This is a genomic window from Pseudomonas sp. H1h (assembly GCF_000633255.1).
Taxonomy (GTDB): domain Bacteria; phylum Pseudomonadota; class Gammaproteobacteria; order Pseudomonadales; family Pseudomonadaceae; genus Aquipseudomonas.
Window position 1 is genome coordinate 1 of record NZ_AYMJ01000011.1, and the last position, 57,671, is coordinate 57,671.

Consider the following 57,671-nt stretch of genomic DNA (forward strand, 5'->3'; position numbering starts at 1 on the left):
CAAGCCCCCTCCCACAATCGGGATGGGTGTTGATCTTAGTAAACGCATTCCACGGCCATCGCCGTGGCTTCACCGCCGCCGATGCAGATTGCCGCAATCCCGCGTTTCAAGCCTTTCTGGCGCAGGGCCGAGAGCAAGGTCACCAGAATCCGCGCACCTGACGCACCGATCGGATGGCCCAGGGCGCAGGCGCCGCCATGCACGTTGAGTTTGTCGTGGGGGATTTCCAGATGGGTCATCGCCGCCATTGCGACCACGGCGAACGCTTCGTTGATTTCGAACAGATCGACCTCGTTCAACGCCCAACCGGTCTTCTTCACCAGCTTCTTGATCGCACCAATCGGCGCCACCGGGAACAGCCCCGGAGTGTCGGCAAACGCCGAGTGACCGTGAATCACTGCAAGTGGTTTCAGACCGAGTTTCTGCGCCTGCGACTGGCGCATCAGCACCAGTGCCGCCGCGCCATCGGAGATCGAACTGGAGTTGGCCGCCGTCACTGTGCCGCCTTCACGAAACGCCGGTTTCAGCGAGGCGACCTTGTCCAGCTTGGCTTTTGGCGGCTGCTCGTCGTTGCTGATCAGGACCTGTTCCTTGCCAACAGTCACGCTCAGCGGCACGATCTCGGCCTTGAAACTGCCGTCCTTGATTGCCTGCTGGGCGCGGGTGGTCGAGGCGATGGCAAAGGCATCCTGCGCTTCGCGGCTGAAGTCGTTGGTTTCGGCGCAATCTTCGGCGAAGGTGCCCATCAGGCGGCCCTTGTCGTAGGCGTCTTCGAGGCCGTCGAGGAACATCGAGTCGAGCACCCGGCCATGGCCCATGCGGTAACCGGCGCGGGCACGGTCCAGCAGGTACGGCGAGTTGGACATGCTTTCCATACCGCCAGCGATCACCACATCGGCACTGCCTGCGATCAGCATGTCGTGAGCGAGAATGGTGGTTTCCATGCCCGAGCCGCACATCTTGTTGACCGTGGTGCAACGGGTGGATTTGTCCAGCCCGGCACCCAGTGCAGCTTGGCGTGCAGGCGCCTGGCCGAGACCGGCCGGCAATACACAACCGAACAGCACTTCGTCGACCGCATCGCTGGCAACGCCTGCGCGTTCAACTGCAGCCTTGATCGCGGCGGCGCCCAGTTGCGGGGCGGTGAGGCTTTTCAGTTCGCCCTGAAAACCGCCCATCGGGGTGCGGACGGCGCTGACGATAACAATCGGATCGTTGGAAAGAGTCATGACAAATTCTCCTTACTTGGCGGCCATGCGCAAGGCGCCGTCGAGACGGATCACCTCACCATTGAGCATGCTGTTTTCGATGATATGCCGAACCAGTGCGGCGTACTCGGCCGGTTTGCCCAGACGCGGCGGGAACGGTACGCCTGCGGCCAGCGACTCACGGACTTCCGGGGTCATGCCGGCCATCATCGGGGTTTCGAAAATGCCCGGGGCGATGGTCATTACGCGGATGCCGAAGCGCGCCAGTTCACGGGCGGCCGGCAGGGTCAGGCTGGCGATCGCGCCTTTGGAGGCCGAGTACGCCGCCTGGCCGATCTGGCCGTCGAACGCCGCCACCGACGCAGTGTTGATGATCACCCCGCGCTCGCCGTCGGCGTTGGCTTCGCTCTCGGCGATGGCCGCTGCCGCCAGGCGCAGCATGTTGAAGCTGCCGATCAGGTTGACGTTGATCACCTGGGCAAAACTGGACAGCGCGTGCGGGCCGTTCTTGCCGAGGATCTTCTCGCCCCGGACGATGCCGGCGCAGTTGACCAGGCCGTTGAGGCTGCCAAAGGCTTTGACGGTCGCCTGCACGGCGGCCTCGGCGGCGGCTTCGTTGCTGATATCGGCGACAACACTTTGCGCGCCGAGGCGTTGGGCCTGCGCGGCAAGCGCTTCGGCGTTCATGTCCACCAGCATTACTTTGGCGCCGGCGTTGACCAGCAATTCAGCGGTGGCCGCGCCCAGGCCGGACGCGCCGCCAGTGACGATAAAAACCTTGTTTTCGATCTGCATGACTGACTTCCTGATTCAAGCTGAAACGTTGTGCGCCGCGGCCTCTTGAGCCTTGGCGATTTCCTGGTTGCGCAAGATAAAGCGCTGCAATTTGCCGCTTGGGGTTTTCGGCAATTCGCTGACAAATTCGATTTCACGCGGATACGAATGCGCGGCCAGACGCTTGCGCACGTGTTGCCGCAACTCTTCGGCCAGCGCGGGTTCCGCGCGGTATTGCGGGTTGAGCACGACAAAGGCTTTGACCAGCTCGGTGCGCTCCGGGTCCGGCTTGCCGACCACTGCCGCCTCGACCACCGCCGGGTGCTCGATCAGTGCGCTTTCAACGTCGAACGGCCCCACGCGGTAGCCCGAGGTGGTGATCACGTCATCGCTGCGCCCGACAAAGCTGATGCTGCCGTCCGGGTTCCATTCCACGGTGTCGCCGCTCAAGTAATAGTTGCCGACGAAGGCTTTGGTCGGCACGCCTTCGTAGCCGTCGAACCAGCACATCGGCGATTGAGTACGGTCGATGGCGAGAATGCCAGGCTGGCCGACGCCGAGTTCGGTGTGCTGCTCGTCGAGCACCACAATGCGATGGCCCGGCGAGGCGAAACCGGCGGCGCCGAGGTGGATCGGGTGTTCCAGGCCATGGTGGTTGCACAGGACCATACCCAGTTCGGTCTGACCGTAATGGTCGTGAATGACCACACCGAGGTTGTCGGCGAACCAGCGGATCACTTCCGGGTTCAGCGGCTCGCCGGCGCTGCTGACGATGCGCAGCTTGCCCTTGATCGACTTGGCGAACTCGTTGCCGCCGGCAATCAACAGGCGATACGCCGTCGGCGAGCCGGTGAGGTTGGTGATGCCATATTTGTTGATCACCCGGCAGGTACTTTCGAGGGTGAACGGACCGTCGTAAAAAGTGATCGGATGCCCCATCGACATCGGGCCGGTGACGCCGAAATAGATGCCGTAGGCCCAGCCCGGGTCGGCGACGTTCCAGAACGAGTCTTCGGGGCGCAGATCCACCGCATCGCGGGTGTAGCTCTGGAATGCGACGATGGCCTTGAGCGGCACTGACAGCGCTTTCGACGGGCCAGTGGTGCCTGAAGTGAACATCAGCAGGAACGGGTCTTCGCCTGTCAGCAGGACCGGTTCGCAGACGCTGGAATAGTTGGCCAGTTCGGCCCAGAAACTGAAATCGCCGCGGACGATGCCCTCGCCTTTGGCGCCGCCGACAGTGACCACGGTCGGACAAGCGGCGACTTCAGCGAGTTTCGGCCGATTGATGGCGTCGGTGACTACCACTTTGGCGCCGGAACTGTTCAGGCGATGTTCGATGGCTTTGGGGCCGAAGGCAGTAAACAGCGGTTGATACACCGCGCCAATGCGCCAGGTGGCGAACACGGTGATGAGCAATTCGATATTGCGCGGCAGCAGGCCGGCGACCTTGTCGCCCTTCTGCACGCCCTGGGCGAGAAGGAAATTGGCGAAACGTGCGGCTTTGTCCTGCAGATCGCTGAAGGTGTACGTGGCGCTTGCACCGTCGCGCCCCTCCCAGAACAGTGCGATGCGCCCCGGCAAGGCGTGGCGGTCGCAGCATTCGACGCAGGCGTTGAGCGCCTCCAGCGAGCCGCTGAGCGCAGCGTCCACGGTGTGTTGATAGTTGAACTGTTCGGTGGCAGACAAGTAATCGCGCATTGCCAGAATCCCTCTGTATTTTTATTAGGCTGGGAACCGTAAACAACAGAGGGATAGTCGCGCTGCAGCGCGGATGCGGCAATGGTCAAAGCCATCAAGTTGGATGACTGGTTTGGCCAAGGTTGCGCAGATGTGTCGCCGGGACTGGCCCCTTCGGGAGCAAGCCCCCTCCCACAGAGAATTGCATTTCAAAGGGGGGATCACCTGTGACTGCCAGGAGAGGTGCAATCACAGGAGCATGCATTTCAAAGTGAGGATCATCTGTGACTGCCAGGCAAGCTGCAATCACAGGGAGCATGCATTTCAAAGGGAGGATCACCTGTGGTTGCCGGGCGGCTGCAATCACAGGGAGCATGCATTTCAAAAGTGGGAGGGGGCTTGCTCCCGAAGGGGCCGGTCAGGCGGCAAGCAATCCGGATCAGACTGCTTCGTTCAGGATCAGCGTACGGTAATGCCCCGGATTCGATCCCGACCACTTGCGAAACGCCTTGTAGAACGAACTCGCATCGGCAAACCCCAGCCGCGTCGCGATCTCGACAAAACTGATCGAAGGTTCCGCCAGCCAGATGATCGCCAGTTCCTTGCGCACGCTGTCCTTGAGACCTTGATAGGTCTGCCCCTCCTCCGCCAAACGCCGACGCAAGGTCGAGGCGGACATGCACAGCTGTTGCGCCAGAGCCTCGGTTTCCGGCCACTGCTCGGCGGGCAACTGCCGCAGGTCCTGCTTGATCCGGCTGGCGAGGCTCTCCGGGTCGCGGTACTTCACCAGAATGTTCGCCGGCGCATGGGCCAGAAAGCGCTTCAGCTCCTCGGCGGTGCGCTTGATCGGCAGATCAAGGCAGTCAGCGGCGAAGATCATCCGCGTACGCGGACGATCGAAACGCAGGTTTTCCGAGAACATCACCCGATAGTCGTCGCAGAACTCCGGCTCGGCGCAGCGCAGCTCAATCGCCAGAATCGGGATCCGCCGCCCCGCCAGCCAGCAGGCCACGCCATGAACGATCATCCAATAAGTGAAATACGTGAACGCCCGTCGTGGTTCGGGATCATCTTCAAGCAGGACGATTTCCGCCAGGCTCTGCTGGTGCAGCAGTTGCGCCGGCATTTTTTCCAGCATCAGCGAAAGGAAATTCAGCCCTGTGCTCAGGCCAGCGGCCAGGGTCGGTTGCGCCATGGCGCTGCGACAGAGAAATTCGAGGCTGCCGGACTTGAGCTGACGCGGATCCATGCCGAAGAACTCGTCATCGCCTCGCCGCGCCAGCAAACGCCAGAGTTTCGCGTATTGCGAAGCGGGCACCCTGCCCTCTGTGCTCAGCAGCTTCGCCGGATCAATCCCGACCTTGTTCAAGACGTCTTCCGTGGCCACGCCCGGAGCACAACTTTGCAGCAGCGCTTCACGCACCAGTTGAACGGCGATGGTGTCTTTTTCCGACATGGAGCGAGGCAAACCTTGTTGTTTTTCAGTGACGGGCATCTTAACGCAGCCATCCTCGGCACAACACAGATCCCTGTAGGAGTGAGCCTGCTCGCGAAAGCGGCGGGTCAGTAAAAACTGTGCCGAATGACAGGAGGCCTTCGCGAGCAGGCTCGCACCCACAAGGTTGAACAGTGGCTGACTAAAAAACGTGCCGTTCAGCGAATGTTCAGGTAAATGTCAACCATCCCCATTTGGGAATGAGTGTCATTATGTTACAACTTAGCCACCTATCTAAATCACTCGTGGTTGCCGCAATGCTCGTTCCCTTTCTGATCATGCTGCGCGAAGGCATTGAAGCCGCCCTGATCGTTGGCATCATCGCCAGTTACCTGCAACAGACCGGCCGTGGCCAATGGATGCCGGCAGTGTGGATCGGCGTGTTTCTCGCCGCTGCGCTGGCGCTGCTGGTCGGGGGTGGCCTGGAGCTGGTCAGCGCCGAGTTCCCGCAAAAACAACAGGAACTGTTCGAGGGCGTGGTCGGGCTGGTCGCCGTCGGCATTCTCAGTTCCATGGTGTTCTGGATGCGCAAGGTCGCGCGTTCGATCAAGCACTCGCTGCAGGCGTCGCTGGATCACGCCCTGACGTCTTCAAAGCATCAGGTGATCGCGCTGATCGCCATGGTGTTCTTCGCCGTGGCCCGCGAAGGACTGGAAACCGTGTTCTTTCTGCTTGCCGTGTTCCAGCAGAGCGAAGGCCCGGGAGCACCGATCGGTGCCCTGCTCGGCCTGGTGCTGGCGATCATCGTCGGCTTCCTGATCTACAGCGGCAGCATGCGCTTGAACCTGTCGGCGTTTTTCAAGTGGACCGGGCTGTTCATCCTCGTGGTCGCCGCCGGGATTCTGGCCAACTCGGTGCAGGCCCTGCATGAAGCGGGCCTCTGGAATCACCTGCAAACCGTGCTGTTCGACTTCAGCGCGACGCTGCCGATGGATGGCCCGTTGGGCTCGGTGCTGGCTGGCATGTTCGGCTATCAGGATGCGCCGACCGTCAGCACCCTCGGCGCGTATCTGCTCTATCTGGTGGTGGCGCTGGTGATGTTTTTCTACCCTGCCGCGCCTGCTGCGCCCAAGCCTGCCAATTCGTCTTCCGCTTCCAGCCAATAAGGGCACCCATGTCAAAGCCTAATACTCCTCAGGCCTCCCCTCCCCGCGCGCTGCGCTGGGCGGTGGCCGGTTCGGTGGTCGTGATGATCGCCGCCGGTGGCTTGTTCTACTACGCCTCGAAAATGGCGGCGGCCAAGCGTCAGCACAACCATGACGAAGTGGTGGTCAACATCAACGCCCACAGTTGCGATCCGAACGAACTGAGCGTACCGGCCGGACGCGCCAGTTTCCGTATCGTCAACCGCTCCGATCGGGCGGTGGAATGGGAAATCCTCGACGGCGTGCTGGTGATCGAAGAGCGCGAGAACATCGCCCCGGGCCTCAGCCAGGTGATCAACGCCAACCTGCAACCCGGCGACTACGCCATCACTTGCGGGCTCTTGAGCAACCCGCGTGGCGTGCTGCACGTGACGCCGACGGCGGCTTCCGATGCTGCTGCGAAGGCCAAGCCGTCGATGGTCGCTTTCGTCGGACCACTGTCAGAGTTTCGTGTGTACCTCGCCAGTCAGGGCAGCGCGCTGATCAAAGCGGTGACTGCGTTGAATCAGGCGATTGAAAGCGGCGACTTGGCCCAGGCGCAGGCTTTGTACCTGCCGGCGCGTGCCGCTTACCAGCGCCTGGCTCCGGCCGCGCAACGCCTGGCCGAACTGGACAACAGCATCAATGCCCGCGCCGACTATTTCGAAAAGCGCGAACAGGATCCGGCCTTCGTCGGCTTCCACCGAGTCGAATATGCGCTGTTCCAACAGCGCAAACTCGATGGTTTGAACCCGGTCGCCGAGCGCCTGCTGACTGACGTCACCACGCTCAGACAGCAACTGCTGGCCCAGTCCCTGCCGCCGGAGCAGTTAGTCAACATCGTGGTGCGCAACCTCAACACCCTGGCCGACGTGCGCGCCGCCAGCGGCGAAGAGGAACGCTACAGCCACGGCGACCTGAACGGTTTCGCCGGCAACCTGGAAACCGCACACAAGGTGGTCGAGTTGCTGCGGCCAATGCTGAGCAAATCGGCGCCGGAGCTGCTGCCGAAAATCGACGCGGCGCTGAGCGACTTCGACAACGAATTGAACAGTTTCAAGGTCAAGGACGGCTACGCCACTTACGACACGGTCAGTGGCGAACAACGTAAACAGATCGCCGACAAGGCTCAGGCCCTGGCTGACGCTCTGGATGGCATCGACCCCGCCCTCGGCCTTTCCGGCCTGTAAGCAGAAGACGAATACCGATGAAAGATTTAGAAAACCTCGATCTGCAACGTCGCCGCGTCCTGATGGGCATGGGGGTTGCGGGGGTCGCGCTGGCCGGTTCGGCCCTGAGTTGCCCGGCCATGGCTGCGGCCCCGGCGCAAGTCACCGAAGCCCCGAGCAGTGACAAGACCGAAGACCGTCACGACTTCCACGGTGTGCACCAGACCGGCATTGTCACCCCGCGTCCGGCGTCCGGCATGTTCGTTTCGTTCGATGTGCTGGCCAGTGATCGCGAAGATCTGGAGCGGCTGTTCCGCACCCTCAACGAGCGCATTGCGTTCCTGATGAAGGGCGGCCCCGTGGCACAGATCGACCCGAAACTGCCGCCACCGGATTCGGGCATCCTCGGCCCGGTCGTGACCCCGGACAACCTGACCATCACCGTGTCGGTGGGCGAGTCGCTGTTCGATGAGCGCTTTGGTCTGGCCGATGCCAAACCGAAGCGCCTGCAACGCATGGTCGGCTTCCCCAACGATGCGCTGGAGGCCGATTGCTGCCACGGCGACCTGAGCCTGCAGTTCTGCTCGAACACTGCCGACACCAACATCCACGCCCTGCGCGACATCGTCAAGAACCTGCCGGACCTGCTCTTGGTGCGCTGGAAGCAGGAAGGCAGCGTGCCACCGCAAGCTCCGGCGAAACCGGGTGTGCCGGCGCAATCGGCGCGCAACTTCCTGGGTTTCCGTGATGGCTCGGCCAACCCGGATTCCAACGATGCCAACGCGATGGACAAGATCGTCTGGGTGCAACCGGGCCACGATGAGCCGGCCTGGGCGGCGCACGGCAGCTATCAAGCGGTACGGATCATCCGCAACTTCGTCGAGCGCTGGGACCGTACGCCGTTGCAAGAGCAGGAAAGCATCATTGGTCGGGTCAAGACCACCGGCGCACCGATGGGCGCCAACCATGAGACCGAGGTTCCGGACTACAGCAAGGACCCGGAGGGCAAGCTGACCAAGCTCGACGCGCACATCCGTCTCGCCAACCCGCGCACCGCCGCGAGCCAGGCCAATCTGATCCTGCGCCGCCCGTTCAACTACTCCAACGGCGTGAACAAGAACGGCCAGCTCGACATGGGCCTGCTGTTCATCTGCTACCAGGCCGACCTGGAAAAAGGCTTCATTGCCGTACAGACCCGGCTCAACGGCGAGCCGCTTGAGGAATACCTCAAACCGGTCGGCGGCGGCTACTTCTTCACCTTGCCGGGTGTCACGAGCGACAAGGACTTCATCGGTCGCTCACTGCTTAATGCCACACAACCCAAAACAGCTGCATAACCATAAAAACCCTCGGAGCCGCTCCATGAAAAAGTCGCCACTCGCGTTATTGCTGACCCTCGGTTTGCTCAACACCCCGTTTTCGGCTTTCGCCGCGACGGCGCCTCTGGATCTGGTCGGGCCAGTCTCGGACTACAAGATCTATGTGACTGAGCAACTGGATGAGCTGGGCAGCCACACCAAACAATTCACCGACGCTGTGAAAAAAGGTGATCTGGCCACCGCGCAAAAGCTCTACGCACCGACTCGCGTTTACTACGAGTCGATCGAGCCGATCGCCGAGCTGTTCAGTGACCTCGATGCGTCCATCGACTCCCGTGTCGACGACCACGAAAAAGGTGTGAAAGCCGAAGACTTCACCGGCTTCCACCGCATCGAATACTCGTTGTTCTCGGAAAAGACCACTGAAGGCCTGGGCGCTCTGGCAGACAAGCTCGACAGCGACGTGAAAGACCTGCAGACCCGCGTCGCCGGCCTGACCTTCCCGCCGGAAAAAGTCGTCGGTGGCGCTGCTGCACTGCTGGAAGAAGTCGCCGCGACCAAGATCTCCGGTGAAGAAGACCGCTACAGCCACACGGATCTGTACGACTTCCAGGGCAACATCGACGGCGCGAAGAAAATCGTCGACCTGTTCCGTCCTCAGATCGAGAAGCAGGACAAGGCTTTTGTCGCCAAAGTGGACAAGAACTTTGCCACCGTGGACAAGATTCTTGCCAAGTACAAGACCAAGGACGGTGGTTTCGAGACTTACGACAAAGTGAAGGATAACGACCGCAAGGCGCTGGTCGGGCCGGTCAATACTTTGGCTGAAGACCTGTCCACATTGCGTGGCAAGTTGGGGCTGAACTGAGTTTTTGTAACGCCTGAACCAGCCCTTCGCGAGCAAGCCCGCTCCCACAGTGGATCTGTGTCGATCACCTTGTTTGTGGTCGCCATAGCCCCCCTTGTGGGAGCGGGCTTGCTCGCGAAGGCATTGTCAGCCGCACGACATGATTTGAAGGGTTACAAAATCCGGTAGAGCAACCGCTCGATCCGCACCCGACTCACTCGCTTCAAAAACTTCGCTACTCCCGTCGGGTACTCCGGCAAGGTCTCCAGGTTCTGGAAGCTGGCAATCCGCGTGGTATTGCGGAAAATCTCTGCCTGCTCCAGCGCCCGTGGCTGCAGCCACTCGCCATGCGGATCATCGATCAGCAACGCGTTTTCCAGGTCCAGGCGGAACGCCCGTGGATTGAGGTTGTTGCCGGTCAGCAGCGTATAGCGCTGGTCAACCCACATGCCCTTGAGGTGATAGCTGTTGTCGCCGTCACGCCACAGGTGCAGGTTCAACTGCCCGCTGTCGATGTTGCGCTGATGACGCTTGGCGAAGCGGCGCAGGCTGATTTCGTACAGGTACGGCAGCGCCGCAATCACCTTGAACGGCTCGCTTGGCGGAATGTAGAAATCGTTGGCGGTCTTGTCGCCGACCACGATGTCGATCTTCACCCCTCGGACCAGCGCACGGTTGACCTCGCGGATAATCGGCAGCGGCAGATTGAAGTACGGGGTGCAGATGGTCAGCTGCTGTTGCGCGCTGGCGATCAGCTCGACAATCACCCGGTTCAACGGGTTGTTCTTGCCCACGCCTAACAGCGGACTCACCGACAGGCCGGTGTGTGCAGTACTGCCGGCACTGGTGTCGTACGCCGCGTATTTGAGACGGCTGCGCAGGTCGCCGATGTCGTTGCGCAGGCTGCGGGTGGTCGGCAGGTTCGGCAGATCGAGGCGATGCACGGCCTTGGATTCGATCAGGCCGTGCTTGACCAGGTGGTGCATCGAGTCCGCCAGTTCGCGGCTGTGCAGCACGTGATAACGGTCGAAACGGTACTTGTCGAACTTGTGCAGGTACACGTTGTTCAGGCTCGCACCGCTGTAGACCACGCAATCGTCGATCACGAAGCCTTTCAAATGCAGGACGCCGAACAGCTCGCGGGTCTGCACCGGTACGCCGTAGACCGGCACTTCACTCTGGTGAGTGCGGGTCATTTCCTGGTACCACGCTGCGTTGCCCGGTTGTTTACCGGCACCGATCAGCCCGCGCTGGGCGCGCAGCCAGTCGACCACCACGACAATTTCCAGCGTCGGGCGCTTGAGCTTGGCGGCGTGCAGGGCATCGAGGATTTCCTGACCGGCCTCGTCGTGCTGCAGATACAGCGCGACGATGTAGATGCGCTGGGTCGCCTCGGCGATTTTCTCCAGCAGGCAACGACGGAACTCGGCGGCGCCGGACAGAATGGTCACGGCCTCGGCAGTCAGCGGAAAGCTGCGCAGTTTGGGCAGCAAAGAGCGTTTGAAAAGCAACGGCATAGGGCTCGCAATGGGTCGAATCCGAAGAACCCGAGAGCTTACACCATCGCTCGGTTCGGGTCTTGTAACTGTCTGTGATGACGCCTTCGCGAGCAGGCTCACGCCTGCAGTTGAAAGGCGATCCCCTGTGGGAGCGAGCCTGCTCGCGAAAGCGATATGGCAAACACAAAAATACCCACTTGACCAAGGAGAACGATCGTTCTACTGTTCGCCACATGAACGAAATAACCAGCAGTGAAACCCGCGACATCATTCTGGATGTCACCGAAAAGCTGATCTACAAAAGTGGCATCGCGGCCACTGGCATGGATCTGTTGGTGAAGACCGCCGGCGTCTCCAGAAAAAGCATCTACCGCTACTTCGCCAACAAGGAGGAGCTGACTGTCGCCGCCCTGCAACGCCGCGACGTGCGCTGGATGCACTGGTATCGCAGCGCGGTCGATCAGGCTGAAACCCCGGCTGATCGCCTGCTCAACCTGTTTACCGTGCTCAAGGGCTGGTTCGCCTCAGAAGGCTTCCGCGGCTGCGCCTTCATCAATACCAGTGGCGAAACCGGTGACCCGCAAGACCCGGTGCGTCAGGTCGCCAAAGACCACAAACAGAAGCTGCTCGACTACCTGTGCGAGCTGTGTACCGAACATGGCACCGAAGATCCGCAAATGCTGGCCAGACAGTTGCTGATCCTGATTGACGGCGCCATTACCGTAGCGCTTGTGATGGGTGATCACAGTGCCGCTGATAATGCGCAATGCATGGCGCGTAAGTTATTGGACCTGTAACGCCTTAAATAAGCCTGACCGTTGTTTAATCGTTAATTAGATCGGGAGACTGAAAATGTCGACTGCTGCCCAAGTGCGTCCGCCTTTACCGCCGTTCAACCGTGAAGCGGCCATTGAAAAAGTGCGTCTGGCCGAAGACGGCTGGAACTCCCGCGATCCCGAAAAGGTGTCGCTGGCCTATACCCTGGACACCCAATGGCGTAACCGCGCCGAGTTCGCCCACAACCGCGAAGAAGCCAAGGCCTTCCTGACCCGTAAATGGGCCAAGGAGCTGGATTACCGCTTGATCAAGGAACTCTGGGCCTATTCGGACACACGCATCGCTGTGCGTTATGCCTATGAGTGGCACGACGACTCGGGCAACTGGTTCCGTTCCTACGGCAACGAAAACTGGGAGTTCGATGAACACGGCCTGATGTTCCAGCGCTATGCCTGCATCAACGACATGCCGATCAAGGAAAGCGAGCGCAAATTCCACTGGCCGCTGGGGCGGCGCCCGGATGATCACCCGGGCCTGTCCGAACTCGGTCTGTAATTTCACATACGTCGAACATGTGGGAGCGGGCTTGCTCGCGAACGCGCCGTGTCAGCCAACATCCATGTCGCTGACACACCGCCTTCGTGAGCAAGCCCGCTCCCCTTAGGGGGTTGTGGTGTTCAGGCGACTGCAGCAGTCTTTTCAGCCTCAAGCTCCCGCACCAATGGCAGCACTCGTTTGCCGAAATACTCCACCTCCTCCTGAAAGTGCAGGAACCCCGCCAGCACCAGATCCACCCCCACCGCCTTCAGCGCCACAATCCGCTCGGCAATCTGCAACGGCGTACCGATCAGGTTGGTCTTGAAGCCATCGTTGTATTGCACCAGATCCTCGAACGTCGATTTCGCCCAGTTGCCCTCACCCTCCGGCGATGCCCTGCCCGCTTGCTTCGCGGCGTCGCCAAAAGCATTCACCGCGTCCGGATCGGCCTGCTCGATGATCTGCGCCAACACCGCGCGCGCCTCTTCTTCGGTGTCGCGGGCGATGACGAAGGCGTTGACACCGATTTTCACCGAATGATTGTTCGCCGCCGCTTTGGCGCGGATGTCATCGACTTGCGCCTTGATCCCTTCGACGCTGTTGCCATTGGTGAAATACCAGTCCGACACCCGCGCCGCCATGTCTCGGGCGGCACGTGAGCTGCCGCCCTGGAAGATCTCCGGACGCCCCAGCGGTTTGGGTTTGAGGCTGTAATTGTCGAACCGGTAGAAGTCGCCGCGAAAGCTGAAGTTGTCCTGACTCCAGACCCCGCGCAGCGAACGAATGAACTCCTCAGACCGCCGATAGCGCTCGTCGTGTTCCAGCCAGTGTTCGCCGATCGCCTGAAATTCACCCTTGAACCAGCCACTGACAATGTTCACCGCGATCCGGCCATTGGTGAGTTGATCGATGGTCGCCAGTTGCTTGGCCGCCAGCGCCGGTTGCCACGGCCCCGGCAGGATCGCCGCGATCACTTTGAGTTGACTGGTGGCGGCCAGCAGTGCGTGACTGAATGCGACCGACTCATGCTGGAATTCGGCACCGTAGCCGGCGGTGAAGCGGATCTGCGTCAGAGCGTATTCAAACCCGGCAGCCTCGGCGAGTTGCGCCAGTTTGCGGTTGTAGTCGATGCCCCAGTCGGTGCGCTGCTCGATCTTGCTGACCACCAGACCACCACTGACGTTGGGCACCCAGTAGGCGAATTTCACGGCTTGCTTGCTCATTGGCGTGTCCTCGGGACATTGGGAAGGTCAATGAGTCAGAGCAGCAAGCGTGCCAGTGTCCAGTGATCCGTTTTTATTGGGCTTGAGGCTGATGGAGTTGCATTGTTGGAGGGTGATTTGTTGTCGAGGTGTTGGGTGGGCAACAGTTGAATCGTCAGTGCCTGAGCTGGCCTCTTCGCGAGCAAGCCCACTCCCACAGATGCAACATGTGGGAGTGGGCTTGCTCGCGAAGGCGTCCGACGGGTCGCCGCAACAGCCGGATACAGGTAACATGGCCGACCTCCCCGCAGCCCTTCTGCGCCCTGCCGAATAAGCCGATTCCATGCCTTTCGAACTCAGCGTTGACCTCACTACCCTGGCCGTTCTGGCCCTCGTCGCATTCATTGCCGGTTTCATCGACGCCATCGCCGGCGGTGGCGGTCTGCTGACCACCCCGGCGCTGCTCACCGCTGGCCTGCCGCCACACCTAGTGCTGGGCACCAACAAGTTGAGTTCGACCTTCGGTTCGGCCACCGCCAGTTTCACCTTCTACCGGCGCAAGCTGTTCCACCCTCGGCAGTGGACGCACGCGATCATCGGTACTCTGGTCGGCGCGCTGACCGGCGCCATCGTCGCCCACTACCTGCCGGCAGAATGGCTGAACAAGATGCTGCCGGTGATCGTCTTCGCCTGCGGCGTGTATCTGTTGTTCGGCGGCACGCCCAAGGCGCCGCTGGACAGCGATGCGCCGATCAAGAAGAAATGGCAATCGAGTCAGGGCTTCAGCCTCGGTTTCTACGACGGCGTGGCCGGCCCCGGCACAGGCGCGTTCTGGACTGTCAGCAGTCTGCTGCTCTACCCGATTGATCTGGTCAAGGCCAGCGGCGTGGCGCGCAGCATGAACTTCGTCAGCAATATTGCAGCGCTGTCGGTGTTCGTGTTTTCCGGGCAGGTGGACTGGATCATCGGCCTGAGCATGGGCCTGTCGGTGATGGTCGGCGCGTTCTTCGGAGCGCGCACCGCGATCAGCGGCGGCGCCAAGTTCATTCGCCCGGTGTTCATCACCGTGGTGTTGGGGCTGACCGTGCGGTTAGCCTGGCAGCACTGGTTCAGCGTGGCCTAAGCGCCGCGCCACGTAGACGTCGATCAGGTAACGGGCAATCGATTTTGACGCCGGCAATGGCGGCAGATCGTGCACGTTGAACCACTGGGCGTCTTCGATCTCGTCTTCCTGACAGATGATCTCGCCCCCGGCGTATTCGGCGTGGAAGCCGAGCATCATCGAGTGCGGGAACGGCCAGCACTGGCTGCCCATGTACTGGATGTTCTTCACCTCGATACTGACTTCCTCGCGCACTTCGCGAACCAGGCAGTCTTCCGCCGACTCGCCCGGCTCGGCAAAACCGGCCAGCGTGCTGTAAACCCCGGTGACAAACCGCGGAGAGCGCGCCAGCAAAATCTCGTCACCGCGCGTGATCAGCACAATCATGCTCGGTGAAATGCGCGGATAACTGCGCAGGTCGCACGGCTGGCAATACATCGCCCGCTCGCCCGGCACCTGCGCCATCGCCTGCCCGCAGTTGCCACAAAAGCGATGTTCGCGCGCCCAGGTGCCGATCTGTGCGGCATAACCCAGCACCTTGTAAACGGTGTGATCGCCTTCGAGCATGAACGCCCGCAAGCCTTTCCAGCTGCAGCCCGGCACTTCGCCGGAACTGCGCAACTCCAGCAGATACACCGGCTCGCCGTCGAGATGGCCGATGCCGTGTTCGACGAGGACTGACAGGTCCTGACGCTTGAGCCATTCCCGGGGGAACAGCGCGCCGTTGTCATCGAACAGAAAGCCTTCGGGGCTGTGCGCCACGGCCCAGCCGCCGGGTTGATCGGTGTCCAGTACTGCAGTGGTCCAGCGAGCTGTCATGGTTTCTCAATCCAGAAATTCGGGTTTCTGTTTACTCATATGGGCGGCCATGGCCACGCGCAAGTCGGTGGATTGCAACATGGCGGCGTTCCAGGTGGCAACGTATTCGAGACCGTCGTCGATGCGATGGTCGCGCATGTAGCTGATCATTTCCTTGGTGCCGGTGACCGCGATCGGCGACTTGCCGGCGATGTCGCGGGCAATGTCCATCACGCCTTCGAGCAGCAGTTCCTTGTCACTGTACACGCGATTGACCAAACCGATGCTGCGCGCCTCTTCGGCGCCAAAAGTCCGTGCGGTGTAAGCCAGCTCACGCAGCATGCCGTCGCCGATGATGCGTGGCAACCGTTGCAAAGTGCCAACATCGGCGGCCATGCCGATGTCGATTTCCTTGATCGAGAATTGCGCGTCTTCAGCGGCGTAACGCATGTCGCAGGCGGCGATCAGGTCGATCGCGCCGCCCAGGCAGTAGCCCTGAATCGCGGCCAGCACCGGCTTGCGGCAATTGTCGACGGCGTTGAACGAGGCTTGCAGGGTGAGGATCTTGCGCCGCAGCAGGCGCGCATTACGGCCGACGTCCTTGCCCAGCTCATTGGCGACGCCGGCGAGCATCATCAGGTCGATGCCGGAGGAAAAGTGTTTGCCGTTGCCGCTGAGCACCACCACCCGCACTTCGTCGGTGTCATCGATCCACTGGAAAATCTCGACGATCTCGCTCCAGAACGCGGCGTTCATCGAGTTGATCTTTTCCGGTCGATTGATCTGCACATGAGCGATGTTGTCGGCCAGTTCGACGCTGAAGGCGGTGTATTGAGACATGGCAGTGATCCTTTACCGGGCAGAAAATGAGGCCCGAACTATAACAAGGCATCACGATGGCGGTTCGGCCAAATGCGGGACTGGGTCGGCCTCTTCGTGAGCAGGCTCGCTGCCACGTTGATCTTCAGTGAACAGCGATTCTGCCGTCACCCACTGGTGGGAGCGAGCCTGCTCGCGAAAAGCTGCACCACCGATCTAGCTGCCCTTCACCGCCACATACGCCGCCGTCTCATAAGGCACCGTCAGCACATGCCGACCGCGTAACGCCGGCTCCGAGGCAATCAATGCGCGGATCTGTTCATCGACCTTGTCGCGCTGCGCCTGAGGCAGTGCAGCAATGAAACTGGTGGAACGCACCCGATTGAAAATCACGTCTTCGGGCGATCCGGTGTGCCCATGGTGAAACTGCTGCAATTGCAGGGCACCGAACGCCGGATGCGGAAACGCCTCACGCCATTGGCCGGTGTAGTAACGCGGCGTATCACCCTCCAGGGCGTTGACGATCGCATCGAGTTTCGGCACCCAGCTGACGTGTGGGTCGCGCAGGTTCCAGATCAGGCCGAGTTTGCCGCCGGGCTTGAGTACCCGGGCAATCTCCGTCAAGGCCTCGGGGGTGGCGAACCAGTGAAACGCCTGTGCGCAGACCACCACGTCCACCGATGCATCGGGCAATGGCAGATCCGTCGCGGTGCCGCTCACGGCCAGCACCTCAGGCCAGGCGGCGGACAACTTTTCCAGCATCTGCGGCACGGGTTCCACGGCGATCACCTGTGCATCGGTCGCCGCCAGCCGCCCGGTGAACTTGCCGGTGCCGGCGCCCAGATCGATGACGCTCTTGTGACTGTCCAGGCCCAATGTTTGCGTCAGCCACTGACTGACCTGCGGCGGATAGTCGGGGCGGCCTTTGACGTAGGTATCGGCAGCGGTCTTGTAGCCGGCGGCAGCGGAATGATGAACCTGATCTTTCATGGCAGTTCCTCGTGTGTCAGCGCGGCGGCATGGCAAGGCGCTGGATGGACGGCTGGCATTCCTGAGCATAACGCCACAATTTGCGCGTACCTTGAACAGAGCCTGACAAAGCAATGAATAAAATCCCGTGCTGTGGTGTTCAAAGTGAAACATGACCCACTGTGGAGCCTTGCCCATGACTATCCGTTCCGTTATGTTCGCCGCCCCGTTGCTACTGGTGACCGCGTTGTCCGCATCGATGGCGTTTGCCAACGGTGATGAAAGCGCGCCCGTGCAGAAACCCGACTGCCCCAAAGGCCAGGTCTGGGACAGCAAATCGAAGCAATGCGTGATGCAGACCAGCAGCGCCGTGCCGGATGCCGACCGTACCGACTACGCCTACAGATTGGCCAAGGACGGTCGATACGAAGAGGCCCTGGCGCTGCTCGACACCCTGAAACAACCGAACACCGCCAAGGCCCTCAACTACCGTGGTTACGCCACGCGGAAACTGGGGCGCACCGATGAAGGCATCCGCTATTACCTGCAATCGGTAAAACTCGATCCGCAGTACGCGCAAGTGCGTGAATACCTCGGCGAGGCCTATGTGATCAAAGGCCGCGTCGACCTCGCGCAGGAACAGTTGCAGCGGATCAAATCGATCTGCGGCACCTCTTGCGAGGAATACCAGGACCTGGCTGAAGCCATCAACGATTCATCGAAAACCTGAAATAGATAAAGGAACGCCATCATCGTCAGCGATCAGGCATTCAGAGCAGAACTCGGACAGCACCTGGCGCGCCTGTGGCGCTACGGTCTGCTGCTGTCGCGCAATCGGCACGTGGCCGAGGATCTGGTGCAGGCGACCTGTGTGCGGGCGCTGGAGCGCGCCAGTCAGTATGTGGCTGGCACGCGCATGGATCGCTGGTTGCTGAGCATTCTGCATTCGATCTGGCTCAACGAGGTGCGCGCACGCCGGGTCCGTCAGGGCGCGGGTCAGGTCGATGCCGACGGTCAACTGGCCTTCGACGGCGAATACGCCGCGCAGACTCACGTCATGGCGGCGCAAGTCATCCGTCGGGTCGACGCCTTGCCCGAAGCCCAGCGCGAAACCGTGTACCTGGCCTATGTCGAAGGTTTGTCCTACCGCGAAGTTGCCGAAATACTGCAAGTGCCGATCGGCACGGTCATGAGTCGCCTGGCCACCGCGCGCCTGAAACTGGCGCAATACCCGCCCCTGCAAGCCGTGCCGAAAACCACCGGAGGTGACCACCCATGAACAAGCCCTCCGACGAACAACTGACGGCGTACCTCGATGATGAACTGGACCCGGCCTATCGCAGCCAGCTCGACAGCGCGATTGCCGACGACCCGTTGCTCAGCCTGCGTGTGCAATGGCTCGACCGCAGCAGCCTGCCGTACAAGCAAGCCTATGAAGAACTGGCGCAACAGGCGCCACTGGAGCGTTTGCAGGCACGCCTCGATGCCATCACCGCGCCCCAGCGGGCGGGCCTGAGCCGGCGCTGGTTTATCGGTGCAACCGCCGCAGGCCTGCTGGTTGGCGGCGTGTTGGCCGATCGCCTGTTTATCGCCTGGCAGGCGCAGCAAGCGCATAACTGGCGCGCGCTGGTGGGCGACTACATGGCGCTCTATGTGCCACAGACCCTCGACCACCTGCCGAGCGACGAAGCCAGTCAACGTGCGCAACTGCGCACGGTGGACGCACGGTTGGGGCTGAATCTGTCACCGGCACTGGTGAAGTTGCCAGGCGCCGAACTCAAGCGTGCGCAAATGCTCGAGTACGACGGCGTACCGATTGCACAACTGACGTATCTGGATGCCAGGCATGGCCCGCTGGCACTGTGCGTGACCCGTTCCAACAGCGGCAGCCGGCCACTCGCTCACGAACAGCGGCATGAAATGAACGTGGTGTACTGGACCGAAGGTGAACATGCCTGGATGTTGATCGGGCACAACCCGGCATCAGCGCTGGAAGACCTGGCACAACACTTGATCGACAAGCTGAGCGTGTAATTACCGCTGCCACTATGCTGAGCGGGTGATTATCCAAGGAGGAAGCACCGATGCAGATTTCACCTCGCACCGCCCTGCTGGTCATTGACGTGCAGAACGACTTCACCCCCGGCGGCCGATTGGCCGTGCCCGAAGGCGATCTGATCGTGCCGCTGATCAATCGCCTCGGCGGCCTGTTCAAACAGGTGGTCATTGCCCAGGACTGGCACCCAACCGGCCACGCCTCGTTTGCCTCAAGTCACCCAGGGCGCAAGCCTTACGATGTGATTCAGTTGCCCTACGGCGAACAGACACTCTGGCCGGAACATTGCGTGCAAGGCACGGCCGGCGCCGAGTTTCATCCGAAACTGGAGCTGCCCCACGCGCAACTGATCATCCGCAAGGGCTGCAATCCGGATATCGACAGTTACTCGGCGTTTCTCGAAGCGGACCGACGGACCACCACAGGGCTGGCCGGTTATCTGAAGGAGCGCGGTATCGACACGGTGTACATGGTCGGTCTGGCACTGGATTTCTGCGTGATGTTTTCCGCGCTGGATGCGCGGGCGGCCGGGTTCAATACGTTTGTGCTGCTGGATGCCTGTCGCGCCATTGATAGGGACGGGTCACTGGCGGCGGCCATGGAGCGGATGCAGACCGCCGGGGTTGGCCTGATTCAATCGAACCAATTGATCTGACCCAGGCGTGCCTCTTGTGGAAGCGGGCTTGCTGGCGAATGCGGTGTATCAGCAATGAACATGTCAGCTGACAGGACGCCTTCGCGAGCAAGCCCGCTCCCACAGGTTTCGGTTCAAGCCATGTCAGGCAACCACAACCGGAACCGCGCCCCACCCAACGGCGAGCTCTCCACCGTCAACGTCCCACCCTGCGCCTCCAGCGCCCGACGGCTGATGGCCAAGCCGAGACCAAATCCTCCGGTGGCCCGGTCGCGGCTGCGGTCCAGCCGATAAAACGGCTCGAAAATTCGCTCACGCTCGTCATCCGGAATGCCGATGCCATCGTCGTCGACCCAGATCCCGCAGCCATCGGGGCTGACCTGCACGCCAATCTGAATGCGTTTCTCGCAATAGCGCATGGCATTGCGCAGCAGGTTCTGGATGGCCCGCGCTGTCAGGCGCGGGTCCAGCGAAAAGCGTTCGAGCTGACCGTGCAGCAGCACGTCAATGACGATGTCCGGTGAATCCAGCTCTTCATCGACACTGCCCAAAATGCTGTCGATGAACTCGTCCAGCGAGACCTCGACCTGCTCGGGCAATTGCGCCGGATTTTGCAGGCGGCTGTAGGACAACAGCTCCAGCACCAGCTCATCCAGTTCGCGAATGTGCGCAACCAGCCCTTGCAGGCGCTCGCGGCTGGTCGCCGGCAAGTCGTCGGACAGCGCCAGCGCCAGACCGAAATCGAGCCGGGTCAGCGGCGTGCGCAATTCGTGGGACACCGCGTTGAGCAGGTCGCGCTGCTGGTTGAGCAGGTTCTCGATGTCGCCTGCCATGGTGTCGAAGACATTCGCCAGGCTGCCGATGTTGGAGCTGCCGGGGATTTGCGTACGTTCACTCAGATGCCCCTTGCCGAACCGTTCGGCAGCGCCTTTGAGGCGTTCCAGGTCGCGCCAGTGCGGGCGAATCCACAGCAGCAGGCAGGCAAGCATGCTCGCGCCGATCAGCACGTTGATGCTCCAGTACAACAGATTGACGTCCATCGGATCCGGCGGGACCACCATTTGCACCGCAACGTCATCGTTCAGCGGCGTGACCGCCAACGTACGCCAACCCCAGTCGCCAATGCGCACCACGTTGTCCCCGCGACGCAAACGCGCCTGCTCGGCGGTGGTGAATTCGGCATCGTCGATGCGCGCCAGAGCAATGTGCAGCGGCTGGAAATCCTTGTCCATCGACTGAGCCAGCGCCGGCCATTGATCATGCGGCACCGCATGAAACTGGCGGGTGATCAGCGATTGCAGGCCGCGCGAATAGTCGAGATTGTAGGTGATGAAGCGATCCCGGAACGCCATGATCACCAGATCCGGCACCAGGTAGATCGCCGCGCTATAGGAAACAATCGTCACCAGGTACAGGCGAAACAGGATTCTGAACATCAGCTCAGCATTCCCATTCGGAACGGCTGAACAGGTAACCCTTGCCCCAGACGGTCTTGATCTTGCGCGCCTCGCCAGCGTGGTCGTCGAATTTGCGCCGCAACTTGGAAATCGCCACGTCCACCGAGCGGTCGGTGCCGTTGAACTCGATGCCGCGCAGGCGTTGCAGGATCTGATCGCGGCTCAGCACTTCACCGGCATGCCGGGCCAGCACCACCAGCAAATTGTATTCGCCACTGGACAGCTCCACCGGTTGTTCGCGCCAGGTCACGGTACGTTCGGACAGGTCGATGCACAGGTTGCCCATGACGATCCGGTCATTGACGGTCATCGGTTCGCCGAGGCTGCTGCGGCGCAGCAAGGTTCGCACGCGTGCCAGCAACACCCGTGGCTCGCACGGTTTGGTGACGTAATCGTCAGCGCCCATTTCCAGGCCCAGCACCTGATCGTGGCTGTCATCGCGGGCGGTGAGCATCAGGATCGGCAGCGTCGCCGAATCCGCGCGCAACAGGCGGCAGACCTGCAGGCCGTCGAGGCCGGGCAGCATCAGGTCGAGGATCACCAGGTCCGGCGGATTGATCCGTGCCCGTTCGCGCACGTGGTCGCCACGCCCGATCACGCTGACGGAATAGCCGTTGCGCTCCAGGTAGCTGGAAATCAGTTCGGCGAGGGCGGTGTCGTCTTCGACCAGGAGAATGTTGGGCATGGGGGTGTTCCAGATATTGCTGTGGTGGATGTCAGACCCTCTTCGCGAGCAGGCTCGCTGCCACAGTGATTTTGCGTCGATCACAAAACCCATGTGGGAGCGAGCCTGCTCGCGAAAGCGGTCCAACCGTCACAAAAGAATTCAAGGCGTAAAGGATATACGCGCTCACCCGTCCCTGAGTAAAACCCTTACACAATTTCACACAGCGCCTACAAAGCTTCACCGCTACCCTCGGCGTCTGGCCGTAGGATGCGGGCTTCAATATTGGGGGTGGTACATGTCGAAAAATCTTCTGGCCGGGCTCGGCCTGATCGCAATCGCACTGTCGCTGAGTGCCTGTGATTCGTCCTCTAAGGCCGAAGAGGAAGCACCACCGGCCACCGTGCGCATCGAAACCATCGAGGCCCGCCCCCTGTCGATCAGCAGCGAACTGAGCGGACGCATTGCCGCGCCGCGGATCGCCGAAGTGCGCGCGCGGGTGGCCGGTGTGGTGCTACAACGCACTTTCCGCGAAGGCAGCGACGTGAAAAAGGGCGACGTGCTGTTCCGCATCGACCCGGCGCCGTTCAAGGCTGACCTCGACAGCGCCGAAGCCGCGCTGCGCAAGGCCGAGGCCAACGCATTCCAGGCGAAGCTGCAGGAGCAGCGTTACGCACAGTTGATCGACGACAAGGCGATCAGTGCCCAGGACTACGACAACGCCCGCGCCAATGCCCGGCAAACGGCTGCCGACGTCGCCGGCAACAAGGCTGCGGTGGAGCGCGCGAAACTGAACCTGGGCTATGCCACCGTCACTGCGCCGATCTCCGGACGCGTCGGGCGTGCACTGGTCACCGAAGGTGCGCTGGTCGGGCAGAACGAAACCACGCCACTGGCGCTGATTCAGCAGCTCAACCCGATCCACGCCGACCTCACCCAATCGACCCGTGAACTGAATGAACTGCGCCGCGCCTTCCGTTCCGGACAGTTGCAGGAAGTCGGTCAGGATCAGGTCAAGGCCACGCTGATTCAGGATGACGGCAGCCTCTATCCATTGCCGGGCAAGCTGCTGTTCAGCGACATCACGGTCGACCCGGGCACCGGCCAGATCATTCTGCGCAGCGAGTTCCCGAATCCGGACCTCGACCTGCTGCCGGGCAGCTTCATCCGCGTACGCCTGCAACAAGCGACCCTTGCGCACGGCATTACCGTGCCACAACGTGCGGTGCAGCGTGACAGCGCGGGTATTGCTCAGGTGCTGACCGTTGATGAGCAAATGCGTGTGGCCCAGCAGCCCGTGCAATTGGGCGCCGTGCAGAACGACCGCTGGATCGTCACCGGCGGCCTCAAACCCGGCGATCGCATTGTCATCGAAGGCCTGCAACACGCCCGTCCGGGCGAAGTGGTGCAGATCGACGACACCCCTCTTCCACTTGCCCAGGCCTCTGGTCAGTAAGCAGGACGCTTTTATATGCCGCAATTCTTTATCGATCGCCCGGTGTTCGCCTGGGTCGTCGCCCTGTTCATCCTGTTGGCCGGTGCGCTGTCCATTCCGCAATTGCCGGTGGCGCAGTACCCGGACGTCGCACCGCCGCAGATCGAAATCTACGCCGTGTACCCTGGCGCCTCGGCGCAGACCGTCGATGAAAGCGTGGTCAGCCTGATCGAGGAAGAGCTGAACGGCGCCGATCACCTGCTGTACTTCGAATCGCAGAGCAGCCTCGGCAGTGCCACGATCAAAGCCACTTTCCAGCCGGGGACCAACCCAGAACTGGCCCAGGTCGACGTGCAGAACCGCCTCAAAGTGGTCGAGTCGCGCCTGCCGCAAGCGGTCAACCAGCAAGGCTTGCAGGTGGAAAAAGTCTCCGCCGGCTTCCTGCTGCTGATCACTCTCACCTCCAGCGACGGCAAACTCGATGACGTGGCGCTCAGCGACTATCTGGCGCGCAACGTGATGAACGAGATCAAGCGCATCGACGGCGTCGGCAAGGCGCAGCTGTACGGCGCCGAACGGGCGATGCGGATCTGGATCGATCCGCAGAAGCTGATCGGTTTCAACCTGACGCCGGCCGACGTCAACGCCGCCATCGTCGCGCAGAATGCTCAGGTGTCGGCCGGCAGCATTGGCGATCTGCCGAACCCTGGCAGTCAGGAAATCACCGCGACGATTCTGGTCAAGGGACAACTGTCGACACCGGAAGAGTTCGCCGACATCGTGCTCAAGGCCAATCCGGACGGTTCCACCGTGCGCATCAGGGATGTGGCGCGGGTCGAGATCGGCAGTCAGGAATACCAGTTCGGCACACGGCTGAATGGCAAGCCGTCGACCGCCGTAGGCGTACAGTTGGCGCCGGGGGCCAATGCTCTGGCGACCGCGACGTTGATCCGGGCGAAGATGGACGAGCTGTCGCGCTACTTCCCGGCCGGCGTCGAATACAAGATCCCCTACGACACTTCGCCATTCGTGAAGGTCTCGATCACCAAAGTGGTCTACACCCTCGGCGAAGCCATGCTGCTGGTGTTCGCGGTGATGTTCCTGTTCCTGCAGAACATCCGCTACACGCTGATCCCGACGCTGGTGGTGCCGGTGGCGCTGATGGGCACCTTCGCGACGATGCTCGCGCTGGGTTTCTCGATCAACGTGCTGACCATGTTCGGCATGGTGCTGGCGATCGGTATTCTGGTGGACGACGCCATCGTGGTGGTGGAGAACGTCGAACGGATCATGGCTACCGAAGGTTTGTCGCCGAAAGAGGCGACACGCAAGGCCATGAAGCAGATCACCGGGGCGATCATCGGTATTACGCTGGTGCTGGTGGCGGTGTTCATCCCGATGGCGTTCATGCAGGGCTCGGTGGGTGTGATCTACCGGCAGTTCTCGCTGTCGATGGCGACCTCGATCCTGTTCTCGGCGTTTCTCGCCCTGACCTTGACCCCGGCGCTGTGCGCAACGCTGCTCAAGCCGATTGCCAAGGGTGAACATCACGAGAAGAGCGGCTTCTTCGGCTGGTTCAACCGCCGCTTCGAACAACTGACCGATCGTTATCAGGGCTGGGTCGGCTATGCGTTGAAGCGCACCGGGCGCTACCTGTTGATCTACGTTGTGCTGCTGGTCGGCCTGGGCCTGTGCTTCGCGCGCCTGCCCTCCTCGTTCCTGCCGGTCGAAGACCAGGGCTACACCATCACCGACATTCAATTGCCGCCCGGTGCGAGCAAAAACCGCACGGTGCAGGTGGTCGAGCAGATCGAAGCGCACAACGCCGGCGAGCCGGGTGTGGGCGACAGCACCGTGATCCTCGGTTTCAGCTTCTCCGGCAGCGGGCAGAACGCCGCGCTGGCGTTCACCACCCTCAAGGACTGGTCGCATCGCGGCAGCGATGACTCGGCGAGTTCCATTGCCGACCGCGCCAACATCGCTCTGAGCCAGATCAAGGACGCCGTGGCCTTCGCCGTGCTGCCGCCACCCGTGGATGGTCTCGGTACGTCCAGCGGCTTCGAATTCCGTCTGCAGGATCGCGGTGGCCTCGGTCATGCGACCTTGATGGAAGCGCGTACCCAACTGCTCGCCGCTGCCGAAAAAAGCCCGATCCTGATGAACGTCCGTGAAAGCGCGCTGGCCGAGGCGCCGCAGGTGCAACTGGAAGTGGACCGCAAGCAGGCTAACGCGCTGGGGGTGTCGTTCGCCGACATCGGCAACGTACTGTCCACCGCCGTGGGTTCTTCCTACATCAACGACTTCCCCAATCAGGGACGCATGCAACGGGTGGTGGTGCAGGCCGAAGGCGATCAGCGCAGTCAGGTCGATGACCTGCTGAAAATGCACGTGCGCAACAATGCCGGACACATGGTGCCGCTGTCGGCGTTCGTTCAGGCGAAATGGACGCAAGGCCCGGCGCAACTGACCCGTTACAACGGTTACCCGGCGATTGCGATTTCCGGCGAACCGTCGCCAGGCCACAGCACCGGCGAAGCCATGGCGGAAATCGAACGTCTGGTGGCTCAGGGGCCAAAAGGTCTGGGTCAGGAATGGACCGGGCTGTCGTTGCAGGAACGGTTGTCCGGCAGTCAGGCGCCGATTCTGCTCGGTCTGTCGTTGCTGATCGTGTTCCTGTGTCTGGCGGCGTTGTACGAGAGCTGGTCGATTCCGACCTCGGTGCTGCTGGTGGTGCCGTTGGGCGTGCTCGGCGCGGTGTTGGCGGTGACTTTGCGCGGAATGCCCAACGACGTGTTCTTCAAGGTCGGCCTGATCACCATCATTGGTCTTTCGGCGAAGAACGCGATCCTGATCATCGAGTTCGCCAAGAGCCTGTATGACGAAGGCCACGACCTGATCGATGCCACGTTGCAGGCGGCGCGCCTGCGTCTGCGCCCGATCGTGATGACCTCGCTGGCGTTCATCCTTGGCGTGGTGCCGCTGGCTATCGCCACTGGCGCCAGTTCGGCGAGCCAGCAAGCGATCGGCACCGGGGTGATCGGCGGGATGATCACGGCAACGCTGGCGGTGATCTTTGTGCCGTTGTTTTTTGTGGTGGTGATGAAGCTGGTACAGCGCTTCAGCAAACACCACTAACCCCTGTGGGAGCGGGCTTGCTCGCGAAGGCGGATTTTCAGGCGATTGGACATCGACTGACACGACGCTTTCGCGAGCAAGCCCGCTCCCACAGTGTCCTTCGAACAGCCAACCCTGTAGTCATCCCGGACGTCGCTGGGCTAATGTGTCTGAATCATCCAGGCCCATCGAGTTCCCATGCGCTTCCTCGCCCGTACCCACCCTCGTCTTTCCGCCGCTGCCCTGGTTGGCCTTGCCACCGGTCTTCTGGTGCCTGCCGAATCCATCGTCGGCAAAGTCCTCATCGGCTGGAACGCCGGCGTCTGGACCTACCTGATCCTGATGTTCTGGCTGACCGTGCGCGCCAAGGCACCGGACGTTAAACGCATCGCCGTCGTCGAGGACGAAAACGCCGGGTTGGTGCTGTTCGTGGTGTGTATCGCGGCGTTGGCCAGCCTGGCCGCCATCACGTTGGAACTGGCCGGTACCAAGGATCTGGATACCCATCGCAAACTTCTGCATTACGCATTCACCGCCCTCACCGTAGTGGGTTCATGGCTGGTGATCGGAGTGATCTTCTGTGTGCACTACGCGCGCCTGTTTTACACCTGGGACGGCAAGGAACCGGCCCTGCGTTTTGCCGAAGGCCTGACCACGCCCAACTATTGGGACTTCCTGTATTTCTCGTTCACCATCGGCGTGGCGGTGCAGACTGCGGATGTCGGCGTCGCTACCCGCGATATTCGCAAGATCGTGTTGGCGCAGTCGCTGATCGGTTTCGTGTTCAATACTGCGATTCTGGGGTTTTCGATCAATATTGCGGCCGGATTGTTTGGATGACGCCGTTTCCGCTCTGTATGAGCGCCAGATCTGATTCAAGGCACATAAGAAATCCCCTCTGTAAACTGTCAGGTCTGACAGTTTACAGAGGGGTCTAATTGGGCTTCCATACTACATCCAGAATTAGGACTGCCCAGTCTTTGGATGCTTACAATCCCTCTAGTCTGGAGATAACCTCATGAACTGCGCCTTGAATCTCAATCCGTCTATCCTGCAAGCCAACGACCCAGCATTTCTTTCTGCAACCATCAATGGTGGCACTGATTCTCACCTGCGCATTATCAAAGTTCCCGAACCCCTCAACTTTAACTCGACTTCTACTCCGTCGTTGGAGTGGAAAACTTATCCTCAAGGTGAGGTATTGGTGCTCAGTGCCGGACACACCAGCAACGGCACGACTGTTCGTTTTGAAATCGTTTTTTTTGTTGAACCTCTGTCAGGTCAATATCCAATATCGGAAGACAGTGACCGTAATGCATTGACTTATTACTCCGACCCTGTAGAAGGCACCTTGCACAAAGGCATCGAAGGTACCCTTGACCTCAAGTACGACGAAATCAACGGGACATTGCACGGCACGTTCTATGGCAAGTTTGATCACGGCGGTGTAGACGGTCATGGTTCATTCCCGATCAATGGCGAATTCCATGCATACGGCTGCCAATGGACAAAAAATTAAAATAAACAAAAATCGCCAAAAAAAAAGGAAGCTCTAACGCTTCCTTTTTTTGGCATGGTGGTTTTAAAAGTTGTAGCTCAGGCCAACACTACCGCCTAACTCCTGATCTATTTTACTGCCCTGACTTGTACTGACTTCTGCATAGACCTGCCATTTATTGTTCACCGGTATCCAGTTGACCCCACCCGTCAGTTCCAGGCTCGTGCTCGACAAATCATTATTGAAATCAGTTTCGTTGACGCTCACGCGATTATTATTGACGAACTCATGGCTGACTGCCGCACGCAACCGCGGTTGCAACTTGCTGCCATTATCGAGCGTTACTTCCCGGCCGACTGTCATGCCAGCCTTGCCGAGTAATGATCGAGTCTGATCATTGTTCACCTGCAGGCCATTGTCCAGACTGTAGTTTTTTCCCTGAACAGCGGCGACGCCAACCTGGACGGATGGTTCGATGAAGTAGCCCTTGCTCATAGCAATGTGTTTACCCGCCTCAAACGATCCGCTCAGGCCGAGATTATTGAAATCACCTTTCGTACGCGTGTCATCGCTCAGGGTGACCTTGACGTCATTATTGAAGCGGTTGACCTTGGCTACAGTATCCACGTAGTAGCCGGTTGCCTGGTCGAACCAGGTCAGATATGTGCCCAGATACACACTGTCGATCGAGCCGGAGCTGCCGCGGGAAAGATTAAGATTGGTTGTGCTATAACCGCCGAATACACCAATTAACCACTGACCATCGCCGAATGGCAACGGTGTATCGGCCCCAAGCGAAACACCTGTCTGGTTTTGCTTGTAACCGTCGCCGTAGGCGCTCTTGACGTTGTACTGATTACCATAAGTACGAATCCAGATACCGTAAGCACCGCCCTCACCGTCATTGTCCAAAGTACCCGCTGAACGAGCCTGGGGCTGGGTACCAGCCATGCGCCGATCGCCAAGGCGGGTGTTGAGCGTAGTCATTTCCGAATAAATGACGGTCGGTGCAGTACCGGCGATGGCCATTGCGGTTTTGGAACCGGTGCTCGGTGTGGTTGCATCGGGTTGCAGGTACAAACCTTCGCCCTCCTTCACCAGCTTGTAGGCCAGAGCACCGACGTCCACCTGGCCGTTTTTCAACGAAAATTGCGCATCACCAGAGGCTATGTTGCCCACTTTGACCGGCACGCCGCTGACTGGCTCACTGGCCGTGGCTGCTACCACCAGTTGGTGTTGCCCCGTTGCCGATTGCGTGACATTCAGAAAATCGGTGTTGCCGGTGGCCAGGTCAGTGCCCATCAGAAACCGTCCGTTACCGGACAGGTTGGCGACATCCAGCCGGCCAAACGCTTCATTGGTGCCCAAACGAACAGCGCTGTCACCCTGCATTGTCAGGCTGCCAAGCGTGTTATTGCCGACCATATTCCATTGCGCGCCACGATTGAGGGCCATTTCGCGAACGCCGGTGACCGCACCGGTGAAGATCGCATGGTTGTCCAGCGCCACTACTCCAGCGCCAGAGCTCTGAATATTACCGATCATTACGCTTTGCGTATCGAGCGTGACAGAGTCCACATTGGCTAAGTTACCGTTCAGGTTTGAAGCATTCTTCAACACCACACTCGCATTTTCGCCTGTGCCTTGGATATTGCCCGTCAGGGTGCTTCGGGTGTCGAGCATCACAGTGCCTGCATTCACTACATTACCGTTCAGGTTTGAAGCATTCTTCAATTCCACACTGGCGTTTTCGCCCGTGCCCTGAACGTTGCCTGTCAGCGTGCTTCGGGTATCCAGAACAACCGAGTTCACGTTGAACAGACTGCCAGCCAGGCTGGCAGTGTTCTGCAGGAGCACACTGGCGCTGCCTCCATTGGCAACGTCGATATTGCCGGTCAGCTGGCTATTGTCGACCTGGAATCGGACAGCACCACCATCAATCACTTCGAGGATATTACCGTTGCCGCCAATCAGGCTGGATCCATTGCGAACATCAATCAGAACCGGCTGATCGGCCGGGCTCGCAAAGTTCACGCTGATCGCCGCACCTGTAAGACCCTGAATGGTTGAACCGTCCACCGTCAATCGGCCTTGCCCAGCTAAAGCGGCGGGCGTGTCTTGCTCAAACATGACACCATTAAGATCTCCGACGACACGGCTATCCGCGCTGACATTGGCAGTGCCCCCCAGCAACGTGAGGCCAACACCCTGAGGATCGGTTGCGATTGCCCGGCTGTTGATCAGGTTCAGAGTGCTCAATGACGTGACCGCGGCCCCGTAAATTCCGCCTTGCAAAGTGCTGTCGGTTACCGTTGCAGTTGAGCCGCCAGGCGCAGACAAGTCCCTTGCCAGTGCCAATGCAGTGCCTTGGCTGGTCAAAGTGCTACCTGTGATAGTGGCAGTGCTGTCGATCAGTGACACTGCCGTGTCGAAGCCGCTGCTGGTGACAGTGGATCGGGACAGATTGACCTGAGCCTCGGATGAAGCTTCGATTGGCGCGGTGACGGCAGCAGCGGCATTCAACGTGCCGCCGTTGAGCGAAATGTTTAAAGTCTGCGTAGCATCAAGATTCAGCACGGCGGTGCCGGGCACGGTCCATGCCTCAGGTACTACAGGGCCGGAGACCGTTGCGACTTCTCCCGGTAAAAGCGTTCGCGCATATACGTAATCGGGAGCGATCAACAGCGTAGCGGCCCAGGAAAGTGCACCTGCACATTTCAACGATGTAAGTCCCGACGTCTTTTCTAACTTCATGGCACACTTCTCTTTAATAGATGTGGCGACGGCAGACAGTGGGTTTCAACAGAAATGCCAACCGACGTCCGTCAATGGCGCCGGAGAATACCTACAAGTCAGAATCTTCTCTGTAGGACTCGTCCTTTTTTTCAGTGGGATTAATTGCCCGCATGTAACGAGCGAAATATTTTTAAAATACGAAGGCGTGCCGGGAGAAAACTCTCCCGGCGACGCATTTCCGGTTTTACAAAAAGCTTATGGCGTCGGCAGCCAGCCTGGCTCGCTTTCGCAATACTTGAAGTCAGCGTTGAGCAAATAAATCGTCATTTGCTTTACCACCGAACTAGACACGATCGGCGTTGAATACCAGACTTTTACATAGCCCGCATAAAACTCGCTGTCGTCCGGTGTTGCAGGAGGGGGGGCAGGCACATTTCGAATGACCGGGTCATATGGTCCCACATCAAAGATCATCCCGTTGATCAGTTCTGCTGCACTGATCCGGCGGGTACTGGTGAACTCAGTGTCCGCAGGCGCTGGTGTGAGATAGTCATCCGTGCGGAACCCACGCCAGTTGAAGGTGATTTCCATGTCCTGGACAAAATGGTCATTGGGCGGAATACGGAATCGCGCGAAACGGGTTGGAGCGGTCAGGCTATTGCAGATGATGAACTCATCCGGGGTGCCCGTGTCTTCCGCGGGCCTTACAAACTCGGGGGCATCAAGGATGATGACCACTGTATCGACTGTCAGTTTCGTTTTAGCGGCTTCCTGTAAGTTGTTACGATTCGGGTTTTCCAGTTCCCACGATACATCTTTCTCGCCCAGACCACCCGGGCCAAGAATGGCGTAAGGCAAGCCAAGTTGGATGATTGTGTTGACATTGGCAGTGGTCAACGGCTCCGATACCACAACCACCTCCCCTGCATCCCCCTTGAAACGAACTGTCACCAGATCTCCAGGTAACGGGTCCGGCCACACTCCGCCACTCACGGGGGAAAGGTCAATATAGATAGTTGCTGTCTGATTCACATCCTGCGGGCCAAGCAGATTGTCCACAACAGGAGGTTGTCCGCGCACGATCAACGGTTTGAGTTCGGGGTTGACCTCGTCGGGAGGGTTGACAGGATCGATGGGGTAGGGATTGCCTACCACCGAATAGTCCGTATTGATCAGTTTTGACGAAGTGCTAATAGAGATACCACCGCGTAACAGATCCGCTGTTACGATTACAGGCACTTCGAAGTTTGTACCAGTCTGATTCAGAAAGTACTCAGCGCTCAGCGTTGCCCAACTGATGACAAAGGTCACAGATGAATCCGATCCGAATGACCGATCCTGCGCAGTTTGACTACCCCATTGAAGGCTTACGATGTCCGTATTCAGAGTATTCGTCGGACGGAGCACCATTACCGTGACGCCGAGACGCACGTCCGGCAGGTCAATCAGGTTATCTCTCTCCGCCAATGGAATGATTGGAGACGCGAGAATTGGCAGCGGCAGGAACAACACATTTCGATAGTTGACTGACCAACTGCTGAAGTTCCCTGAAACGTCCGTCAAGCGGAACCATATCTGCACCCTGCCCGTGATTACAGCTCTTAGCACGTGCAATGGAACCTCCACCTCACCGCTGACCGGGATCGGCGCGTCCCAGATGGGTGCCACTGCCGGTGGATCAGTGCGGGTGCCAGCTGCATAGAGAGTCAGCCGATCCGTTGTCTGGAAGTTGGAATAAGTTGTATCGATCGCAACCTTCAGACCGTTCGGGTTGTTTGCTGCGAACTCGTCATCAATGGTCGTGCCAACGCCCGGAGCGTTGGGGAAGGTCACCAGCGGGACTGACTTGGCGCCAGGCGTCGCTCCCGGGTTGGGACCTGTCTGAGTCGGTTTGGCTTGCCAAGGCGCAGTGCGGTCAATGAAAAACTGTACGACATCAGAGGACAACTGATTGAGGTTGCGTTGATACAGGGCAATCCTGACCCAGATCGGCGTTGGACCCGCCGGCGTTGCATCTTCACCCAGAAAGCTGGCGGGCACCTCGACTATAAAGGTGGCAGGTCTGCCTGCAACCGGGCCGAGAGAGACGCGAGGGACCGTTGTGAAATCACTGTTGGCCGGATTCGGGGGGGGCGCCGTTCGAGTGACCTGCACTGATACCGAATCGGCGTCATGGGGAGTCGTCCAGGTAGTCGTCGAGATTTCCAGTAAGAGATTACGTCCTACAGGAATAGCGTCGATTGGAATCAAATTTCCGGCAGGACCACGGCCATCCGGCAATACGGGAAGCGGTGCCAACAAAACCCCGACACTGCTACCTGATACGCCTGTTTCTTTATCCTGATAAATCGTCATTTTTTTCTCCATCATGAGGAAAGTTCAAAACACCCTTGCGTGCCCAACACATTACTCAACCAACTTCTTCAGTACCCTGAACTTTTTATGTGTCCGTTCAGATACGCCATTGAATCTGCACTGTCACAGTATCCTTGGTGTCCCGACCGTACTCGATCTATCTTCACTACACTTTCAAAAGACCGATAAACAGCAATACCGCCACGCGTCAGCCGATAACTGGCAACCGCCGAGTGATTATTTTTCATGGGTTCGATGTACGGAACAAACGGCTGAATCACGATAGGCAGGGCTAGCCTGTCGGTGATATCCGTGGCGCTCAAGTTTTTAGTGAATGTATAAACGGGCGTCAGCGGGGTGCCGGTTCCGTTCAGTGAATTCCAGCCTTGCCAGTACAACTCGATGACATCAAGTGCCAGAAACCGATCATTAAAAGCAATGACAACGCGGATGCCTTCCCAGACAAACAAGGCACCTGGTTCAGGCGGGGATTTCTTGGTGCAATTGATATAACCATAAATATTAGCATCTGGATAATTTGGACCTGGAAGCACTTGTTCCGGGGCAAAACTCAAGCGGCGATTGGGCGACGTAGAAGGATTGATCGAATAGACAATATAAAAAATTTCAAACGTCGTAAGATTCGGAAGTAATGCCGCAGCAACTTCAATAAAAAACTCCGGAGCTGCATCCTGAGCACGATAAGTACGCGAAACAACTGGAGCAACCGTCCCCACGACATAGATTTCAACCCGGTCGATCCGCGCGTCGATGGGAAACGCAGGCCAGCGGTCAATGATCACCACAATGCCTTTCAGCTTTGCGTCATCCGGTAACGTACCGCCGGGATCGGCAGGGTCGACTCCTTGTACTCTCGGAGCGTTAAGCAATATTCCCGCTCCGGAAACACCGGCATCAGTGGACATGTCGCCAGGCGTTGGCATGGTTGAACTCCCGCTGTTGAATCACTCATTACCTGAAGGAAATTAGGCACCTGTCCGAGGCGCCTGCCTACTGTCAGATCTGACAGGTACTCCGACCGCCTGTCGGGAACAGGCTGAGTCCTACTGAGCGAAACGATGGGAGATGATTGACGGCGGGACACTTATGAGGTTTCCTGAAACCGGTTTCATCGTCATTGAAATGTATAACGCCAATAAAAGGTTCAAACCTTGAACGACTTCTCCGCCGCCCAGCGTAGCCGCGTCACCATGCTTGATGTCGCCGAGCGCGCTGGCGTGTCCAAGGCCAGCGTCTCGCGTTTTATCGGCGATGACCGTGCCCTGCTCTCCGATGCCATTGCCCAGCGCATCGAACAGGCGATTGCCGAACTCGGTTACCGCCCGAACCAGATGGCCCGTGGTCTGAAACGCGGGCGTACCCGCCTGATCGGCATGCTGGTGGCCGATATCCGCAACCCTTATTCAATTGCCGTGATGCACGGGGTAGAAACCGCTTGCCGTGCGCACGGCTACAGCCTGGTGGTGTGCAACACCGACCGCGATGACGAGCAGGAACGCCAGCACCTGGCGCTGTTGCGCTCGTACAACATCGAGGGGCTGATCGTGAACACCCTGGGTCATCACCGGGATGAGCTGGATGAGTTGAAGCGGGAAATGCCGCTGGTGCTGGTGGATCGCAAGGTTGAAGGCCTGGACAGCGACATGGTCGGGCTGGACAACCTGCAGGCCGTGGAAATGGCCCTGACGCACCTTGAGCAGCGCGGCTATCGCGATGTGTTGCTGGTGACCGAACCGTATGACGGCACCAGCTCGCGGATCGAGCGGGTCAGCAGTTTTCAGGCGCAGATTGTCCAGCGCTCCGGGTTGACCGGGGCGGTATTGGAAACCGGCGCTGAACTCGCGATTCAACTTCAACGCTTTTTAAATCAACCGGCGAACAGGCCGAAAGCACTGTTTTGCGCCAACGGCGTCGCCGCGCTGGCCTGCACCCTTGCCCTACGCGAAATCGGCTGCCGCTTGTTCGAGGATGTGGGGCTGATCGCACTGGATGATCTGGATTGGTATCCATTGGTGGGCAGCGGGATTACTGCCCTCGCCCAGCCTACAGAGGAGATTGGCGCGCGAGCTTTTGAGTGTTTGCTCAAGCGTTTGCGGGGGGATGTCGAGGCGGTGCGACAGCTGGATTTTGCACCGGTGCTGGTCGAGCGTGGCTCAACCCGTGGATTTTGTGTTGATTGATCAGGCCTCTTCGCGGGCAAGCCCGCTCCCACATTTGGAATGCGTTCCGCTGTGGGATCTGCGGTGCGGCGATTCGACTTGCCCGCGATGCGGCCTGAAAGAACAACTCACACCTTATTAATATTTTTTTGAACAAAAATGAAACCGGTTTCAGAGGTAGATAAGAATGAATAAACCTGCCGTTTCCATCAGCCTGTCCAGCTACGGCGCCGAACTGGTACGCCAGCGCGGGCAGGACTTTTTCATCAATGTGCTGGCCGCTGCCGGCGCCGATCGTATTGAATGGCGTGAAGAACTGCTGACCCGTGAAGTGCCCGAGCAACTGCGGGCCGCCACTCAGGCGCAGGGTCTGCAAAGCATCTATTCGTCGCCCACCGAACTATGGCTCGCCGGCCAGGCGCGGCCCAATCCCGAATTGATCAGCGCTCTGCAACACGCCCAGGCGTTCGGCTCGAAATGGTTGAAAGTCTCGCTCGGCTATTTCACCGATAACTGTGATCTGCAGGCGTTGCAGCAACTGCTCGGCAACAGCCCGGTGCAGGTACTGGTGGAGAATGACCAAACCCTGCACGGCGGCCGTATCGAACCGTTCCAGCGCTTTTTCGCCGCCGTCGAGCAGCACAACCTGCCGGTCAAAATGACCTTCGACATCGGCAACTGGCAGTGGCAGGACCAGTCGGCCGCCAATGCCGCACGCCTGCTCGGGCGGCATGTCGGCTACGTGCACTGCAAAGCGGTAGCCCGCCGCGCCGACGGCAAACTGGTCGCCGTGCCGCCCGCCGTCAGCGACCTGCATCTGTGGGAACAACTGCTACGGCACATGGCCCAAGGCGTTATGCGTGCCGCCGAATACCCGTTGCAGGGCGATGACCTGGTGGCGCTGACCACCGAACACGTCGCCGCCCTCGCCCGCCTCGGCCAATCGCGCCTGGAGCCTGCTCATGTCTGATATCGATATTCTCTCGTTCGGCGAAACCATGGCGATGCTGGTCGCCGAGCAGACCGGTGAACTGGCCGCGGTCGAACACTTTCACAAACGCATTGCCGGCGCCGACAGCAACGTGGCGATCGGTCTGTCGCGACTGGGCTTCAACGTGGCGTGGCTGAGCCGGGTCGGCAATGATTCCCTCGGACGGTTTGTGGTCGAGACCTTGATCAGGGAAGGTCTGGATTGCAGCCATGTCGCGGTCGATAACCAGCACCCGACCGGTTTCCAGTTCAAGTCCCGTAACGACGATGGCAGCGACCCGCAGGTCGAGTATTTCCGCCGTGGCTCGGCGGCCAGTCATCTGTCGCCGCAGTCGATCAGCACCAGCCTGCTGAGTGCCCGTCACCTGCACGCCACCGGGATTCCACCGGCGCTGTCGGCCACCGCGCGGGAAATGTCTTTCGAGCTGATGACCCGCATGCGCCAGGCCGGGCGCAGCGTGTCGTTCGACCCGAACTTGCGCCCTAGCCTGTGGGCCAGCGAGCAGGAAATGATCCGCGAGATCAATCGTCTCGCTGCCCTCGCCCACTGGGTGTTGCCGGGGTTGAGTGAGGGCCGCTTGCTCACCGGATTCGAAGACCCGGCGGACATTGCCGCGTTTTATCTGGATCAGGGTGCTGAAGCGGTGGCGATCAAGCTGGGGCCTCAGGGCGCCTATTACCGCACGCAACTGGATCAGGGCTTTGTCGCCGGAGTACCGGTGACCAACGTGGTTGATACCGTCGGTGCGGGTGACGGGTTTGCCGTCGGCATGATCAGCGCCCTGCTGGAACACCAGAGTTTTGCCGAGGCGGTGCAGCGTGCGAACTGGATTGGCAGTCGGGCGGTGCAGAGTCGCGGGGACATGGAGGGTTTGCCGACCCGATCCGAACTCACCGCTGAATTCGAGGCCGCCTTCGCGAGCAAGCTCGCTCCCACATTTGAAATGTATTCCCCTGTGGGAGCGAGCCTGCTCGCGAAGAGGCCCGCCCAGACAAACCATTAATTGAACCTGCTGCGACAAAAACAACAAGCTCAGGAGCAAGACCATGAAAACCGCAACCCTCGCCACCCGCCGCTGGTGGTACATCATGCCGATCGTCTTCATCACCTACAGCCTGGCGTATCTGGATCGGGCCAACTACGGCTTCGCCGCCGCCTCGGGCATGGCCGCCGACCTGATGATCACTCCGGGTCTGTCTTCGTTGCTGGGGGCGCTGTTCTTCCTCGGCTACTTTTTCTTCCAGGTGCCCGGCGCGATCTACGCGCAAAAGCACAGCGTGAAAAAGCTGATCTTCTTCAGCCTGATTTTCTGGGGCGGCCTCGCCACCCTCACCGGGGTCGTTTCCAACGCCTATTGGCTGATCGTGATTCGCTTCATGCTCGGCGTGGTCGAAGCGGCGGTGATGCCGGCAATGCTGGTTTACCTGTGCCACTGGTTCACCCGTGCCGAACGCTCGCGCGCCAACACTTTCCTGATCCTCGGCAACCCGGTGACCATGCTGTGGATGTCGGTGGTCTCGGGGTATCTGGTGCAGCATTTCAGCTGGCGCTGGATGTTCATCATCGAGGGCTTGCCGGCGGTGATCTGGGCGTTTATCTGGTGGAAGCTGGCCGATGATCGTCCCGCTCAGGCCAAGTGGCTGAGCGAACAGGAAAAGCATGACCTGCAAAGCGCCCTCGCCGCCGAACAGGTCGGCATCAAGGCAGTGAAGAACTACGCCGAAGCGTTCCGTTCGCCGAAGGTGATCATTCTGGCACTACAGTTCTTCTGCTGGAGCATCGGCGTTTACGGCTTTGTGCTGTGGCTGCCGTCGATTCTCAAAGCCGGCGCGCAAATGGACATGATCGAAGCCGGCTGGCTGTCGGCGCTACCGTACCTGGCGGCGGTGATCGGCATGCTCGCCGTGTCGTGGGGCTCGGACAAACTGCAAAAGCGCAAACGCTTCGTCTGGCCGCCACTGCTGATCGCGTCTATTGCGTTCTACGGATCCTACGCCCTGGGCGCGGAACACTTCTGGTGGTCGTACACCTTGCTGGTAATTGCCGGCGCCTGCATGTACGCGCCTTACGGGCCGTTCTTCGCCATCGTCCCGGAGATCCTGCCGGCCAACGTCGCCGGTGGCGCCATGGCGCTGATCAACAGCATGGGCGCGCTCGGTTCGTTCGGCGGCTCGTACCTGGTCGGTTACTTGAACAGCTCCACCGGCTCGCCCGGTGCCTCGTACCTGCTGATGAGCGGCGCGTTGCTGCTGTCGGTGGTGCTGACGATTTTTCTCAAGCCCGGCGCCAGTGACCGCGTCGTGGCCAAAGCCGTTGCCACGCGTCCCGTGCCAGCGCATTCCTGAAGAGATTTTGCCCATGAAAAAGCAAGTCGTGCTGTACAAGAAACTCTCGCCGGCGCTGATGACGCGCCTGCAACAACACTGTGACGTGACGCTGATCGAAAGCCTCGATGCCGACGGCCTGATGAAGCTGCGCGACGCCCTGCCCGGCGCGTACGGTTTGCTCGGCGCCAGCCTGAAACTCGACGCGGCGCTGCTCGACCTGGCGCCGCAACTGCAGGCCATCGCCAGCGTTTCGGTGGGCGTCGACAACTACGACATCGACTACCTGACCCGGCGCAAGATCCTGCTGAGCAACACCCCGGACGTGCTCACCGAAACCACCGCCGACACCGGTTTCGCGCTGATCCTCGCCACGGCCCGGCGCGTGGTGGAACTGGCGAACATGGTGCGCAGCGGCCAATGGCACCGCAACATCGGCCCGGCGCATTTCGGCACCGATGTGCATGGCAAGACCCTGGGCATCATCGGCATGGGCCGTATCGGCGAGGCCCTGGCCCAGCGTGGGCATTTCGGTTTTGGCATGCCGGTGCTTTATCACAGCCAATCGCGTAAGCCCGCGGTCGAGGCACGTTTCGATGCGCAGTACCGCAGCCTCGAAGCGCTGCTGCAAGAGGCGGATTTCATTTGCCTGACCTTGCCGCTGACCGCACAGACTGAAGGCCTGATAGGTGCCGAGCAGTTTGCGCTGATGCGCCCGGAGAGCATCTTCATCAATATTTCGCGGGGCAAAGTCGTGGATGAGGCGGCGCTGATCGACGCGCTGCACCATCAGCGGATTCGTGCGGCGGGGCTGGATGTGTTCGAGCGTGAGCCGTTGAATCATGACTCGCCGCTGTTGCAGTTGAACAATGTGGTGGCGACCCCGCACATGGGCTCGGCGACGCATGAGACGCGCGAAGCGATGGCGCGATGTGCGGTGGAGAACCTGCTTGCTGCGCTGGCTGGAGAGAAGCCGGCGAATCTGGTCAACCCGGTAGCTTGGCAGGGCTGAAAATACGCTGAATGGCAGACTGCATTCGCGAGCAAGCCCGCTCCCACAGGGGGGCAGTGTGTACAGAAAATGTTTTGTACACGCCCATCTACTGTGGGAGCGGGCTTGCTCGCGAAGAGGCCGGTTCAAACCACACACATCTCTCAGGCACTGCGCGCCTGCAACAGCTGCGCCGCACACAACGCAATCCGCGCGCAGGCATCGCCCAGTTTCACCCGGTCCAGCACCAGCCCGATGCGAATATGCCCCGCCGCACTAGGCCCAAACGCCTCCCCGGCCAGCACCGACACCCCGTAACCTTCCAGCAACCGCTCGGCAAACGCCTGCGCGCCAAACCCGGTCTGACGCACATCGACCATCACGAACATCCCGCCATCCGGACGGATCGGCTGCAATCCCGGACAACCGCGCAACCGCTCGCACACCAGATCCCGGCGCAAACGGTATTCCTCACGCATCTGCGCCACTTCCGGCAGATCGCTTTCCAGCGCGACTTCCGCAGCTTTCTGCACGAAATCCGGCAAGCCGAACAGCATGCTCAACGACAGGTTCACCAAATGCTCGGCCAGCACTTTCGGGCCGATCGACCAGCCGACCCGCCAGCCGCTCATGGCGTGGGATTTGGACAGGCTGTTGATGGTCGCGGTGCGTTCGGCCATGCCCGGCAGGCTCGCCGGGCTGACGTGCTCGCCCTCATAGAGCAGATCGCTGTAGACCTCGTCGCTGATCAGCCACAAGTCGTGGCGCACGCAGAGCGCCGCCAGTTCCTGCCAGATCATTAGGGAAAGGCTCGCGCCGGACGGATTGTTGGGGCTGTTAAGCAACAGGGCGCGGGTTTTCGGTGTAATCCGCGCCGCGACATCGGCCGGGTCAACGCGAAAACCGTTCTGCGGCCGCACCGGAACCGGCACCACCGTCGCGCCGCACGCCCCGAATACGCCCTCATAGGTCACGTACATCGGTTCGGCGACGATCACTTCATCCCCCGGATCCAGCAGGCATTGGGCTACCGAATACACCGCGCATTGCGCGCCGGGCAGCACGATCACGTGCTCGGCATCCACCACCTGACCGCTGCGGCGCTGATGACGAGCGGCGATCAGCTTGCGCAGCGCCAAACGGCCACGCACCTCGGAATAATGCGTATCGCCCGCCAACAGGCTATCGATGGCGCCGTGAATGATCGGCAGCGGCGTATCGAAATCCGGATCACCCACGCTCAGCAGCAGGATATCGACACCCTCGGCGCGCAACTCCAGCGCTCGGTCATGAATCTGCCAGGCCGCTGCTCCCTCCCCGGCGATTCGTTGGGTCAAGGCTGAATAGCGCATGTACGTCTCCTGATTGCGCGGTCTCCAGCCTTCACCCTATCTCAAATCACAAAACGCGCCACCATGGCGTTCAAATCCACCGCCAGACGCGACAACTCATGGGTCGCAGCGCTGGTCTGATTGGCCCCGGCAGCCGATTGCGTGGCCAGATCGCGGATATTGACCAGATTGCGGTCGACTTCGCGAGACACCTGCGCCTGTTCTTCCGAGGCACTGGCGATCACCAGGTTGCGTTCGTTGATCTGATGGATCGACTGGGTGATCTGCTCCAATGCGACACCGGCGGCGCGGGCCATTTCCAGGGTGGTCTGGGTGCGCTGGTTGCTTTGCTGCATCGACGACACCGCTTCACCGGTGCCGTTCTGAATGCCGGCGACCATTTTCTCGATTTCCTGGGTCGACTGCGCGGTGCGATGGGCCAAGGCGCGCACCTCGTCCGCCACCACCGCAAACCCACGCCCGGCCTCACCGGCACGTGCCGCTTCAATGGCGGCGTTGAGGGCCAGCAGGTTGGTCTGTTCGGCGATGGCGCGGATCACGTCGAGCACCTTGCCGATGTCGCGGCCCTGCGCGGCCAGGCCTTCAATCATCTGCGCGGTGTTCTGCACGTCGCGGGTCATGATCTGGATCGCGTCGACTGTCTTCACCACTTGATCGCGACCTTCGCGGGCGGCGTGGGTCGACTGGTTCGAGGCCTCGGAGGTCGATACGGCGTTCCGTGCCACTTCTTCCACGGCGGCGGTCATTTCGTTGACGGCCGTCGCAGCCTGTTCGATCTCATCGTTCTGCTGTTGCAAGCCACGCGAGGCTTCTTCGGTGACCGCGCTGAGTTCTTCGGCGGCGGCGCCCAACTGGGTGGCGGAGCCCGCGATCTGCTCGATGGTTTTACGCAGGTTGGTTTGCATCGTGGCCAGCGCCTGCAGCAACTGCGTGGCTTCGTCCTTGCCATCGACTTCGATGGTTTTGCTCAGGTTGCCACCGGCGATGGTTTGCGCCGCCAGTACTGCACGGTTCAACGGGGTGACGATGCTGCGGGTCAGCAGCAAGGCCAGCAGCACGGTGGCCAGTGCCGCGACAACGGCAACAGTGACGATACCGGTAATGGCGCTGTCGTAATGCTCGCCGGCCTGAGCGGAGGCGTCTTTCGCATCCGAAGCGTTGATTGCGATCAGTTTGTTGAGCTGCTCGCCCATCTGATCGGTGCCGTCCTTGATCCTTGTATTGATCAGGGTGCGCATCTCTTCGACCTTGTCCTGGCGCGACAGCTCCATCATCTGGTTTTGCGCTTGCAAGTAGTTGTCGAGCGTCGCGGCGAAGACCTTGTATTGCGCCAGTTCCTCCCCTCCGGCCGGCAACGCGGCATAAGCGGCCTGGGCACTGCGCACCTTGTCCACCAGTTCGTTGATGCGGGTCTGGGCATCCTGCAACGCCGCCGGCTCTCGGTTGACCAGTACGCGGAACGACAGAATGCGCAGGCGCAGAACGTTTTCCGTGACCTTGCCCAGGTACGCGACGCTGGGTAGTTGATTGGTTTCCATGTCGACAGAGGCCTGGCGAATGGTCGACATGCGATTGACGGCGAACACGCCAAGGACGATCACCAGCAAGGCGATAAAGGCAAAACCGAGGAAGGCACGGGGCGCGATATTCAGGTTACGCAAGGACATGGTTGGACTCTCGGATAGAGGTAACTGCGAGCGTCCTTGCCGTCATCACTGGCCCTTGGGCGGGTTCAGTCCGGCGTCACTGTTCGAGGGAATCTGTGTGCGCCTGATCTCTGTATCGGCCGGGCTTTAGGAAGGTTTCGTGTAAAGCGGAAATATTTTTCAAAGTGTTACAGCAGTGAAACACCTTTGCAGCTTGCCCCCTGTGGTGAAGGGATTCATCCCCTCACCACAATGTTTTCAGTGCGTCAGATATTGAGTTTGGCCATCTGCCAGACCCGGGCAATATCCGTCGCCCGTTCGCGCAACAAGCGCGGCGCCTCGGCGCAGGCCTGTTCCAGGGTCATCGGGCCGCTGGTCACGGCGAATGCCGCATCGATGCCGTGCTCGTAGAGTTCCTGATAACCCTCGCCCAGCGTGCCCGCAATGACGATCACCGGCACACCGTGTTGTTTGGCGACCCGCGCCACACCGAACGGGGTCTTGCCGCGCAAGGTCTGCGCGTCGAAGCGGCCTTCGCCGGTGATCACCAGATCGGCACCATTGACGGCGTCGGCCAGGCCCACCAGTTCCGCCACCACTTCAACCCCGGCCTGGAATTGCGCGCCGAGAAATGCCTTGGCGGCAAAGCCCAATCCACCCGCTGCACCGCTTCCCGGTTCATCGCGAACGTCCTTGCCCAGCGCTTGCGCACAAAGTTCGGCGAAGTGCCCCAGTGCCTGATCCAGTTGCTGCACCTGGGTCGGTGACGCGCCTTTTTGCGGGCCGAAAATTGCCGAGGCACCGTGCGGGCCGCACAGCGGGTTGTTGACGTCGGCGGCGATGTCGAAGCGCACCTGGGCCAGACGTGGGTCAAGTGCGCTCAGGTCCAGACGCGCCAGTTGCGCCAACGCAAGACCGCCCGGCACCAGAGCCTGACCTTGCGCATCGAGCAACTTGACCCCGAGCGCCTGCATGGCCCCTGCGCCGCCATCGTTGGTCGCGCTGCCACCAATCGCCAAAATCACCCGTTGCGCGCCGGCATCAAGCGCGGCGCGAATCAGTTCACCGGTGCCGAACGTGCTGCTGATGCACGCATCACGCTGCCCCGGCGGCACCAATTGCAAGCCACTGGCTTCGGCCATTTCGATGATCGCGGTGTGGTTATGCGGCAACCAGCCCCACGCAGCGTCGACCGGTGCGCCCAGCGGGCCACGCACCCGGGTGCGGCGCAACTCGCCCTCGCAGGCGGCAAGAATCGACTCCACCGTCCCCTCGCCGCCGTCGGCCATCGGGCATTTGACCAGTGTGGCGTGCGGCCAGACCTGCGCCAGGCCCAGTGCAATGGCCTCGGCAACGCCTTGGGCACTCAGGCTGTCCTTGAACGAATCGGGGGCGATGACGATCTTCATGCGAATTCTCCAGTTCCAATGCTTCTCATGCTGCCAGTCGGCATGCGCATTGACGCCTGTCCGCTGCACAAGCGGGGTGGGCGTTTATTGTTCATTTCTACAAAAGCTCAGCGAGAGATGTGTTGTATGTACCTGCCTCTTCGCGAGCAAGCCCGCTCCCACAGGACGAGTGAACCCCAAAAGGTTGGAACAAGCTCTCACAAGAGGAATGCATTCCAAAAGGTGGAAGCAAGCTCTCACAGGAGGAATGCATTCCAAAGGCGGAAGCAAGCTCTCACAGGTGGAAAGCATTCCAAAAGGTGGAAGCCAGCTCTCACAGGAGGAATGCATTCCAAAGGTGGGAGCGGGCTTGCTCGCGAAGGCGTCTTTGAAAACACCCGATCAGCCTGGATCAGTCTGCGGTAACAATTGCACCCCAAGGTACAACGCCAACATCCCATCCAGACGCAGCGGATCCACCCCGCTGATCTCGGCAATCCGCTCCATCCGGTAACGCAAACTGTTGCGATGAATGCCCAGTGCATCGGCACACGCCTGGCTCTGTCCGTCGTGCTCGCACCAACTGCGCAGGGTCGCGAGCAACTGGCCGTTGCCGTCCTTGGCGATGACTTTACGCAACGGTTTGAGCAACTCGTCCAGCGCATCATCGTTGCGATGGCGCCAGAGCATCACCGGCAAGCGATAGCGATTGAGGGTCAGCAAGCGCGAGTGCGGTAACACGTCCCGGCCATAGGCAAGCAGATCGCCGACCCGCCGATAACAACGACGCAATCCGGCCAGCCCGTCCGCCTGCCCACCGACAGCAATGCGCAGAATGTTCCAGCCGAGGCCGTCAAGCTTTTCCAGCAAGCGATCATGCTCAACGTTCTGAGCCGCCGGGCGACACCACAGCAGCGATGACTTGGCCGAACTCACGCACCAGCTGTCCGGATAACGCGAGGTCAACCAGGCGCTCAACGCCTCGACGGTTTGCCCCGGGCCATGTTCCAGGCCCAGTTCGAACAGATACGGCACCCGGGTCAATTGCGGCTTGAGCCCCAGTTGCTGCGCCTCATCGACCAGGCGCGGCGAGTCCCCGGCTTCGCTCAACAGCAACGCCAGCAGGTCATCGCAACGCTGGCGCCGCCATTGCTGCTCGGCCTGCTGATTGCGCTGGCCGACCAGCATTTCCGCGGTCATGCGCACCAGTTCGGCGTAGGTGCGCAGTTGTTCCGGCTCACCGGTAATGCCGAGCACGCCGATCAAACGTTGATCGAGTAACAGCGGCAAGTTGATCCCCGGTTGCACACCTTTCAGATGCACCGCCGTCTGCGCGTCGATCTCGACCACACGACCGTTGGCCAGCACCAGTTGTGCGCCTTCGTGGCGAGTGTTGATGCGCTCCGGCTCGCCACTGCCGAGGATCAAGCCCTGGCTGTCCATGACGTTGACGTTGTAGGGCAAAATGGCCATGGCCCGGTCGACGATATCCTGAGCAAGGTCGTGATCGAGTTCGAACATGATCGGCAAAATCCTCAAGCAGCGGCGGCGGACGGTTGTTCACCCGCACAGGGTCTGACGGCAAACCCTGTGCTCAGGCACAAAGACAATCCGGCCACAGGTGGCCGAGACTCTCAGGGCGATCAACGTTAACCTGTGCATCGCAAAAAATCATAATAAAGAGAGAGCCGCTATGTCGCAGAGCGCCGCAGCTACCCAGACCATCGATGACGGTAAAAACGCCGTCTACAAACGCATCACCCTGCGTTTGATCCCCTTCATCTTCATCTGCTACCTGTTCAACTACCTCGACCGGGTCAACGTTGGATTTGCCAAACTGCAGATGCTCGACGCGCTGAAGTTCAGCGAAACCGTGTATGGCCTCGGTGCCGGTATCTTCTTCATCGGCTACGTGTTGTGCGGCGTACCGAGCAACCTGGCGCTGACCAAATTCGGCCCACGACGCTGGATCGCGCTGATGATGATCACCTGGGGCACGCTGTCGACTTGCCTGTTGTTCGTCACCACGCCGACCCAGTTCTACACCCTGCGCCTGTTTACCGGCGCGGCCGAAGCCGGGTTCTTCCCGGGCGTGGTGCTGTACCTCTCGCAGTGGTTCCCGACGTTCCGCCGTGGGCGGATCATGGCGCTGTTCATGTCGGCGATCCCAGTCTCGGGCCTGCTCGGCAGTCCGTTCTCCGGCTGGATCCTCAATCACTTCGCCGCCGGGCAAGGTGGTCTGGCCGGCTGGCAGTGGATGTTCCTGCTGCAAGGCATCCCGACCGTGATCCTCGGCGTGCTCGCGTACTTCCTGCTCAGCGACAGCTTCGCCAACGCCAAGTGGCTGACCGCACATGAGCGCTCCGTGCTTGAAGCCGATCAGGCCGAAGACCTGGCGAACAAACCAAAAACCACGTCCGACTCGCTGCTCGCGGTGTTCAAGAACCCGGCGATCTGGGCCTTCGGCTTGATCTACTTCTGCATCCAGAGCGGCGTGTACGCGATCAACTTCTGGCTGCCGTCGATCATCAAGAACCTCGGCTTCAGCGACAACCTGGTGATCGGTTGGCTGAGCGCGATTCCGTACTTGCTGGCGGCGGTGTTCATGTTGCTGGTCGGGCGTTCGGCGGATTTGCGCAAAGAACGTCGCTGGCACTTGGTGGTGCCGATGCTGATGGGCGCCATCGGCCTGGTCATCGCGGTGAACTTCGCCGCCAACCCGGCCATCGCCATCCTCGGCCTGACCCTTGCGACCATGGGCGCGTTGACCGGTCTGCCGATGTTCTGGCCGGTACCGACCGCCATGTTGAGCGCGGGTGCTGCGGCCGGTGGCCTGGCGTTGATCAATTCGATGGGGCAGATGGCGGGTTTCCTCAGCCCGTACCTGGTCGGCTGGGTCAAGGACAGCACCGGTTCGACCGATGCGGCGTTGTACCTGCTGGCGGGTGTGATCGTCGGCGGCAGCTTGCTGGCGTTGCGCATGACGCGCACGTTGCGCGCGTAATCACGCTTTAAATCAAAAGATCGCAGCCTGCGGCAGCCCCTACAGAAAACACGTATTTCTATGTAGGTGCTTCCGCAGGCTGCGATCTTTTTGCTTTCAGGCGAAAGCGTGCAGCTCACTGATTGCAGAAGCTGGGCTTGCCAATCACGGAAAAATCCCGCAAAAGCGCAAAGATCTTTAAAGGATTTTTACCAATGAGCTCGATTCTCGATCTGGAGATCTTCGTGCGCGTGGCCGATTCCGGCAGTATCTCTGCCGCTGCCCGTGCCTTGGAACTGACGCCCGCCGCTGCCAGCATTGCGCTAAAGAGGCTGGAAACCCGCCTCGGTATCCGCCTGCTCGCCCGTTCCACTCGCAGCATGCGCCTGACCGAAGAAGGTCGGCGTTATCTCGACAGTGTGCGCATCGCCCTCGGTGCGCTGGCCGAAGGTGAACAAGCGCTCAAGCAACAAGGCGAAGGCCTCAGCGGGGTGCTGCAACTCGCGGCGCCGTCGGACTTCGGGCGCAACGTGTTGCTGCCGTGGCTGGACGACTTCAAGCGCGAACATCCGAATATCCAGCTGCAGTTGCTGCTCAACGATCGCCAGGCCGACCTGTTTCGCGAAACCGTGGACGTCGCCCTGCGCTACGGTGTGCCCAGCGATTCGACGTTGGTGGCGTTGCCGATTCTGCCGGCGCATCGGCGGGTTGCCTGCGCCAGCCCCGACTATCTTTCCAGCCATGGCACACCGCAACATCCCGGCGAATTGAGCGAGCACAGCGCCCTGCTCTACCTGCGCAAGGGGCGGCCTTACAACACCTGGCGTTTTAGTCGCGAGGACGAAACGCTGGAAGTCGAAGTCCACGGCGACTACTTAAGCGATGACGGCGAAGTCGCACGGCGCTGGGCGCTGGCCGGGCATGGCATCGCCTACAAGGCCTGGCTGGACGTCGCCGAAGACGTGCACGCCGGGCGACTGGTGACACTGTTCAATGACTGGCAAGGCGAGAGCGTGCCGTTCAACCTGCTGTGCCCGCATCGGGTGCAGGTGTCCGAGCGAGTCCGGGTACTGCAGACGTTTTTGCAGGCGCGTTGTGCGTTACTCAGCCGATAATTCACTTTGCCGCATCGGACGCTTCTGGTATTTGATTGGAGTTTTCCCACCGATAAAAGGATTTCGGCATGAGCTATCGCACACTGGGGCACTCGGGGTTGCAGGTGTCTACCCTCACCCTCGGCACGATGATGTTTGGCGAGCAGACCAGCGCAGAGGATTCGCTGCGCATCATCGACAAGGCCTGGGATCAAGGCATCAATTTCATCGACACTGCCGACGTTTATACCAATGGCCGCTCCGAAGAGATCGTCGGCGAGGCGATTGCTCGCCATCGGCATGATTGGGTGTTGGCGACCAAGGTCGGTTTCGGCCCGGTGGACGGTGTGCCGAACCGCAGCGGTTTGAGCCGCAAGCATATTTTCAACGGGCTGGAGGCCAGCCTGACGCGTCTCGGCACCGACTACCTCGACCTCTATTACCTGCACCGCGAAGACCACAACACCCCGCTGGAAGTCACAGTATCGGCGATTGGCGATCTGATTCGCCAGGGCAAGATCCGTTATTGGGGCCTGTCGAACTATCGTGGCTGGCGGATTGCCGAGGTGATTCGCATCGCGGACAAGCTCGGTGTCGACCGCCCGGTGATCAGCCAGCCGCTGTACAACATCGTCAACCGCCAGGCCGAGACCGAGCAGATCACCGCCGCGCAAACCTATGGCCTCGGTGTGGTGCCCTACAGCCCGCTGGCCCGTGGCGTACTCAGCGGCAAATACGCGCCGGACGTAACCCCGGACGCCAACAGCCGCGCCGGGCGTCAGGACAAACGCATTCTGGAAACCGAATGGCGCGTGGAATCGCTGCGCATTGCCCAACAGATTCAGCAATACACCCAAGGCCGCGGGGTTGGCATCGTCGAATTCGCGATTGCCTGGGTGCTGAACAACAGCGCGGTGACGTCGGCGATCGTCGGGCCACGCACCGAACAACAGTGGGACGCCTACACCAAGGCGCAGGCGGTGAAGATCACCGCTGAGGATGAGGCGTTCATCGACTCTCTGGTGACACCGGGGCACGCCTCGACACCGGGGTTCAATGATGTGAGCCATTTTGTCTCGGGCCGTCAACCGCGTCAGGCATAAAAGCTTCGCGAGCAAGCCCGCTCCCACAGGGGATTGAGGTTTGGGTCGGGATGGGTGCCTTGCCGCAGACCCCATTGTGGGAGCGGGCTTGCTCGCGAAAGCGGTGGATCAGGCAGCACGATTGTTGAATGGGCGGACGCCTTCGCGATTCAGCCCGCTCCCACACGGGATTGCAGGCTGGATCGGGATGGGTGGCTCGCCGCAGACCCCATTGTGGGAGCGGGCTTGCTCGCGAAAGCGGTGGAACAGTCTCTGAAGATGTCAGGTTTGCTTCCCTCTCGCGAGCAGACCGAATCGTCGTAGCGTCGCTCCCACAGGATTTGTGCTTATCTTCAAGATGTGGGGAATATTGATCACTTGGCCAATATTCAACACAAAAACCACGTATCCTGCGCGCCCTGTTTGATCACCCACCCGCGAGGACAGTTTGTCTAAAGGTATCGCTTTATCGGTTTCAGCCTCGGTGCTGTTTGCCGTCATGTATTACTACACCTCGCTGCTCACCCCGTTGAGTGGCGTGGAAATCTTTGGCTGGCGAATGCTGCTGACCGTGCCGTGCATGACGGTGTTCATGCTGGTCTCCGGAGAATGGCGGCGGGTGCTGGAATTGCTGCGGCGTGTGGCCGGTTTTCCGAAGCTGATCGGTGGCCTGCTCGTTTCCGCAGCGTTGCTCGGCGTGCAGCTGTGGCTGTTCATGTGGGCGCCGCTCAACGGCTACAGCCTCGACGTGTCGCTGGGCTATTTCCTGCTGCCACTGGCGATGGTGCTGACCGGGCGCATCGTATACGGCGACAGCCTGTCGTACCTGCAAAAAATCGCGGTGTTCTTTGCAACCCTGGGCGTGGCGAACGAGCTGTATCAGGTCGGCGGTTTTTCCTGGGCGACGCTGGTGGTCGTGGTTGGCTACCCGCTGTACTTCGTGCTGCGCAAACGCCTGAAGACCGATCACCTCGGCGGCTTGTGGGTCGACATGACGCTGATGCTGCCGGTGGCGTACTGGTTCGTGCGCGGTGGCGAGCAAGGCTTTGGTGTGTTCGATCAGTATCCGGGCCTGCTGTGGCTGATTCCGCTGCTCGGTCTGATCAGCGCCTCGGCACTGGTGGTGTACATCATTGCGAGCCGCTTGCTGCCGTTCAGCCTGTTCGGCCTGCTCAGCTATGTAGAGCCGGTGTTGCTGCTCGGTGTGGCGCTGTTGCTGGGCGAAAGCATCAAGGCCGGCGAATGGCTGACCTACATTCCGATCTGGATGGCGGTGGTGGTGCTGGTGTTTGAAGGGTTCAAGCACCTGATGCGGCAACGCCGACCTTAAAAACAGCACAAAACAACTGTGGGAGCGAGCCTGCTCGCGAAAGCGTCAACTCAGTCAACTTTGATGTTGAATGAAGGACCGCATTCGCGAGCAGGCTCGCTCCCACAATTTGTAGCAGTGTCGAAAATTACTCGGTGGTCAGTACACCACGACGCACCTGGTCACGCTCGATCGATTCGAACAGGGCCTTGAAGTTACCCTCGCCGAAACCGTCATCGCCCTTGCGCTGGATGAATTCGAAGAACACCGGCCCCATCAGGGTTTCCGAGAAGATCTGCAGCAGCAGGCGCTTGTCGTCCGGGTTCGACGAGCCGTCGAGCAGGATGCCGCGCGATTGCAGTTGATCCACCGGCTCGCCGTGGTTCGGCAGACGGCCTTCGAGCATTTCATAGTAGGTGTCTGGCGGCGCGGTCATGAAGCGCATGCCGATCTTCTTCAACTGATCCCAGGTCTTGATCAGGTCGTCGGTGAGGAACGCCACGTGCTGGATGCCTTCGCCGTTGAACTGCATCAGGAACTCTTCGATCTGCCCGGCGCCCTTGGACGATTCCTCGTTCAGCGGGATGCGGATCATGCCGTCCGGCGCGGTCATCGCTTTCGAGGTCAGGCCGGTGTATTCGCCCTTGATGTCGAAGTAGCGGATCTCGCGGAAGTTGAACAGCTTCTCGTAGAAGTTGGCCCAGTAGGCCATGCGCCCGCGGTAAACGTTGTGGGTCAGGTGGTCGATGATCTTCAGACCGGCTCCAACCGGGTTGCGGTCAACGCCTTCGATGAACACGAAATCGATGTCGTAGATCGAGCTGCCTTCGCCGAAACGGTCGATCAGGTACAGCGGAGCGCCGCCAATGCCTTTGATCGCCGGCAGGTTCAACTCCATCGGCCCGGTTTCGATGTGGATGGGCTGGGCGCCAAGTTCCAGGGCGCGGTTGTAGGCTTTCTGCGAGTCCTTGACGCGGAACGCCATGCCGCACACCGACGGGCCATGTTCGGCCGCGAAGTACGATGCGACGCTGTTGGGTTCGTTGTTGAGGATCAGGTTGATCGCGCCCTGACGATACAGGTGCACGTTCTTGGAACGGTGGGTCGCGACCTTGGTGAAGCCCATGATCTCGAAGATCGGCTCCAGGGTGCCAGGAGTCGGCGATGCGAACTCGATGAACTCAAAGCCCATCAGGCCCATTGGGTTTTCGTATAAATCGGTCATGGTGACGCCTCATCATTCTTATCAATTAACCAGAGTTATTTGTCAGTAATGCTGAGACTGGCGGGAGGTGCGCAGGAGATGCCTCGCACACTGCGGGCGAGGAAGTCACCATAGATCAGTTGAAACCCGAATATCTTCATTGTCGACCCAAGGCTCTTGCGGGCGAGGCTTCTGCTGCCAGAAGACGATTATTATTGTATGCGTAACCCGATTCTACACAGCGTAAATAGGGTTGTCTGCCCTCTCTATAAAATCCGCCTTTTTGGCGCGGGCGCAAGGGGTTTGTTGCACAGGTAAATCCCCGCCAGTACCAAGCCGCCGCCCAGGCACAGGGTCAATGTCAGCTGTTCGCCGAGCAACAGCGCGCCGAGCACCACCGCCGTCAACGGATTCAGCGCAATGAACACGCCGGAACGGGTCGCCCCGATTTTGCGGATGCCGTCGTAATAGCCGATGTAGGCCAGCGCCGAGCCGAGCACGCCGAGGTAGATCAGGCTCAGCCACTGTGGCGTGCCGAGGCTGATCAAGGCTGCCCCGCTCACTTCGCCGCGCATTACCGCCAGCCCCCATAGCATCACGGTGCCGATCAACACCGAGAACGTCACGGTCTGCAGTGGGCCGAGGGACCGGTTCAGACCTTGGGAGAACAGCGAGTAGACACCCCACCCCACTACGCAGCCGAGAATCAATAGATCGCCGATCCACGCGTCAGGTGTCGTCGCAAGCAATTGCGGATTGCGGCTGACAATCACCAGACTGGCGCCGGCGATGCACAGCGCGATGCCAGCGACTTTCACCCGCCCCAGGCGTTCTTTGAACAGCAACCATGAGGCGAGGCCGATCACTGCCGGATTCAAAGCAACAATCAACGAAGCACGCGAGGCGTTGATGTAGTGCAAGCCATAAAAGAAGCACAGGTTGTAGAAGAAAATTCCGAAGAACCCCAGCAGCGTCAGTTGCAGCCATTGTCGGGGCGTTGGCCGCGCCAGCGGGATTCGCGCGATCCATAGAAACCCCAGCAGCGCCGCACTGGCGAGCAGGAAACGCAGGCTGGCGGCGAACAGCGGGCTGAGGCTGCCCGCCAGAAAACGCCCGGCGACAAAGGTCCCGCCCCAAATCATGGTGACCGCTGCAAGGGTTAGATAAACCGGGCGGTCGGAGGCTGTTGTGTGGGTTTGCTCAACGTTACGCATGACGCTCCAAACGAAGGAAGCTGAAGGATGGCGTATCATTCACTTCATTTCTTGTCATCGTAAAATGAGCAAATACTCATGACCCTCACTCAACTGGAGATCTTCTCGCTGGTCGCGCAACTGCGCGGTTTCACCCTCGCCGCCCATCGCCTGGGGATTTCGCAGTCGGCGGTGTCGCACGCGCTGAAGTCGCTGGAGCAGGAGCTGGGGGTCGAACTGTTACGCCGGCATCAGTCGCAGGTCGAACTCACCGACATCGGCGAGCAATTGCTGCAGCGCGGGCGGGCCATGCTTGGCCTGGCCAACACCTTGCGCCAGGAAGCGGCCGATGCGCGCGGCATGAAAAGCGGCACGTTGCGCATCGGCTCGTTCGGCCCGACCTCGTCGATCAAGTTGCTGCCGCCGATTCTCCGCCACTATCGCCAAGCGCATCCGGGCATCGAAGTGCACATTGATGAAGGGCCGGATCGGCAGATTGTCCAGTGGCTGGAAGAACGGCGAATCGACATCGGTTTTGTGGTGCTGCCCGAGGATCGTTTCGATACCTTTGCCCTGACCGCAGACCAGATGGTCGCACTGCTGCCGGTCAATCATCCATTGGCCGCGTCACCCGCACTGAGCCTCAAGGACTTGTGCGCCGATCCGTTTGTGCTGACCGAGGCTGGCTCCTCGGAGCTGGTTTCACGCTTGTTCAATGCCGCGCGCCTGCAACCGAACATCCGCTATCGTTGCTCGCAACTGCTCAGCACGCTGGATGTCGTTGGGCGTGGCGAGGCGATCACTATCGTCGCCGAAGGCTCCTTACCGGACGCTGCAACGCAGCGCTATGTAAAGAAGCCACTGTTGCCCGCCGTGCAGCGCCAGATCGGCCTTGCCGTCCTCGATCAGCGCCAGGCATCTCCGGCCACGCTGGCCTTTATCGAACTGGCGACACAGATCCATCAACCGTGAGCAGCACAAGCGTCAACGGCCATCTATCATCCCTTCTGACTCCGCTGGTTTTCACAGGCGCGCCGTTGCCAGGCCTGCATTCGAGAGTTTCACCCTATCGCATCAGGATGCGCCCATGCCCTTGACCGTCAGACCCCGCCGCAAACGTAGCGTGCGCATCATTGTGACCTCGCTTTGTGGTCTGCTGCCCGTCCTGTTGGGCAGCGCGATTCTGTATATGCAGGCCCAGCGCACCTTGCAACAGAGCACGCAAAACACCGCCGACGAGGCGCTGCGTCAGTTCGAATTGATGCTCGACAACACCGCCCAGGCCGCCAGTGATCTACTGCCCTTGGCCGGCCAGCCCTGCGAGAACGTAAAACTGGCATTACGCGAACAGGTGACCCGTCGACCCTTCGTGCGCTCGACCAATCTGGTGTGGGATAACAACCTTTATTGCAGCTCGTTGTTCGGTGAGTTCAAGGAAGCCGTGAACCCGGGCGACTACACCCAGGGCAAACTGTGGTTGATGAACGGCAACCCCGTCACCCCGAACACCGCGCTGTTGGTGTATCGGCTCAGCGAAGGTCGCGGCGGCGCACTGACCACGCTCGATGGCTACCACCTGAGCAACGTGCTGCGCCTGATTGGTCGGCAGACGCTGTTGTTGCTGCAGGTCGGCGACAATTGGCTGTCGGCCGATGGCAAGGTGCATCAGGGTGCGCTGCCAGCATTGCCGGTGGCGCAGAGCATGCTGGCGTCTTCGCGCTACGCCTTCAGTGTCAGCGCCGGTTTCCCGCCAGGCGAGACCTGGCGCTACATGGCCGACGAGTACCCGCCGTTGTTCAGCCTGCTGATATTTTTCGGGGTGATTTCGGGCGCTATCGGCCATGTCCTGCAACGGCGTTCCACCTCGCCCAGCCATGAAATGCTCCGCGCACTGGAGGCCGGCGAGTTCATCCCGTACTTCCAGCCGGTGGTGCATGGCGACAGCAAGAAGTGGTCCGGCGCTGAAGTGCTGATGCGCTGGAAGCACCCCAAGGAAGGTCTGGTGCGCCCGGACCTGTTCATCCCGTTCGCCGAACATTCGGGCCTGATCGTGCCCATGACCCGCGCGCTGATGCAGCAGACCGCAGCCCTGCTCGGCCCGCTGTCCCCGGACTTCGACAAGCCCTTCCACATCGGCATCAACATCACTGCCAGTCACTGTCAGGACCTGCAACTGGTCGACGACTGCCGCGAGTTTCTCGCTGCATTTGCGCCCGCCAGCGTCAGCCTGGTACTGGAGTTGACCGAGCGCGAACTGATCGAGCCAACCGACATTACGCACCAGTTGTTCGAGCAGTTGCATACGCTGGGTGTGATGATCGCCATTGACGACTTCGGTACCGGGCACTCGAGCCTGGGCTACCTGCGAACATTCAACGTCGACTTTCTCAAGATCGACCAAAGCTTCGTCGCGATGATCGGAATTGATGCGCTGTCACGGCATATTCTGGACACGATTATCGAACTTTCGGCCAAGCTCGATCTGGGTATTGTTGCCGAAGGTGTAGAAACTCAGGCACAGGCCGATTATCTGACTGCACACCACGTCAACTTCCTGCAGGGCTATCTGTTCGGGAAACCCATGCCCGGCGCCGACTTCATCGCTGCATTAAGTGACCATTAACTAAAATGAATTAACCCCGGGCGCTGCGAGCCGACGCACCAAATTGATACAAAACACCACTGTTGTTACATGACGACAACAACAGGATTTACTCTTGGCGCATTAACTACTACAATTTTTTCAGCCTGTGCAAGATTGGCAGGTGAGCCATTTATCACCGAGTCGCTTCAAGGCTCTTGGCTTATAGCTTTGTTTGCGGTTGGTATCAGCCAAACACACTATTGGAGTAAAGATATTGTCCAGACTCGCTGAATTTCGTGCAGCTGAAAAGGCCCTTCAGGAACAGCTCAAGCAGTTGGAATCGCTGAAGAACGATGCCGGGCTCAAGAAAGAAATCGAATTCGAAGAAAAGCTCCAGGGGCTGATGAAAACCTACGGCAAAGGCCTGAAAGACATCATCGCCATCCTCGATCCGAACCCGGGCAAATCCGGCCTGCAAGTGTCTGCCGCACCGAAAACCCGCCGCGCTCGCGTGGTCAAGGTCTATCAGAACCCGCACACTGGTGAACTGATCGAAACCAAGGGCGGCAACCACCGTGGCCTGAAAGCCTGGAAGGAACAGTACGGTGCAGCCACCGTTGATTCCTGGTTGCGCGGTTGATCTTGCGTCAACAAACAAGCCCTGCATTATGCAGGGCTTTTTTTTGGACAATATCTAACAAAAGCAACGATTTCCCTTGGGCTAGTTATGAAGCGGCTTTAACAGCCACAAGACGCGCGGCTAAACATTTTGCGCCGGGATGTTACCAGCGTAACCTGCGCTAACTTTGTGCTTAATGCCTTCGGGTATCTAACGGCCACCGGTCAGCGAACAGAGGCTTAAAGTTTCAAGCTGTTTCTCGCGGCGACTATTTCGTCGGCGCTGGCCTTATAAACCTCAGCCTGACCGGCGTAAGAAAGTACATAAGCCTTATCCGCCTCGACCGCAGCGACCAATGTTTGCGACAACACATGACGGCCGTTTTCGGTGATCGTGCAGGTGGTCTCCAGTGCATCGAGAGCGCCGAGTTTTGCCGGGTGCACCTTGTTGCAAACACTCTGATAACCGCCCTGGAAGAAGTCTTTCTGAATCGACTTGCGCATCTCCAGCAGAACACCCGGCACATTGACCTGATGGCCAGCCTCGACCTGGGTCATGGTCAACTCCATCACCATGACCTGATTGCCGTCGGCGTCGTTTTTCACCGCACGCTGGCGGGACACTTGCGGCGGTGTGTCGGGCAATGCCTGGACCTCCCAACCGGCAGGCCAGGTGATACTCGGCTGATCCGCCAGTGCCGGAACGGCCAGCAGCGACGAGAAAAGGACAACGAACAGCGCTTTGAACGGTCGGATCATTACCAGAGGCACTCGCAGATTGAGCAGTAAAGTCTGAGGCCGGCCCGTTCACAGAGCAAGCCGCGCATTCGGTTTGGCGATGCCGGCCCGCATGCGTATCATTGCGCCCATTCACTCGCCCCATTGTTACGGAGGGCCTATGAGCCTGCACGAACTGAACACTTTCCCCGGCGTTACCGCCACCCCGGACAGCGCAACCCGCAACTTCGTCTTCAACCACACCATGCTGCGTGTGAAAGACATCACTCAGTCGTTGGACTTCTACACCCGCGTACTGGGTTTCTCACTGGTCGAGAAGCGTGACTTTCCGGAAGCCGAATTCAGCCTGTACTTCCTCGCTCTGGTCGACAAGGCGCAGATCCCGGCCGACGCCGCTGCCCGCACCGAGTGGATGAAGTCGATTCCCGGCATCCTCGAACTGACCCACAACCACGGCACCGAAAACGACGCCGAATTCGCCTATCACAACGGCAACACCGACCCGCGTGGTTTCGGCCACATCTGCATCTCGGTGCCGGACATCGTTGCTGCGTGTGCACGTTTTGAAGAGCTGGGTTGTGATTTCCAGAAGCGCCTGACTGACGGCCGCATGAAAAGCCTGGCGTTCATCAAGGACCCGGATGGCTACTGGGTTGAAATCATTCAGCCTGCGCCGCTGTAACTGACTACATCAATCTCCTGCAGGCTCACTCCTGCAATTGAACA

The 57,671-nt window shown here is 60.0% G+C and carries 49 protein-coding genes and 1 pseudogene; 28 read left to right on the forward strand and 22 right to left on the reverse strand.

Features of this window, described 5'->3' with window-relative positions; genetic code table 11:
- Positions 1-35 precede the first annotated feature (35 nt).
- The 4 genes from U862_RS0107990 to U862_RS0108005 all read right to left on the reverse strand — a co-directional run bounded on the left by U862_RS0107990 (position 36) and on the right by U862_RS0108005 (position 5,118).
- Positions 36-1,229: an acetyl-CoA C-acyltransferase gene (locus tag U862_RS0107990; RefSeq protein WP_025109905.1), complete on the reverse strand. Its 1,194-nt coding sequence runs from the start codon at positions 1,227-1,229 to the stop codon at positions 36-38.
- A 12-nt stretch (positions 1,230-1,241) separates the two neighbouring features.
- Positions 1,242-2,003 (reverse strand): SDR family NAD(P)-dependent oxidoreductase, encoded by a 762-nt coding sequence (locus tag U862_RS0107995; protein ID WP_025109906.1) that lies wholly within the window; start codon positions 2,001-2,003, stop codon positions 1,242-1,244.
- Positions 2,004-2,018: 15 nt separating this feature from the next.
- Positions 2,019-3,683 carry an AMP-binding protein gene (locus U862_RS0108000; protein WP_025109907.1) on the reverse strand — a complete coding sequence of 555 codons (1,665 nt, stop codon included), beginning with the start codon at positions 3,681-3,683 and terminating at the stop codon, positions 2,019-2,021.
- A 418-nt stretch (positions 3,684-4,101) separates the two neighbouring features.
- Positions 4,102-5,118 (reverse strand): AraC family transcriptional regulator, encoded by a 1,017-nt coding sequence (locus U862_RS0108005; RefSeq protein ID WP_025109908.1) that lies wholly within the window; start codon positions 5,116-5,118, stop codon positions 4,102-4,104.
- 296 nt (positions 5,119-5,414) lie between these two features.
- Here U862_RS0108005 and efeU point away from each other — a divergent pair, with 296 nt between their 5' ends.
- Genes efeU through efeO (U862_RS0108025) form a run of 4 tightly spaced genes read left to right on the forward strand, consistent with a single transcriptional unit; the run spans position 5,415 to position 9,637 of the window.
- Positions 5,415-6,263 (forward strand): iron uptake transporter permease EfeU, encoded by an 849-nt coding sequence (gene efeU / locus U862_RS0108010; protein WP_025109909.1) that lies wholly within the window; start codon positions 5,415-5,417, stop codon positions 6,261-6,263.
- 8 nt (positions 6,264-6,271) lie between these two features.
- The gene (efeO, locus tag U862_RS0108015; RefSeq protein ID WP_025109910.1) at positions 6,272-7,471 is read left to right on the forward strand and encodes an iron uptake system protein EfeO; all 1,200 of its coding nucleotides are present in this window, start codon (positions 6,272-6,274) and stop codon (positions 7,469-7,471) included.
- Positions 7,472-7,488: 17 nt separating this feature from the next.
- Complete coding sequence (gene efeB, locus U862_RS0108020) at positions 7,489-8,787, forward strand: iron uptake transporter deferrochelatase/peroxidase subunit (protein ID WP_025109911.1); 1,299 nt, start codon at positions 7,489-7,491, stop codon at positions 8,785-8,787.
- Positions 8,788-8,812: 25 nt separating this feature from the next.
- Positions 8,813-9,637 (forward strand): iron uptake system protein EfeO, encoded by an 825-nt coding sequence (gene efeO, locus U862_RS0108025; protein WP_025109912.1) that lies wholly within the window; start codon positions 8,813-8,815, stop codon positions 9,635-9,637.
- Positions 9,638-9,789: 152 nt separating this feature from the next.
- Here the strand turns inward: efeO (U862_RS0108025) and pssA are convergent, their stop codons facing one another.
- A complete protein-coding gene (pssA, locus tag U862_RS0108030; protein WP_025109913.1) occupies positions 9,790-11,133 on the reverse strand; it encodes a CDP-diacylglycerol--serine O-phosphatidyltransferase in 1,344 nt (447 codons plus the stop codon).
- 215 nt (positions 11,134-11,348) lie between these two features.
- Between pssA and U862_RS0108035 the strand changes: the two genes are divergently transcribed.
- Together U862_RS0108035 and U862_RS0108040 are read left to right on the forward strand one after the other, a co-directional pair.
- Entirely contained in the window at positions 11,349-11,912 is a 564-nt protein-coding gene (locus U862_RS0108035; RefSeq protein ID WP_025109914.1) for a TetR/AcrR family transcriptional regulator, read from the forward strand.
- Between the two features lie 55 nt (positions 11,913-11,967).
- The gene (locus U862_RS0108040; RefSeq protein ID WP_025109915.1) at positions 11,968-12,447 is read left to right on the forward strand and encodes a nuclear transport factor 2 family protein; all 480 of its coding nucleotides are present in this window, start codon (positions 11,968-11,970) and stop codon (positions 12,445-12,447) included.
- 122 nt (positions 12,448-12,569) lie between these two features.
- Here the strand turns inward: U862_RS0108040 and sfnG are convergent, their stop codons facing one another.
- Complete coding sequence (sfnG, locus tag U862_RS0108045) at positions 12,570-13,652, reverse strand: dimethylsulfone monooxygenase SfnG (RefSeq protein WP_025109916.1); 1,083 nt, start codon at positions 13,650-13,652, stop codon at positions 12,570-12,572.
- Between the two features lie 322 nt (positions 13,653-13,974).
- Between sfnG and U862_RS0108050 the strand changes: the two genes are divergently transcribed.
- The gene (locus U862_RS0108050; RefSeq protein WP_025109917.1) at positions 13,975-14,754 is read left to right on the forward strand and encodes a TSUP family transporter; all 780 of its coding nucleotides are present in this window, start codon (positions 13,975-13,977) and stop codon (positions 14,752-14,754) included.
- On the opposite strand, the gene nudC is transcribed toward U862_RS0108050, so the two are convergent.
- From nudC to U862_RS0108065, 3 genes are all read right to left on the reverse strand, one after another.
- Entirely contained in the window at positions 14,722-15,552 is an 831-nt protein-coding gene (nudC, locus tag U862_RS0108055; RefSeq protein WP_025109918.1) for an NAD(+) diphosphatase, read from the reverse strand. The two genes, U862_RS0108050 and nudC, sit on opposite strands and share 33 nt — an antisense overlap.
- Before the next feature lie 6 nt (positions 15,553-15,558).
- Positions 15,559-16,371 carry a crotonase/enoyl-CoA hydratase family protein gene (locus U862_RS0108060; protein ID WP_025109919.1) on the reverse strand — a complete coding sequence of 271 codons (813 nt, stop codon included), beginning with the start codon at positions 16,369-16,371 and terminating at the stop codon, positions 15,559-15,561.
- 195 nt (positions 16,372-16,566) lie between these two features.
- A complete protein-coding gene (locus U862_RS0108065; RefSeq protein ID WP_025109920.1) occupies positions 16,567-17,340 on the reverse strand; it encodes a class I SAM-dependent methyltransferase in 774 nt (257 codons plus the stop codon).
- A gap of 175 nt (positions 17,341-17,515) precedes the next feature.
- On the opposite strand from U862_RS0108065, the gene U862_RS0108070 reads away from it, so the two are divergent.
- The 4 genes from U862_RS0108070 to pncA all read left to right on the forward strand — a co-directional run bounded on the left by U862_RS0108070 (position 17,516) and on the right by pncA (position 20,030).
- On the forward strand, positions 17,516-18,049 hold the full coding sequence (locus tag U862_RS0108070; RefSeq protein WP_025109921.1) for a tetratricopeptide repeat protein: 534 nt from the start codon (positions 17,516-17,518) through the stop codon (positions 18,047-18,049).
- 63 nt (positions 18,050-18,112) lie between these two features.
- Positions 18,113-18,598: an RNA polymerase sigma factor gene (locus tag U862_RS0108075; RefSeq protein ID WP_371262565.1), complete on the forward strand. Its 486-nt coding sequence runs from the start codon at positions 18,113-18,115 to the stop codon at positions 18,596-18,598.
- A complete protein-coding gene (locus U862_RS0108080) occupies positions 18,595-19,353 on the forward strand; it encodes an anti-sigma factor (RefSeq protein WP_025109923.1) in 759 nt (252 codons plus the stop codon). Before U862_RS0108075 ends, U862_RS0108080 begins: the two co-directional genes overlap by 4 nt.
- 50 nt (positions 19,354-19,403) lie before the next feature.
- Complete coding sequence (pncA, locus tag U862_RS0108085; RefSeq protein WP_025109924.1) at positions 19,404-20,030, forward strand: bifunctional nicotinamidase/pyrazinamidase; 627 nt, start codon at positions 19,404-19,406, stop codon at positions 20,028-20,030.
- A gap of 113 nt (positions 20,031-20,143) precedes the next feature.
- Here pncA and U862_RS0108090 read toward each other — a convergent pair whose 3' ends face one another.
- Positions 20,144-21,445, reverse strand: coding sequence for an ATP-binding protein (locus U862_RS0108090; protein WP_025109925.1), 1,302 nt, complete (start codon positions 21,443-21,445; stop codon positions 20,144-20,146).
- A gap of 4 nt (positions 21,446-21,449) precedes the next feature.
- Positions 21,450-22,151 (reverse strand): response regulator transcription factor, encoded by a 702-nt coding sequence (locus U862_RS0108095; protein WP_003224662.1) that lies wholly within the window; start codon positions 22,149-22,151, stop codon positions 21,450-21,452.
- 277 nt (positions 22,152-22,428) lie between these two features.
- Here U862_RS0108095 and U862_RS0108100 point away from each other — a divergent pair, with 277 nt between their 5' ends.
- The 4 genes from U862_RS0108100 (at position 22,429) to U862_RS0108115 (ending at position 28,198) form a co-directional block, all read left to right on the forward strand.
- Entirely contained in the window at positions 22,429-23,586 is a 1,158-nt protein-coding gene (locus U862_RS0108100) for an efflux RND transporter periplasmic adaptor subunit (RefSeq protein WP_025109926.1), read from the forward strand.
- Between the two features lie 15 nt (positions 23,587-23,601).
- On the forward strand, positions 23,602-26,700 hold the full coding sequence (locus U862_RS0108105) for an efflux RND transporter permease subunit (RefSeq protein ID WP_025109927.1): 3,099 nt from the start codon (positions 23,602-23,604) through the stop codon (positions 26,698-26,700).
- 177 nt (positions 26,701-26,877) lie between these two features.
- Positions 26,878-27,519 (forward strand): DUF1345 domain-containing protein, encoded by a 642-nt coding sequence (locus U862_RS0108110; RefSeq protein WP_025109928.1) that lies wholly within the window; start codon positions 26,878-26,880, stop codon positions 27,517-27,519.
- A 178-nt stretch (positions 27,520-27,697) separates the two neighbouring features.
- Entirely contained in the window at positions 27,698-28,198 is a 501-nt protein-coding gene (locus tag U862_RS0108115; RefSeq protein WP_025109929.1) for a hypothetical protein, read from the forward strand.
- Between the two features lie 63 nt (positions 28,199-28,261).
- On the opposite strand, the gene U862_RS0108120 is transcribed toward U862_RS0108115, so the two are convergent.
- The 3 genes from U862_RS0108120 to U862_RS0108130 form a co-directional block, all read right to left on the reverse strand.
- Positions 28,262-30,931 (reverse strand): autotransporter outer membrane beta-barrel domain-containing protein, encoded by a 2,670-nt coding sequence (locus U862_RS0108120; RefSeq protein WP_025109930.1) that lies wholly within the window; start codon positions 30,929-30,931, stop codon positions 28,262-28,264.
- A 237-nt stretch (positions 30,932-31,168) separates the two neighbouring features.
- Positions 31,169-33,268, reverse strand: a complete 2,100-nt coding sequence (locus tag U862_RS0108125) for a hypothetical protein (RefSeq protein WP_025109931.1) — start codon at positions 33,266-33,268, stop codon at positions 31,169-31,171.
- Between the two features lie 68 nt (positions 33,269-33,336).
- The gene (locus U862_RS0108130; RefSeq protein WP_025109932.1) at positions 33,337-34,212 is read right to left on the reverse strand and encodes a hypothetical protein; all 876 of its coding nucleotides are present in this window, start codon (positions 34,210-34,212) and stop codon (positions 33,337-33,339) included.
- A 228-nt stretch (positions 34,213-34,440) separates the two neighbouring features.
- Here U862_RS0108130 and U862_RS0108140 point away from each other — a divergent pair, with 228 nt between their 5' ends.
- The 5 genes from U862_RS0108140 to U862_RS0108160 all read left to right on the forward strand — a co-directional run bounded on the left by U862_RS0108140 (position 34,441) and on the right by U862_RS0108160 (position 39,775).
- The gene (locus tag U862_RS0108140) at positions 34,441-35,469 is read left to right on the forward strand and encodes a LacI family DNA-binding transcriptional regulator (RefSeq protein ID WP_025109933.1); all 1,029 of its coding nucleotides are present in this window, start codon (positions 34,441-34,443) and stop codon (positions 35,467-35,469) included.
- Positions 35,470-35,635: 166 nt separating this feature from the next.
- A complete protein-coding gene (locus U862_RS0108145) occupies positions 35,636-36,418 on the forward strand; it encodes a sugar phosphate isomerase/epimerase (protein ID WP_025109934.1) in 783 nt (260 codons plus the stop codon).
- Positions 36,411-37,442 carry a sugar kinase gene (locus U862_RS0108150; RefSeq protein ID WP_025109935.1) on the forward strand — a complete coding sequence of 344 codons (1,032 nt, stop codon included), beginning with the start codon at positions 36,411-36,413 and terminating at the stop codon, positions 37,440-37,442. Before U862_RS0108145 ends, U862_RS0108150 begins: the two co-directional genes overlap by 8 nt.
- Positions 37,443-37,485: 43 nt before the next feature.
- The gene (locus U862_RS0108155) at positions 37,486-38,784 is read left to right on the forward strand and encodes an MFS transporter (protein WP_025109936.1); all 1,299 of its coding nucleotides are present in this window, start codon (positions 37,486-37,488) and stop codon (positions 38,782-38,784) included.
- 13 nt (positions 38,785-38,797) lie between these two features.
- Positions 38,798-39,775: a D-glycerate dehydrogenase gene (locus U862_RS0108160; RefSeq protein ID WP_025109937.1), complete on the forward strand. Its 978-nt coding sequence runs from the start codon at positions 38,798-38,800 to the stop codon at positions 39,773-39,775.
- 143 nt (positions 39,776-39,918) lie between these two features.
- Here the strand turns inward: U862_RS0108160 and U862_RS0108165 are convergent, their stop codons facing one another.
- The 5 genes and pseudogenes from U862_RS0108165 to U862_RS0108180 form a co-directional block, all read right to left on the reverse strand.
- Positions 39,919-41,106 carry a pyridoxal phosphate-dependent aminotransferase gene (locus tag U862_RS0108165; RefSeq protein ID WP_025109938.1) on the reverse strand — a complete coding sequence of 396 codons (1,188 nt, stop codon included), beginning with the start codon at positions 41,104-41,106 and terminating at the stop codon, positions 39,919-39,921.
- A 41-nt stretch (positions 41,107-41,147) separates the two neighbouring features.
- On the reverse strand, positions 41,148-42,011 hold the full coding sequence (locus tag U862_RS31410; RefSeq protein WP_371262566.1) for a methyl-accepting chemotaxis protein: 864 nt from the start codon (positions 42,009-42,011) through the stop codon (positions 41,148-41,150).
- Positions 42,006-42,773: pseudogene (locus U862_RS31415) on the reverse strand (MCP four helix bundle domain-containing protein); the annotation flags it as partial. The gene U862_RS31410 and the pseudogene U862_RS31415, both read right to left, overlap by 6 nt.
- A gap of 245 nt (positions 42,774-43,018) precedes the next feature.
- Positions 43,019-44,161 carry a glycerate kinase gene (locus tag U862_RS0108175; RefSeq protein WP_025109940.1) on the reverse strand — a complete coding sequence of 381 codons (1,143 nt, stop codon included), beginning with the start codon at positions 44,159-44,161 and terminating at the stop codon, positions 43,019-43,021.
- Between the two features lie 381 nt (positions 44,162-44,542).
- On the reverse strand, positions 44,543-45,661 hold the full coding sequence (locus tag U862_RS0108180) for a sugar diacid recognition domain-containing protein (RefSeq protein WP_025109941.1): 1,119 nt from the start codon (positions 45,659-45,661) through the stop codon (positions 44,543-44,545).
- A 172-nt stretch (positions 45,662-45,833) separates the two neighbouring features.
- On the opposite strand from U862_RS0108180, the gene U862_RS0108185 reads away from it, so the two are divergent.
- The 4 genes from U862_RS0108185 (at position 45,834) to rarD (ending at position 50,629) form a co-directional block, all read left to right on the forward strand.
- Complete coding sequence (locus U862_RS0108185) at positions 45,834-47,144, forward strand: MFS transporter (protein ID WP_025109942.1); 1,311 nt, start codon at positions 45,834-45,836, stop codon at positions 47,142-47,144.
- 194 nt (positions 47,145-47,338) lie between these two features.
- Positions 47,339-48,238 (forward strand): LysR family transcriptional regulator, encoded by a 900-nt coding sequence (locus tag U862_RS0108190; protein ID WP_025109943.1) that lies wholly within the window; start codon positions 47,339-47,341, stop codon positions 48,236-48,238.
- Between the two features lie 68 nt (positions 48,239-48,306).
- Positions 48,307-49,320 (forward strand): aldo/keto reductase, encoded by a 1,014-nt coding sequence (locus tag U862_RS0108195; protein ID WP_025109944.1) that lies wholly within the window; start codon positions 48,307-48,309, stop codon positions 49,318-49,320.
- A 427-nt stretch (positions 49,321-49,747) separates the two neighbouring features.
- A complete protein-coding gene (rarD, locus tag U862_RS0108200) occupies positions 49,748-50,629 on the forward strand; it encodes an EamA family transporter RarD (protein WP_025109945.1) in 882 nt (293 codons plus the stop codon).
- A 127-nt stretch (positions 50,630-50,756) separates the two neighbouring features.
- On the opposite strand, the gene hppD is transcribed toward rarD, so the two are convergent.
- Positions 50,757-51,833 (reverse strand): 4-hydroxyphenylpyruvate dioxygenase, encoded by a 1,077-nt coding sequence (gene hppD / locus U862_RS0108205; RefSeq protein ID WP_025109946.1) that lies wholly within the window; start codon positions 51,831-51,833, stop codon positions 50,757-50,759.
- A 245-nt stretch (positions 51,834-52,078) separates the two neighbouring features.
- Positions 52,079-53,026, reverse strand: a complete 948-nt coding sequence (locus tag U862_RS0108210) for a DMT family transporter (protein WP_025109947.1) — start codon at positions 53,024-53,026, stop codon at positions 52,079-52,081.
- Between the two features lie 78 nt (positions 53,027-53,104).
- On the opposite strand from U862_RS0108210, the gene U862_RS0108215 reads away from it, so the two are divergent.
- The 3 genes from U862_RS0108215 to U862_RS0108225 all read left to right on the forward strand — a co-directional run bounded on the left by U862_RS0108215 (position 53,105) and on the right by U862_RS0108225 (position 56,229).
- Positions 53,105-53,977 (forward strand): LysR family transcriptional regulator, encoded by an 873-nt coding sequence (locus U862_RS0108215; RefSeq protein WP_025109948.1) that lies wholly within the window; start codon positions 53,105-53,107, stop codon positions 53,975-53,977.
- A gap of 115 nt (positions 53,978-54,092) precedes the next feature.
- Complete coding sequence (locus U862_RS0108220; protein ID WP_025109949.1) at positions 54,093-55,628, forward strand: EAL domain-containing protein; 1,536 nt, start codon at positions 54,093-54,095, stop codon at positions 55,626-55,628.
- A 235-nt stretch (positions 55,629-55,863) separates the two neighbouring features.
- Positions 55,864-56,229 (forward strand): histone-like nucleoid-structuring protein, MvaT/MvaU family, encoded by a 366-nt coding sequence (locus U862_RS0108225; RefSeq protein ID WP_025109950.1) that lies wholly within the window; start codon positions 55,864-55,866, stop codon positions 56,227-56,229.
- A gap of 218 nt (positions 56,230-56,447) precedes the next feature.
- On the opposite strand, the gene U862_RS0108230 is transcribed toward U862_RS0108225, so the two are convergent.
- Positions 56,448-56,966 (reverse strand): DUF4946 domain-containing protein, encoded by a 519-nt coding sequence (locus U862_RS0108230; RefSeq protein ID WP_025109951.1) that lies wholly within the window; start codon positions 56,964-56,966, stop codon positions 56,448-56,450.
- 139 nt (positions 56,967-57,105) lie between these two features.
- Here U862_RS0108230 and gloA point away from each other — a divergent pair, with 139 nt between their 5' ends.
- Positions 57,106-57,627, forward strand: a complete 522-nt coding sequence (gene gloA, locus U862_RS0108235; RefSeq protein ID WP_025109952.1) for a lactoylglutathione lyase — start codon at positions 57,106-57,108, stop codon at positions 57,625-57,627.
- Positions 57,628-57,671 lie beyond the last annotated feature (44 nt).

Bases quoted from the DNA above. Each gene is read 5' to 3' on its own strand.
- efeB (WP_025109911.1), top strand. From the start codon at position 7,489: ATGAAAGATTTAGAAAACCTCGATCTGCAACGTCGCCGCGTCCTGATG.
- efeO (WP_025109910.1), top strand. From the start codon at position 6,272: ATGTCAAAGCCTAATACTCCTCAGGCCTCCCCTCCCCGCGCGCTGCGC.
- U862_RS0108095 (WP_003224662.1), bottom strand. From the start codon at position 22,151: ATGCCCAACATTCTCCTGGTCGAAGACGACACCGCCCTCGCCGAACTG.
- U862_RS0108065 (WP_025109920.1), bottom strand. From the start codon at position 17,340: ATGAAAGATCAGGTTCATCATTCCGCTGCCGCCGGCTACAAGACCGCT.
- U862_RS0107995 (WP_025109906.1), bottom strand. From the start codon at position 2,003: ATGCAGATCGAAAACAAGGTTTTTATCGTCACTGGCGGCGCGTCCGGC.
- U862_RS0108210 (WP_025109947.1), bottom strand. From the start codon at position 53,026: ATGCGTAACGTTGAGCAAACCCACACAACAGCCTCCGACCGCCCGGTT.
- U862_RS0108130 (WP_025109932.1), bottom strand. From the start codon at position 34,212: ATGCCAACGCCTGGCGACATGTCCACTGATGCCGGTGTTTCCGGAGCG.
- U862_RS0108145 (WP_025109934.1), top strand. From the start codon at position 35,636: ATGAATAAACCTGCCGTTTCCATCAGCCTGTCCAGCTACGGCGCCGAA.
- U862_RS0108150 (WP_025109935.1), top strand. From the start codon at position 36,411: ATGTCTGATATCGATATTCTCTCGTTCGGCGAAACCATGGCGATGCTG.
- U862_RS0108125 (WP_025109931.1), bottom strand. From the start codon at position 33,268: ATGACGATTTATCAGGATAAAGAAACAGGCGTATCAGGTAGCAGTGTC.
- efeU (WP_025109909.1), top strand. From the start codon at position 5,415: ATGCTCGTTCCCTTTCTGATCATGCTGCGCGAAGGCATTGAAGCCGCC.
- U862_RS0108110 (WP_025109928.1), top strand. From the start codon at position 26,878: ATGCGCTTCCTCGCCCGTACCCACCCTCGTCTTTCCGCCGCTGCCCTG.
- U862_RS0108155 (WP_025109936.1), top strand. From the start codon at position 37,486: ATGAAAACCGCAACCCTCGCCACCCGCCGCTGGTGGTACATCATGCCG.
- U862_RS0108165 (WP_025109938.1), bottom strand. From the start codon at position 41,106: ATGCGCTATTCAGCCTTGACCCAACGAATCGCCGGGGAGGGAGCAGCG.
- hppD (WP_025109946.1), bottom strand. From the start codon at position 51,833: ATGACCGATTTATACGAAAACCCAATGGGCCTGATGGGCTTTGAGTTC.
- U862_RS0108195 (WP_025109944.1), top strand. From the start codon at position 48,307: ATGAGCTATCGCACACTGGGGCACTCGGGGTTGCAGGTGTCTACCCTC.
- U862_RS0108080 (WP_025109923.1), top strand. From the start codon at position 18,595: ATGAACAAGCCCTCCGACGAACAACTGACGGCGTACCTCGATGATGAA.
- U862_RS0108050 (WP_025109917.1), top strand. From the start codon at position 13,975: ATGCCTTTCGAACTCAGCGTTGACCTCACTACCCTGGCCGTTCTGGCC.
- U862_RS0108230 (WP_025109951.1), bottom strand. From the start codon at position 56,966: ATGATCCGACCGTTCAAAGCGCTGTTCGTTGTCCTTTTCTCGTCGCTG.
- U862_RS0108175 (WP_025109940.1), bottom strand. From the start codon at position 44,161: ATGAAGATCGTCATCGCCCCCGATTCGTTCAAGGACAGCCTGAGTGCC.
- U862_RS0107990 (WP_025109905.1), bottom strand. From the start codon at position 1,229: ATGACTCTTTCCAACGATCCGATTGTTATCGTCAGCGCCGTCCGCACC.
- U862_RS0108185 (WP_025109942.1), top strand. From the start codon at position 45,834: ATGTCGCAGAGCGCCGCAGCTACCCAGACCATCGATGACGGTAAAAAC.
- efeO (WP_025109912.1), top strand. From the start codon at position 8,813: ATGAAAAAGTCGCCACTCGCGTTATTGCTGACCCTCGGTTTGCTCAAC.
- pncA (WP_025109924.1), top strand. From the start codon at position 19,404: ATGCAGATTTCACCTCGCACCGCCCTGCTGGTCATTGACGTGCAGAAC.
- sfnG (WP_025109916.1), bottom strand. From the start codon at position 13,652: ATGAGCAAGCAAGCCGTGAAATTCGCCTACTGGGTGCCCAACGTCAGT.
- U862_RS0108000 (WP_025109907.1), bottom strand. From the start codon at position 3,683: ATGCGCGATTACTTGTCTGCCACCGAACAGTTCAACTATCAACACACC.
- U862_RS0108215 (WP_025109948.1), top strand. From the start codon at position 53,105: ATGACCCTCACTCAACTGGAGATCTTCTCGCTGGTCGCGCAACTGCGC.
- U862_RS0108005 (WP_025109908.1), bottom strand. From the start codon at position 5,118: ATGTCGGAAAAAGACACCATCGCCGTTCAACTGGTGCGTGAAGCGCTG.
- pssA (WP_025109913.1), bottom strand. From the start codon at position 11,133: ATGCCGTTGCTTTTCAAACGCTCTTTGCTGCCCAAACTGCGCAGCTTT.
- U862_RS0108040 (WP_025109915.1), top strand. From the start codon at position 11,968: ATGTCGACTGCTGCCCAAGTGCGTCCGCCTTTACCGCCGTTCAACCGT.
- U862_RS0108180 (WP_025109941.1), bottom strand. From the start codon at position 45,661: ATGTTCGAACTCGATCACGACCTTGCTCAGGATATCGTCGACCGGGCC.
- U862_RS0108120 (WP_025109930.1), bottom strand. From the start codon at position 30,931: ATGAAGTTAGAAAAGACGTCGGGACTTACATCGTTGAAATGTGCAGGT.
- U862_RS0108190 (WP_025109943.1), top strand. From the start codon at position 47,339: ATGAGCTCGATTCTCGATCTGGAGATCTTCGTGCGCGTGGCCGATTCC.
- nudC (WP_025109918.1), bottom strand. From the start codon at position 15,552: ATGACAGCTCGCTGGACCACTGCAGTACTGGACACCGATCAACCCGGC.
- U862_RS0108070 (WP_025109921.1), top strand. From the start codon at position 17,516: ATGACTATCCGTTCCGTTATGTTCGCCGCCCCGTTGCTACTGGTGACC.
- U862_RS0108105 (WP_025109927.1), top strand. From the start codon at position 23,602: ATGCCGCAATTCTTTATCGATCGCCCGGTGTTCGCCTGGGTCGTCGCC.
- U862_RS0108115 (WP_025109929.1), top strand. From the start codon at position 27,698: ATGAACTGCGCCTTGAATCTCAATCCGTCTATCCTGCAAGCCAACGAC.
- U862_RS0108160 (WP_025109937.1), top strand. From the start codon at position 38,798: ATGAAAAAGCAAGTCGTGCTGTACAAGAAACTCTCGCCGGCGCTGATG.
- U862_RS0108220 (WP_025109949.1), top strand. From the start codon at position 54,093: ATGCCCTTGACCGTCAGACCCCGCCGCAAACGTAGCGTGCGCATCATT.
- U862_RS0108035 (WP_025109914.1), top strand. From the start codon at position 11,349: ATGAACGAAATAACCAGCAGTGAAACCCGCGACATCATTCTGGATGTC.
- U862_RS0108090 (WP_025109925.1), bottom strand. From the start codon at position 21,445: ATGTTCAGAATCCTGTTTCGCCTGTACCTGGTGACGATTGTTTCCTAT.
- U862_RS0108100 (WP_025109926.1), top strand. From the start codon at position 22,429: ATGTCGAAAAATCTTCTGGCCGGGCTCGGCCTGATCGCAATCGCACTG.
- U862_RS0108060 (WP_025109919.1), bottom strand. From the start codon at position 16,371: ATGTCTCAATACACCGCCTTCAGCGTCGAACTGGCCGACAACATCGCT.
- U862_RS31410 (WP_371262566.1), bottom strand. From the start codon at position 42,011: ATGCAAACCAACCTGCGTAAAACCATCGAGCAGATCGCGGGCTCCGCC.
- gloA (WP_025109952.1), top strand. From the start codon at position 57,106: ATGAGCCTGCACGAACTGAACACTTTCCCCGGCGTTACCGCCACCCCG.